Source organism: Bacillus sp. JJ1609, assembly GCF_036967045.1.
GTDB lineage: Bacteria > Bacillota > Bacilli > Bacillales > Cytobacillaceae > Mesobacillus.
In genome coordinates this window covers 233,619-281,671 of the sequence record NZ_JBALSS010000024.1, presented here as the reverse complement: position 1 = coordinate 281,671, position 48,053 = coordinate 233,619, and the positions used below count along the sequence as shown (strand labels likewise).

The 48,053-nt window shown below is 42.3% G+C and carries 46 protein-coding genes and 1 riboswitch (1 of these 47 only partly in view); of the genes, 27 read left to right on the top strand and 19 right to left on the bottom strand.

Annotated features, from left to right (window positions below):
• Nucleotides 1-926: 926 nt before the first annotated feature.
• Genes glgB through V7654_RS17715 form a run of 5 tightly spaced genes read left to right on the top strand, consistent with a single transcriptional unit; the run spans nucleotide 927 to nucleotide 8,846 of the window.
• Nucleotides 927-2,873 carry a 1,4-alpha-glucan branching protein GlgB gene (glgB, locus tag V7654_RS17735; RefSeq protein ID WP_335432014.1) on the top strand — a complete coding sequence of 649 codons (1,947 nt, stop codon included), beginning with the start codon at nucleotides 927-929 and terminating at the stop codon, nucleotides 2,871-2,873.
• Nucleotides 2,803-3,951 carry a glucose-1-phosphate adenylyltransferase gene (locus V7654_RS17730; RefSeq protein WP_335432013.1) on the top strand — a complete coding sequence of 383 codons (1,149 nt, stop codon included), beginning with the start codon at nucleotides 2,803-2,805 and terminating at the stop codon, nucleotides 3,949-3,951. The genes glgB and V7654_RS17730 overlap by 71 nt, the downstream gene beginning before the upstream one ends.
• A 23-nt stretch (nucleotides 3,952-3,974) precedes the next feature.
• Nucleotides 3,975-5,006, top strand: coding sequence for a sugar phosphate nucleotidyltransferase (locus V7654_RS17725; RefSeq protein ID WP_335432012.1), 1,032 nt, complete (start codon nucleotides 3,975-3,977; stop codon nucleotides 5,004-5,006).
• Nucleotides 5,003-6,454: a glycogen synthase GlgA gene (gene glgA / locus V7654_RS17720; RefSeq protein WP_335432010.1), complete on the top strand. Its 1,452-nt coding sequence runs from the start codon at nucleotides 5,003-5,005 to the stop codon at nucleotides 6,452-6,454. The genes V7654_RS17725 and glgA overlap by 4 nt, the downstream gene beginning before the upstream one ends.
• The gene (locus tag V7654_RS17715; RefSeq protein ID WP_335432009.1) at nucleotides 6,444-8,846 is read left to right on the top strand and encodes a glycogen/starch/alpha-glucan phosphorylase; all 2,403 of its coding nucleotides are present in this window, start codon (nucleotides 6,444-6,446) and stop codon (nucleotides 8,844-8,846) included. Before glgA ends, V7654_RS17715 begins: the two co-directional genes overlap by 11 nt.
• An 88-nt stretch (nucleotides 8,847-8,934) precedes the next feature.
• Here V7654_RS17715 and V7654_RS17710 read toward each other — a convergent pair whose 3' ends face one another.
• From V7654_RS17710 to V7654_RS17700, 3 genes are all read right to left on the bottom strand, one after another.
• Nucleotides 8,935-10,011 (bottom strand): Gfo/Idh/MocA family protein, encoded by a 1,077-nt coding sequence (locus V7654_RS17710; protein WP_335432008.1) that lies wholly within the window; start codon nucleotides 10,009-10,011, stop codon nucleotides 8,935-8,937.
• A 142-nt stretch (nucleotides 10,012-10,153) separates the two neighbouring features.
• On the bottom strand, nucleotides 10,154-10,930 hold the full coding sequence (locus tag V7654_RS17705) for a TraR/DksA C4-type zinc finger protein (RefSeq protein ID WP_335432007.1): 777 nt from the start codon (nucleotides 10,928-10,930) through the stop codon (nucleotides 10,154-10,156).
• Between the two features lie 115 nt (nucleotides 10,931-11,045).
• Complete coding sequence (locus tag V7654_RS17700; RefSeq protein WP_335432006.1) at nucleotides 11,046-11,975, bottom strand: 1,4-dihydroxy-2-naphthoate polyprenyltransferase; 930 nt, start codon at nucleotides 11,973-11,975, stop codon at nucleotides 11,046-11,048.
• A gap of 460 nt (nucleotides 11,976-12,435) precedes the next feature.
• Between V7654_RS17700 and V7654_RS17695 the strand changes: the two genes are divergently transcribed.
• From V7654_RS17695 to hmpA, 7 genes are all read left to right on the top strand, one after another.
• On the top strand, nucleotides 12,436-13,842 hold the full coding sequence (locus V7654_RS17695) for an isochorismate synthase (protein WP_335432005.1): 1,407 nt from the start codon (nucleotides 12,436-12,438) through the stop codon (nucleotides 13,840-13,842).
• Nucleotides 13,839-15,590, top strand: a complete 1,752-nt coding sequence (menD, locus tag V7654_RS17690; protein WP_335432004.1) for a 2-succinyl-5-enolpyruvyl-6-hydroxy-3-cyclohexene-1-carboxylic-acid synthase — start codon at nucleotides 13,839-13,841, stop codon at nucleotides 15,588-15,590. The genes V7654_RS17695 and menD overlap by 4 nt, the downstream gene beginning before the upstream one ends.
• The gene (menH, locus tag V7654_RS17685) at nucleotides 15,587-16,396 is read left to right on the top strand and encodes a 2-succinyl-6-hydroxy-2,4-cyclohexadiene-1-carboxylate synthase (RefSeq protein ID WP_335432003.1); all 810 of its coding nucleotides are present in this window, start codon (nucleotides 15,587-15,589) and stop codon (nucleotides 16,394-16,396) included. The genes menD and menH overlap by 4 nt, the downstream gene beginning before the upstream one ends.
• A 16-nt stretch (nucleotides 16,397-16,412) precedes the next feature.
• The gene (gene menB / locus V7654_RS17680; RefSeq protein WP_335432001.1) at nucleotides 16,413-17,231 is read left to right on the top strand and encodes a 1,4-dihydroxy-2-naphthoyl-CoA synthase; all 819 of its coding nucleotides are present in this window, start codon (nucleotides 16,413-16,415) and stop codon (nucleotides 17,229-17,231) included.
• A gap of 156 nt (nucleotides 17,232-17,387) precedes the next feature.
• On the top strand, nucleotides 17,388-18,869 hold the full coding sequence (locus V7654_RS17675; protein WP_335432000.1) for an o-succinylbenzoate--CoA ligase: 1,482 nt from the start codon (nucleotides 17,388-17,390) through the stop codon (nucleotides 18,867-18,869).
• On the top strand, nucleotides 18,866-19,972 hold the full coding sequence (menC, locus tag V7654_RS17670; protein ID WP_335431999.1) for an o-succinylbenzoate synthase: 1,107 nt from the start codon (nucleotides 18,866-18,868) through the stop codon (nucleotides 19,970-19,972). Before V7654_RS17675 ends, menC begins: the two co-directional genes overlap by 4 nt.
• Before the next feature lie 174 nt (nucleotides 19,973-20,146).
• Nucleotides 20,147-21,361 carry an NO-inducible flavohemoprotein gene (hmpA, locus tag V7654_RS17665; protein ID WP_335431998.1) on the top strand — a complete coding sequence of 405 codons (1,215 nt, stop codon included), beginning with the start codon at nucleotides 20,147-20,149 and terminating at the stop codon, nucleotides 21,359-21,361.
• Nucleotides 21,362-21,416: 55 nt separating this feature from the next.
• On the opposite strand, the gene V7654_RS17660 is transcribed toward hmpA, so the two are convergent.
• The 4 genes from V7654_RS17660 to V7654_RS17645 all read right to left on the bottom strand — a co-directional run bounded on the left by V7654_RS17660 (nucleotide 21,417) and on the right by V7654_RS17645 (nucleotide 25,176).
• Entirely contained in the window at nucleotides 21,417-21,572 is a 156-nt protein-coding gene (locus V7654_RS17660; RefSeq protein ID WP_335431997.1) for a DUF1540 domain-containing protein, read from the bottom strand.
• Nucleotides 21,573-21,656: 84 nt separating this feature from the next.
• Entirely contained in the window at nucleotides 21,657-22,706 is a 1,050-nt protein-coding gene (locus tag V7654_RS17655; RefSeq protein ID WP_335431996.1) for a cytochrome d ubiquinol oxidase subunit II, read from the bottom strand.
• Nucleotides 22,707-22,721: 15 nt separating this feature from the next.
• Complete coding sequence (locus V7654_RS17650; protein WP_335431995.1) at nucleotides 22,722-24,083, bottom strand: cytochrome ubiquinol oxidase subunit I; 1,362 nt, start codon at nucleotides 24,081-24,083, stop codon at nucleotides 22,722-22,724.
• A gap of 118 nt (nucleotides 24,084-24,201) precedes the next feature.
• Nucleotides 24,202-25,176: a metal ABC transporter solute-binding protein, Zn/Mn family gene (locus tag V7654_RS17645; RefSeq protein WP_335431994.1), complete on the bottom strand. Its 975-nt coding sequence runs from the start codon at nucleotides 25,174-25,176 to the stop codon at nucleotides 24,202-24,204.
• Nucleotides 25,177-25,402: 226 nt separating this feature from the next.
• On the opposite strand from V7654_RS17645, the gene V7654_RS17640 reads away from it, so the two are divergent.
• Nucleotides 25,403-25,966, top strand: coding sequence for a beta-class carbonic anhydrase (locus V7654_RS17640; RefSeq protein ID WP_335431993.1), 564 nt, complete (start codon nucleotides 25,403-25,405; stop codon nucleotides 25,964-25,966).
• Here V7654_RS17640 and yidD read toward each other — a convergent pair.
• Together yidD and ytzI are read right to left on the bottom strand one after the other, a co-directional pair.
• Nucleotides 25,947-26,201, bottom strand: a complete 255-nt coding sequence (gene yidD / locus V7654_RS17635) for a membrane protein insertion efficiency factor YidD (RefSeq protein WP_335431992.1) — start codon at nucleotides 26,199-26,201, stop codon at nucleotides 25,947-25,949. The two genes, V7654_RS17640 and yidD, sit on opposite strands and share 20 nt — an antisense overlap.
• Nucleotides 26,202-26,276: 75 nt before the next feature.
• On the bottom strand, nucleotides 26,277-26,462 hold the full coding sequence (gene ytzI / locus V7654_RS17630; RefSeq protein ID WP_335431991.1) for a YtzI protein: 186 nt from the start codon (nucleotides 26,460-26,462) through the stop codon (nucleotides 26,277-26,279).
• 127 nt (nucleotides 26,463-26,589) lie between these two features.
• Here ytzI and V7654_RS17625 point away from each other — a divergent pair, with 127 nt between their 5' ends.
• The gene (locus V7654_RS17625; protein ID WP_335431990.1) at nucleotides 26,590-27,030 is read left to right on the top strand and encodes a Dps family protein; all 441 of its coding nucleotides are present in this window, start codon (nucleotides 26,590-26,592) and stop codon (nucleotides 27,028-27,030) included.
• A gap of 199 nt (nucleotides 27,031-27,229) precedes the next feature.
• Here the strand turns inward: V7654_RS17625 and V7654_RS17620 are convergent, their stop codons facing one another.
• The gene (locus V7654_RS17620; RefSeq protein ID WP_207500925.1) at nucleotides 27,230-27,487 is read right to left on the bottom strand and encodes a DUF6154 family protein; all 258 of its coding nucleotides are present in this window, start codon (nucleotides 27,485-27,487) and stop codon (nucleotides 27,230-27,232) included.
• Nucleotides 27,488-27,742: 255 nt separating this feature from the next.
• Here V7654_RS17620 and V7654_RS17615 point away from each other — a divergent pair, with 255 nt between their 5' ends.
• Nucleotides 27,743-28,063: a hydrolase gene (locus V7654_RS17615; RefSeq protein WP_335431989.1), complete on the top strand. Its 321-nt coding sequence runs from the start codon at nucleotides 27,743-27,745 to the stop codon at nucleotides 28,061-28,063.
• Between the two features lie 107 nt (nucleotides 28,064-28,170).
• Nucleotides 28,171-28,647 carry an RNA deprotection pyrophosphohydrolase gene (gene ytkD, locus V7654_RS17610; protein WP_335431988.1) on the top strand — a complete coding sequence of 159 codons (477 nt, stop codon included), beginning with the start codon at nucleotides 28,171-28,173 and terminating at the stop codon, nucleotides 28,645-28,647.
• 160 nt (nucleotides 28,648-28,807) lie between these two features.
• Here ytkD and V7654_RS17605 read toward each other — a convergent pair whose 3' ends face one another.
• The 3 genes from V7654_RS17605 to V7654_RS17595 are packed head-to-tail and all read right to left on the bottom strand — an operon-like array spanning nucleotide 28,808 to nucleotide 31,386.
• Nucleotides 28,808-29,614: an ABC transporter permease gene (locus V7654_RS17605; RefSeq protein ID WP_335431987.1), complete on the bottom strand. Its 807-nt coding sequence runs from the start codon at nucleotides 29,612-29,614 to the stop codon at nucleotides 28,808-28,810.
• Complete coding sequence (locus V7654_RS17600) at nucleotides 29,595-30,371, bottom strand: ABC transporter ATP-binding protein (RefSeq protein ID WP_335431986.1); 777 nt, start codon at nucleotides 30,369-30,371, stop codon at nucleotides 29,595-29,597. Before V7654_RS17600 ends, V7654_RS17605 begins: the two co-directional genes overlap by 20 nt.
• Nucleotides 30,372-30,390: 19 nt before the next feature.
• On the bottom strand, nucleotides 30,391-31,386 hold the full coding sequence (locus V7654_RS17595; protein WP_335431985.1) for an ABC transporter substrate-binding protein: 996 nt from the start codon (nucleotides 31,384-31,386) through the stop codon (nucleotides 30,391-30,393).
• 119 nt (nucleotides 31,387-31,505) lie between these two features.
• On the opposite strand from V7654_RS17595, the gene V7654_RS17590 reads away from it, so the two are divergent.
• Nucleotides 31,506-32,294, top strand: coding sequence for an alpha/beta hydrolase family protein (locus tag V7654_RS17590; protein ID WP_438825320.1), 789 nt, complete (start codon nucleotides 31,506-31,508; stop codon nucleotides 32,292-32,294).
• 41 nt (nucleotides 32,295-32,335) lie between these two features.
• The gene (locus V7654_RS17585; RefSeq protein ID WP_335431982.1) at nucleotides 32,336-32,578 is read left to right on the top strand and encodes a DUF2584 domain-containing protein; all 243 of its coding nucleotides are present in this window, start codon (nucleotides 32,336-32,338) and stop codon (nucleotides 32,576-32,578) included.
• Between the two features lie 417 nt (nucleotides 32,579-32,995).
• Here V7654_RS17585 and V7654_RS17580 read toward each other — a convergent pair whose 3' ends face one another.
• Nucleotides 32,996-34,189, bottom strand: a complete 1,194-nt coding sequence (locus V7654_RS17580) for a NupC/NupG family nucleoside CNT transporter (RefSeq protein WP_335431981.1) — start codon at nucleotides 34,187-34,189, stop codon at nucleotides 32,996-32,998.
• A 213-nt stretch (nucleotides 34,190-34,402) separates the two neighbouring features.
• Nucleotides 34,403-36,001: a phosphoenolpyruvate carboxykinase (ATP) gene (gene pckA, locus V7654_RS17575; RefSeq protein WP_335431979.1), complete on the bottom strand. Its 1,599-nt coding sequence runs from the start codon at nucleotides 35,999-36,001 to the stop codon at nucleotides 34,403-34,405.
• A 315-nt stretch (nucleotides 36,002-36,316) separates the two neighbouring features.
• Nucleotides 36,317-36,457: riboswitch (SAM riboswitch) on the top strand.
• A 298-nt stretch (nucleotides 36,458-36,755) separates the two neighbouring features.
• Here pckA and metK point away from each other — a divergent pair.
• Together metK and asnB are read left to right on the top strand one after the other, a co-directional pair.
• Entirely contained in the window at nucleotides 36,756-37,955 is a 1,200-nt protein-coding gene (metK, locus tag V7654_RS17570) for a methionine adenosyltransferase (protein ID WP_335431978.1), read from the top strand.
• A 281-nt stretch (nucleotides 37,956-38,236) separates the two neighbouring features.
• Complete coding sequence (asnB, locus tag V7654_RS17565) at nucleotides 38,237-40,141, top strand: asparagine synthase (glutamine-hydrolyzing) (protein ID WP_335432029.1); 1,905 nt, start codon at nucleotides 38,237-38,239, stop codon at nucleotides 40,139-40,141.
• A 3-nt stretch (nucleotides 40,142-40,144) separates the two neighbouring features.
• Here the strand turns inward: asnB and V7654_RS17560 are convergent, their stop codons facing one another.
• Together V7654_RS17560 and V7654_RS17555 are read right to left on the bottom strand one after the other, a co-directional pair.
• Nucleotides 40,145-41,017: a C39 family peptidase gene (locus tag V7654_RS17560; protein ID WP_335431977.1), complete on the bottom strand. Its 873-nt coding sequence runs from the start codon at nucleotides 41,015-41,017 to the stop codon at nucleotides 40,145-40,147.
• Between the two features lie 96 nt (nucleotides 41,018-41,113).
• Complete coding sequence (locus tag V7654_RS17555; RefSeq protein WP_335431976.1) at nucleotides 41,114-41,638, bottom strand: gamma carbonic anhydrase; 525 nt, start codon at nucleotides 41,636-41,638, stop codon at nucleotides 41,114-41,116.
• 169 nt (nucleotides 41,639-41,807) lie between these two features.
• Here V7654_RS17555 and V7654_RS17550 point away from each other — a divergent pair, with 169 nt between their 5' ends.
• The 3 genes from V7654_RS17550 (at nucleotide 41,808) to V7654_RS17540 (ending at nucleotide 44,022) form a co-directional block, all read left to right on the top strand.
• Complete coding sequence (locus V7654_RS17550) at nucleotides 41,808-42,611, top strand: alpha/beta hydrolase (RefSeq protein ID WP_335431975.1); 804 nt, start codon at nucleotides 41,808-41,810, stop codon at nucleotides 42,609-42,611.
• Nucleotides 42,612-42,646: 35 nt separating this feature from the next.
• On the top strand, nucleotides 42,647-43,741 hold the full coding sequence (locus V7654_RS17545) for a tetraprenyl-beta-curcumene synthase family protein (protein ID WP_335431974.1): 1,095 nt from the start codon (nucleotides 42,647-42,649) through the stop codon (nucleotides 43,739-43,741).
• A 104-nt stretch (nucleotides 43,742-43,845) separates the two neighbouring features.
• Nucleotides 43,846-44,022, top strand: coding sequence for a hypothetical protein (locus V7654_RS17540; RefSeq protein ID WP_335431973.1), 177 nt, complete (start codon nucleotides 43,846-43,848; stop codon nucleotides 44,020-44,022).
• 109 nt (nucleotides 44,023-44,131) lie between these two features.
• Here V7654_RS17540 and V7654_RS17535 read toward each other — a convergent pair whose 3' ends face one another.
• The gene (locus tag V7654_RS17535; RefSeq protein ID WP_335431972.1) at nucleotides 44,132-44,704 is read right to left on the bottom strand and encodes a class I SAM-dependent methyltransferase; all 573 of its coding nucleotides are present in this window, start codon (nucleotides 44,702-44,704) and stop codon (nucleotides 44,132-44,134) included.
• Entirely contained in the window at nucleotides 44,701-45,669 is a 969-nt protein-coding gene (locus V7654_RS17530) for a TIGR01212 family radical SAM protein (RefSeq protein WP_335431971.1), read from the bottom strand. Before V7654_RS17530 ends, V7654_RS17535 begins: the two co-directional genes overlap by 4 nt.
• Nucleotides 45,670-45,916: 247 nt before the next feature.
• Here V7654_RS17530 and V7654_RS17525 point away from each other — a divergent pair, with 247 nt between their 5' ends.
• The 4 genes from V7654_RS17525 to V7654_RS17510 form a co-directional block, all read left to right on the top strand.
• Nucleotides 45,917-46,180 carry a YtzC family protein gene (locus V7654_RS17525; protein WP_207500899.1) on the top strand — a complete coding sequence of 88 codons (264 nt, stop codon included), beginning with the start codon at nucleotides 45,917-45,919 and terminating at the stop codon, nucleotides 46,178-46,180.
• Between the two features lie 16 nt (nucleotides 46,181-46,196).
• Complete coding sequence (locus tag V7654_RS17520) at nucleotides 46,197-46,376, top strand: glycogen biosynthesis protein GlgD (protein ID WP_251483752.1); 180 nt, start codon at nucleotides 46,197-46,199, stop codon at nucleotides 46,374-46,376.
• A 350-nt stretch (nucleotides 46,377-46,726) separates the two neighbouring features.
• Complete coding sequence (locus V7654_RS17515; RefSeq protein ID WP_335431970.1) at nucleotides 46,727-47,692, top strand: hypothetical protein; 966 nt, start codon at nucleotides 46,727-46,729, stop codon at nucleotides 47,690-47,692.
• Nucleotides 47,693-47,696: 4 nt separating this feature from the next.
• Nucleotides 47,697-48,053 carry the 5' portion of a cytochrome c maturation protein CcmE gene (locus V7654_RS17510; protein WP_335431969.1) on the top strand. 93 nt of this gene lie beyond the right edge of the window, so 357 of the gene's 450 nt are visible here — the first part of the coding sequence; it begins with the start codon at nucleotides 47,697-47,699; the stop codon falls past the right edge of the window.

The window sequence follows — 48,053 nt, the reverse complement described above, 5'->3', positions numbered from 1 at the left end:
TTCAAAGACCGAATTCTTCTTAGGCGTCAGGTGAGCCTCCTCGTCGCTTTGCTCCTGCGGGGTGAAATGGTCCTTCTTGAGGACCATTTCTACCTGGGTCTCCCCTTGGCCGCTGATCCGGCAGGACACTGAACAGCATCCTCGAATCTGCCCACGCACGATGGAAATGCGTTAGCATTTTCGGAGGAGTCGAGTGCTCTCCGCTCCAATCATCAAGTGTTAAAAATCAAAATTGACCTTTAACACAGCCACACAGCCTTTCATTTTAAAGAAACATAAGACAAATTAATCCAGCCAGGTCACCTGCTGGACAATCTATTTATAGTTTTTTTATAAAAGGTAAACATAACTCTATTTAGGTTTATTTACCCCAAAAAAGGGTATATAATATAGATTTTATGTTTAATAAGTCGAAATTGGCTAGAATAAATAATAACTCATTTTGCAATAAACTTAAGCATGGTTTTCAAAATTCCCCTTCCACTAGACACCTACTTCCATATTCTTACCTAGATTTTGGTGAATGGTTCTCTTAAAATGCCAATGCCACAGACCTCTTTACCTACTTGCATTGTTTGAGAGTCGCCTCAATGAGAAAAGTTAAATAATAAGTTAAAATGAAAACGTTATCAATACAATAATATTTTTACTGCTATTACTATCTTTCACCTGAGAAAATTCAGAACTTCCTCTAAAAAATCATTATTCTCTTATCAAAAATAGTGAACTTTCCTTCAACATAATTCGCGTAATTGGAAGATTTAGTACATTAAAGCGCTACCAATTGTCAGTGTTTGTCGATATTATAATTTTATTAAGGTTTATTGTCGAAACATTAAAAAAATGTTTACAAGGATTTCGCGTTGATAACTAGAATACTACTGAAAAAGGTTGTTTTTTTACATAACAAAGGCAGGTGGAGAGATTTGGTGATCAATCCAACAGAGTTTGAATTGCATCTATTCCATGAAGGAACTTTGTATCAGAGCTACAATTTATTTGGTGCGCATGTAATTAAAAGAGAAGATGATACATATACTCGATTTTGTGTGTGGGCTCCGAGGGCGGCTGCAGTAAAGCTGGCGGGCGACTTTAATCAATGGGATGGAAATGGGTTCGAATTTCATAAAGTTAATAATGAGGGTGTGTGGCAGCTTGTCCTGGAGGGCGATCTTAGTGGCAGAGTGTATAAATATGAGATCACAACAGCAGCAGGAGAGAGAATCTTAAAGGCTGACCCATATGCGTTTTTTTCTGAAGTAAGACCTAATACGGCATCTGTTGTCTATCCCCTGGATGGTTATAAATGGAATGATCATAAATGGCTGCAGAAGCGGGAGAGGAAGAGCAGCCTGGATGAACCTATTTATATCTATGAGTTGCATGCAGGCTCCTGGAAAAAGGCAGCAGATGGCTCATTCCTTACATACCGTGAACTGGCAGATGAGCTGATTCCTTATATTTTAACGCATGGATACACACATATTGAATTATTGCCGCTAACTGAGCATCCGCTCGATATCTCTTGGGGCTATCAATCTACCGGTTATTTTTCTGTTACCAGCAGATATGGTACCCCGCATGATTTTATGTATTTCGTTGATGTATGCCATCAAAACGGAATCGGAGTTATCCTTGACTGGATTCCAGGACATTTTTGCAAGGATGCGCATGGATTGTACCAGTTTGATGGCAGCTATGTTTTTGAATATCAATCTGAAAATGACCGTGAAAATCGTGTCTGGGGAACGGCCAATTTTGACTTGGGAAAAACAGAGGTCCAGAGCTTCCTGATTTCAAGTGCTTTATTCTGGCTTGAGAAATATCATATTGATGGCTTTAGGGTTGATGCTGTGGCCAATATCATATACTGGCCAAATTCAGTTCAAGCTGCTAATCCCAACGGAGTGGCGTTTTTAAAGAAGCTGAATAAGGCTGTAAAGGATTATGAGCCTGCCGCCTTGATGATTGCTGAGGATTCAACTGATTGGCCTCAGGTGACAGCTCCTGTGGAGTATGGAGGCCTTGGTTTTACCTATAAATGGAACATGGGATGGATGAATGACACACTAAAGTATATGGAGACAGAATCGCATGAAAGGAAGCATATACATGATAAAGTAACTTTTTCTCTCCTGTATGCCTTTTCTGAGAACTTTGTTCTTCCCTTTTCACATGATGAGGTTGTCCATGGTAAAAAGTCATTGCTTGATAAAATGCCAGGGGATTACTGGCAAAAATTCGCACAGCTCAGATTATTACTTGGCTTCATGGCTGCCCATCCTGGGAAAAAGCTGACCTTTATGGGGACAGAGTTTGGACAGTTCTCCGAATGGAAGGATCAAGAGCAGCTCGACTGGAACCTGCTCGATTATGAATTGCATCAAAAGGTGAATGTTTATGTGAAAGAACTAATGAAGCTGTACAAACGTTCAAAGCCATTATATGAAGTGGATCATAGCTATGAAGGGTTTGAATGGATCGATGCTGATAACAATGAACAGTCGATATTTTCCTTTATTCGAAAAGGAAAGAACCCGGAAGAAATCCTTGTGATTGTCTGCAATTTTACTGAAAAAGTATACAGCGATTACAAGATCGGCGTCCCAAGGCCAGGTGAGTACCGCGAAATATTGAACAGCGATGCCCAACCATTTGGGGGTTCTGGTTTTATCAATAAAAAGGTGATTGAAGCGAAAGAAATAGCCTTCCATGGAAGGCCATATTCTATAGAAATGAATATTTCTCCATTCGGAATTACGATTTTACGTCCTGTTATCAAAAGAAAGGGGAGAAACAATCATGCAAAAGAAGAAATGCGTAGCAATGCTGTTGGCAGGAGGAAAAGGAAGCCGTCTGCACTCATTGACTAAGAACCTAGCTAAACCAGCTGTCCCTTTTGGCGGCAAATATCGGATCATTGATTTTCCTCTAAGCAACTGCACCAATTCAGGCATCTATACTGTCGGTGTCTTGACACAGTATCAGCCGCTTTTGCTCAATTCTTATATAGGAATCGGAAGTGCCTGGGACCTTGACAGAAAGGATGGCGGTGTAACCGTGCTGCCGCCATATGCGGAAACATCAGAGGTTAAATGGTATTCAGGTACTGCAAGCGCCATCTATCAAAATTTGAACTATCTCTATCAATATGACCCTGAATATGTGCTGATTCTTTCTGGCGACCATATTTATAAAATGAATTATGAACTGATGCTTGATTACCATATCGAAAAGGGTGCAGATGCTACCATTTCTGTAATCGAGGTACCGTGGGAGGAAACAAATCGTTTTGGCATCATGAACACCGATTCTGAGTTAAAAATTACTGAATTTGAAGAAAAACCTGAACATGCGAAAAATAATCTTGCTTCAATGGGTATTTATATTTTTAAATGGAGCCTTTTAAGGGAATATCTGATAAGGGATGATCAAAATCCTGATTCAAGCCATGACTTTGGCAAGGACATCATTCCTTTAATGTTAAAAGAAGAAAAGAAACTTTTTGCCTATCCATTTAAAGGCTATTGGAAAGATGTAGGAACTGTTCAAAGTCTGTGGGAAGCGAATATGGATTTATTGGACCGGAACTGCGAATTGAACCTGTTTGATCAGTCATGGCGAATCTATTCTGTAAACCCTAACCAGCCTCCGCAATATATTTGTCCAGAAGGTGAAGTGACGGACTCTCTTGTCAATGAGGGCTGCAAGATTGAAGGGGAAGTATCCAAGTCGGTGGTCTTTCAGGGTGTGACAGTAAGGAAGGGTGCTCTAGTAAAGGAATCGGTGATTATGCCAGATGCTGTGATTGGAATTAATTGCAGGATTGAAAAAGCCATTGTATCCCCGGGAGTTCACGTGCCTGACGGAACAATTATTGGACCAGGACTTGATAGCAATGAAATCACTTTAGTATCGGAAGAGACAATCGGAGAATTGCAGTCTAATTGATCCGATTACGGGAGGAAAGAGAAATGAACAAACAATTATTGGGAGTAATAGACGCAACAACAGTTCACGACGATCTCCATGAACTAGCTCTCCACCGATCTGTTGCAGCCATACCATTTGGCGGTCGATATCGTCTGATCGATTTCATTCTGTCCAATATGGTGAATTCAGGTATCCATAGCGTGGCGATTTTTCCGAAATTTCAATACAGGTCGCTGATGGACCATTTGGAATCAGGCAAGAACTGGGATTTAAACCGCAAAAGGGATGGCTTGTTTTTCTTCCCTACACCTAATCTGGATCAGCCCTATCATCCAGGAATAGGGTCGCTTGACCATTTTGCGGACAATATCCACTTTTTCGAACGCAGCACCCAGGAATATGCTTTAATATCAAATTCCTATACTGTTTTTAATATGGATTTTCAGCCGTTGCTTGACTGGCATCTAAAATCAGGCTGTGATATTACTGAGGTGCAGAAGGACGGAGCATCGCTTGGTATATACCTCATTAAAAAGACCCTGCTGATGGATTTGATTACTACCCGCAATGAAACAGGCTATTCGACTATGAGAGATGTGGTAACAGATATCGAGAGCCAGTTTAAGCTTTGCTATTATCAATGTGATGGTTATGCACTAATGGTAGATACAATTGAGAAGTATTATACTGCCAGCATGGATTTGTTGAACCCTGAAGTATGGAAGCAGCTATTTCCTAAAGAGCGGCCAATATTAACAAAGGTCAAGGATGAGCCTCCTACCCGCTATGAAAAAGAGGCATCCGTCCGGAATTCAATGGTAGCAAACGGCGGGCTGATTGAAGGGACCGTGGAGAACAGCATCATCGCAAGGGGAGTCAAAATTGGGAAAAATACAGTTATCCGTAACTGTATCATCATGCAAAAAACGCAAATTAAGGAGAACTGTACTTTGGAATCTGTTATCGTCGATAAAGATGTACGCATTGAAGCAGGTACTGTCATTACAGCGCCAGAAGGTTCACCAGCTGTCATCCGCAAGGGTACGGTTCAGGGAGTGAGGACTGGGTCGTGAAAGTATTGTTTGCAGTATCGGAGTGTGTCCCATTCATCAAGTCTGGCGGTTTGGCAGATGTTGCCGGATCTCTGCCAAAGGAATTAAAAAAGCTGGGGGCAGATGTAAGGGTGATTTTGCCAAAGTACGGGATGATTCCGGAAAAATTCCGCGCTGAAATGAGGCAAGTGAAAGAGTATAGCGTGCAGGTAGGCTGGCGCTCCCAATATTGTGGAATTGAAACTCTAGTATATGAGGGAGTTACCTTTTACTTTGTTGACAATGAATACTACTTCAAGCGGGATTCGCTTTATGGCCATTATGATGATGGTGAACGTTTTTCCTTTTTTAATCGCGCTGTGCTCGATTTTATCGCTGAAGTTGAATTTTACCCTGATGTCATTCATTGCCATGACTGGCACACCGGGATGATCCCATTTTTACTAAGGACAGAATACTATAAGAAGCCTGGCTATGGATTAATCCGTTCTGTATTCACGATTCATAACCTTCAGTTCCAGGGCATTTTCCCACGTGAAATTCTCGGTGACTTGCTGCACATTGACAGCCGTTATTTCAATGAAGAGCAGCTCGAGTTTTTCGGCAATGCCAATTTTATGAAGGCGGCCTTGATTTCAGCTGACCATATTACAACTGTCAGCCCGACTTACAGGGATGAAATTCAGACAGCGTATTATGGAGAAAAGCTTGATGGAATTCTGAGAAAGAGACGTGAAGACCTGACAGGGATTTTGAATGGAATTGATCATGATTTGTATGATCCAAAAACATATGCTGGGCTTGCCAGCAAATTCAGTCCGGAATTATATGAAATGCGAGTCGAAAATAAGCTCGAGATCCAGCGGTTTTTTGGACTTCCGCAAAGCACGGAGATCCCAGTTGCAGCGATGATAACCCGATTAACCAAACAGAAGGGCCTTGACCTTGTCACGGGAGTCTTTCATGAAATCATGGCGACTGGTTTACAGCTAGTTGTCCTCGGTACAGGGGACCCGGAATTTGAACAATTCTTCAGGGATATGTCAGCGCAGTACCCTGAACAGTGCAGGGCATATATTGGTTTTGATGAAAATTTGGCTCATCAGATCTATGGTGGAGCTGATTTGTTCCTCATGCCTTCAAGATTTGAACCATGCGGGCTAAGCCAAATGATTGCGATGCGTTATGGAGCAGTTCCTCTAGTCCGGGAAACAGGCGGACTGAACGACACTGTCCAGCCATATAATGAGTTTAATGGTGGGGGTAATGGATTTACATTCAAAAATTTCAATGCCCATGACATGCTGTTTACAATTGAAAAAGCATTATCTCTCTACCGCCAGGAAGATAGATGGGAAAGCCTGGCCAGGAATGCCATGGAAACAGATTACAGCTGGGCTCAATCTGCCAAACAATACAATGAGTTGTATTCTGATCTCATCTCAAGGAGTGAATCGCATGTTTTCTAGTGTTCCCAAATTCAAATCTGCTTTCTTGAAAAAACTCGAGATGATGTTTGGTACCAGTTTCGAAGAAAGCACGAGCCGGGAGCAGTTCCAGACTCTCGGGCATATGATCAGGGAGCATGTGAGCGCAGACTGGATAAAGACGAATGAATTGTACCGCGCTGGAGCTAAGAAGCAAGTATACTACTTGTCGATTGAATTCTTGCTTGGCCGGCTGCTGCGGCATAATCTTATAAATTTAGGTGTCGAGAAAGTGGTATGCGAAGGACTCGAAGAACTGGGAATCAATCTCGACCAGTTGGAAGAAATAGAAGCGGATGCCGGGCTTGGCAATGGCGGACTTGGCCGTCTTGCTGCTTGCTTTCTCGATTCACTTGCGTCACTGGATTTGCCAGGCCACGGCTGTGGGATCCGTTATAAACACGGGTTGTTCGAGCAAAAAATTGTTGATGGGTATCAAGTGGAGCTTCCTGAACAATGGCTGCGTCACGGACATGTATGGGAAGTGCGCAAGGCAGACGATGCGGTTGAAATCCCCTTTTGGGGTGAAGTCGAGAGCCGGATGGAAAATGGTCGCCTAGTGTTCAGGCATCTGAACGCAGAGACGGTCATGGCCGTCCCATACGACCTGCCTGTCATCGGGTACCAGACTGAAACAGTCAACACATTGAGGCTATGGAATGCGGAACCATCTAGGTTTCCGGCTAATGCTGATATATTCAAATATAAGAAGGACACAGAATCCGTTTCAGAGTTTTTATATCCTGATGACACACATGATGAAGGCAAGATCCTTCGCCTTAAGCAGCAATATTTCCTTGTCGCTGCGAGCCTAAAGGCAATCGTGCAATCTTTTAAAAAGAAGAATAAGAGCTTGCTAGAGTTCCATGACTATGTCAGCATCCATATTAATGATACTCACCCGGCGATCGCTGTTCCTGAATTGATGAGGATATTGATGGATGAGGAAGGGCTCGGCTGGGATGATGCATGGCATATTACCGTCGAAACACTTTCATACACAAATCATACGACACTGGCAGAGGCGCTCGAAAAATGGCCAATCAGGATTTTCAGACCGCTGCTTCCTCGTATATTTATGATTGTCGAAGAGATAAACGAGCGTTTTTGCAAACAAGTATGGGAACGATACCCTGGTGATTGGGATAGGGTGGAAAGCATGGCGATCATCGCCCATGGTGAGGTCAGGATGGCCCCATTAGCGATTGTTGGCAGCCATAGCATCAATGGTGTGGCAATGCTCCATACAGAAATTTTGAAAAATCGTGAAATGAATTTATATTATCAGTTTTATCCTGAGCGCTTCAATAACAAGACGAATGGAATCACTCATCGCCGCTGGCTATTGAAAGCCAATCCGGAATTATCTGGGTTGATTTCGGATTCAATTGGACCTGAATGGATTTCAGCACCTCAACAGCTTGAGGAGTTAATGAGGTTTAGAGAAGATTCTGCATTTCTTGACAAAATGCATGCTATTAAACAGGCAAACAAACTGAGACTGGCAAACAGAATCTTTGATAAAACTGGTTTGAAAATTGATACTGAATCGATTTTTGATGTTCAGGTAAAAAGGCTGCATGCTTATAAGCGCCAGCTGTTGAATGTCCTCCACATCATGTACCTGTATAATGCTCTTAAGGAGGATCCAGAAGCTTTACTGTATCCGCGAACATTCATTTTTGGAGCAAAAGCTTCACCAGGCTACTATTTTGCTAAAAAGGTCATAAAATTGATTAATAGTGTTGCCAACAAGGTAAATGACGATCCGGCTGTAAATGAGAAGCTAAAGGTTGTCTTCCTCGAAAACTATCGGGTGTCTTTGGCAGAAGAAATCTTCCCTGCTGCGGATATCAGCGAGCAGATTTCAACAGCAAGCAAGGAAGCTTCCGGAACGGGTAACATGAAATTCATGATGAACGGCGCAATGACGCTTGGTACCCTTGATGGTGCCAATGTGGAAATCACAGACTTGGTTGGCAGGGATAATATCTTCCTGTTTGGCTTGACCGCTGAAGAAGTGCTAGATTACCAAAACAATGGCGGTTACCATTCACTTGAATATTACCATCATGACAAGCGAATCCGTGAAGTGGCGGATCAGCTGGTCAATGGATTTTTCCCGGATACAGAGAATCATTTTACCGAGATCTACGATTCATTGCTTGGTCACAATGATCAATATTTTGTACTGCGAGATTTTGATTCTTATGCATCTGCCCATCAGGAGGTCAGCCGAAAATATTTAGACCGCAATGCCTGGCTGCAGATGAGCCTCGTTAATATTGCAAAGTCTGGATTTTTCTCCAGCGACAGGACCATTTCCGAATATGCGGACCAGATTTGGAAAATAAAGTCTGCTTTAAAGGTGTAATCTGAATTAGTTTCTCAATGAAATAAAAGACTAAATACCATAAGAAGTGACGTGTGAATTAGCACACGTCACTTTCTTTATTTATAAGTTATTTCACTTCTACTTTTCTTCCTTCGCGCGCAGAATTCCTAACAGCATCTAATACCTTTTGAGTTGAATATCCGTCTTCAAAATCGGCAAGATAGGGGTGTTTCTTTCCGGAAACCAGGGTTGCATGGAGTGCATCTAAAGCCCTTTGGAAGCCATTATAGTACCTTGCTGCAACCTGAGGCATGCTTGAAGGTGCTTCTATATCAGGTACTAATTCAACTTCTTCAAAAAGGGTATCTCCAGCTGATAGCAGAACCTTTTTGTCGTCGAGCATAACAAGTGTGCCTTCCGTACCGAATAGTTCAAGTCGCCATGTGTTTTCAGTTTGGAGTGCCGCGGAAATTAGCTCAACCGTTACAGTAGTTCCATTTTCCAGAGTGCCAATGATCTGGAATGCATCATCAGCTGTCCTCAGTTCTTTATTTCCGTTATTATCGGTCTGTATAGGAATATGGATTGGCAACTGGCCAAACACTTCTTTAAATGTACTGTCCAACCACCATTGGAGAGAATCAATCATATGGGAGCCAAGTGCACCAAGCATTCCTCCACCATTTTCTTCCTGTCCCAGCCAGCCTCGAGGTTTTGAAATAAGTGCTGTATAATTAGCGAAGGAGCACAGGTAGCGGACATGCAATACCTTCCCAAGTCTGCCGCTTTCTAAGATTTCTTTTACCTTTGTTCGTGCCGGCAGGAAGCGGAATTCATGGTTGATAAGCCCACATTTTCCTGCATGATCTCTTTCTGCAATCATTTCTTTCGTTTCTTCCGTATCCAAAGCCATGGGCTTTTCACAAACTACGTGAACGCCCTTACCGTAAGCAGCAACTGCCATTTCCTTATGTAAATTTACTGCAGAAGCAACAACTACTAAATCTAGAGTTTCCTGTTCGAGCATCTGCTGCCAGTCAGTATATACTTTATCTATTCCACTGACATTCCGTGCCTCTCCGATATTGCCCCTTGATACACTTGAAATTGCCACAACATGGAATCCCTCATGGTGATTCATCATAGGAGCATGAACCTTGGCACCAAAACCTGTCCCAATTATACCTACTTTAAATTTTTCCAAAATTACCAGCCCCTTGTTGGTGAATAGTTTAATTTTAATTCCAGCAGGGGATAATTGTAAATTTTTTAGTCTGTTATTGTGTATTTAGGGGAAATCATATCGAAAAGGCTCAGATTATAAACCTGAGCCTTTTTGTGCCGTATTATTTTGATGGGTTTTCATCTTCTTTTTTATTATCTTCTATATAGCTATCTTCCTCTTTGTAAGGGATATCTCCAAGCTGCGACTCCATGCCGGCCTCATCGAGCATATCTTCATACTCTTCCTCCGTTTCACTTTTGAAGACCTGTCGATCGCTGCCATCCATATCTGTGGCGCTGAAAGTCTCATAATCTTCAGTGAAACCTCCTTCTTTCTCGTTATCAATGTACAGTTTATTATAGTCCTTATGATCGCCTGTAAAATCTGCCGGGGTTTCAGAAGTACCGAATTCCGCAACATCATTAAAGCTGTTTCTATTATCAGCCATTTCTTCGTTTTGTCTGCGATCGAAGTCTGTGTTGTGAGTCTGTTCGAGAATATCCTCTTCGGAAGGCCTGTCAGTGGACAAGTTTTGTTCCTGTGAATGCTCTACGCAGTATAATGTATAAGGGACTGCTTCAAGTCGTTCAAACGGAATTTCTTTTCCGCATTCTGCACACTTTCCATAAGTGCCCTCATCAATCGCTTTCAGGGCATTATCGATTTTTTCAATCTGAGCTTCATGGTGCTCATCCATTGCAAAGTTCTTCGTGCGTTCAAATAATTCTGTCCCACTGTCAGCCGGATGGTTATCGTAGGAAGATAATTCACCTGTTGCTTCGCGCTGGCTCCCATCCAGATAGCCGTCCTCGCTGTTTCCTTCAATTTGGGTATTCAACATTTCTTTTTCATCTATAAGTGTTTGTTTTAATCCGTTAAGTTGTTCATTTGTCAGCATATTTACACATCCTTAGGTTTCATTTGTATGAAATGATTCATACGTACTAAATACCCGCTTGGACTTTTAAGAAACATAGAAAAAGCTTCCGCCAAAGGCAGAAGCTTCTCATGTCTTATACTAACCCGATGAATATCCCGATAGACAACAGGAATCCAAAAATTGTGTTTGTCTGTGCAGTTGCTGCCATTGCCGGCATCATTTGCAATGGATTTGATTTACCAATGAAACCTTTTGTAGCCTTAATTGCTTTAGGAATGCTGAGGGCAACCAGTGCAAGCCATGGTGAAACAACTCCCGCAATAATCAGCCCGATAACCCAGCCATAAGAAACGATGAACATTCCCGCAAGCAGCCTGATTGCTCCTTTTCGACCAAGGAGGATTGCCAATGTCTTGCGGCCAAATTCCTTGTCACCATCAAGGTCACGGATATTATTTGCTAGAAGGATTGCTCCCACAAGCAGGAAGCTTGGCACTGAGACGAGTACACTTGTTTCTGTTATCGTACCCGTCTGAATGTAAAACGAAATCAGAATGATCAGCACACCCATGAAAAAGCCTGCGACAAGCTCACCAAATGGTGTATAAGCAATTGGCAGCGGGCCGCCAGTGTAGAGATATCCAGCAGCAAGAGAGATGACCCCGACAGCAGCAACCCACCAGCTGCTGTTCATGCAGATATATACACCAAGAAGGACTGAGATTCCGTAAAGGCTGAAAGCCAGATTTAAAACTGTTTTAGGCTTAATGCCGTGGCGGACAATCGCTCCACCAATCCCAATTGAATTCTCGTTATCAAGCCCACGTACATAATCGTAATATTCATTGAACATATTGGTAGCGGCCTGGATCAGCAAGCTCGCAATCAGCATTGCCAGAAACAATCCCCAATGGATACCGTTTGTTTCTATAGCTAAAGCAGTGCCCAGTAAAACGGGGGCAAATGCAGCTGTAAGTGTATGGGGGCGTGTAAGCTGCCACCAAACTCTCCAGTCAGAGCCAGTCACTGATGGTGAAGAACTAGGCTGTAGCTGTGGTTGCATATCTAATTCTCTCCCTTAATATCAATATATCAAACCTAATTATTTTATCTAAATGAGCCAAATTTGTCAAAAAGGTATTTAACATCTAGGCAAAATTGCCTTACAATAATAAGTGTAGATTTTCACATATGCACTGTCAATTAGTATTTTCGTGTTTTATATGGAAGATTTTGTTGGAGACACTGCTTTGTTGGTTTTAATATTGGAAGGCTTGGATAAATAGTCGGTATAATTGAAAAGTTAATGATGTTATGAAAGAAAAGATGTCACAACGATCGGGAGCAGGAAAACAACAATCTTTGTTGTGAAAACCTTTTGAAAAATGTGTTTAATATATAATAAGGAAAACACTAGTTTTGTGCAGTTTGACATTATTGACATACTTATTTATGAGGTGTATCTTAAAATAAGCTTTTAAACGTGTGATAACAGATGAGAGGCTGTTATTGGGGGGATTTTTTTGGTTGCCATTCAAGAAACGGAACTAAGACAGGGAATTCTTGATGCGATTGAGCGGGCCAAAGGACTATCTCGGTCTATACTGGTCAGTGAAGTCCATAAAATAGATAATATAGATCCTTTTTATTTTTTTGCTACAGGAAGGGATAAATTCTTAGGAGAACGCTTTTTCTGGAAGGATCCTGAAGGTGACTTCGTCATTGCTGGTTTGGGAATATGCGGGCAAATACAGTCGGATCAGGATGCTGACCGCTTTTTTCATGTTGAAAAAGAGTGGAAGCGCTTCACGGAAAATGCACTTGTCTATAATAATCATAAGGTAAACGGTACAGGCCCATTGTTGTTTGGCGGTTTTTCTTTCGATCCGCTGAAAGAGAAGACTGCTTTATGGTCCAAGTTTTCAGGTGCTCTTTTCCATTTGCCGAAATACATGCTGACCATCATCAAAGGTGATGCATACTTTACAACCAATTTAGTCTGCACTCAGCATGATGAATTATCATTATTTGATAAAATCATGAAAGAGCGTCAGGAAGTTCTTTCCCTATCAAACCAAAAGCCTGTTCTGGCAAAACTGGATATTAAAGATATTGTTGAGATTAATCCAGAAGCGTGGAAAGAAACGATTACGGATGTTGTTCATGATTTAGGTGAGAGCGAGCTGAAAAAAGTTGTTCTTGCAAGGGAGCTCCGTCTTCATTTTACTGATGTCATCCAGGCGGAAAGCGTCCTTGAGAATCTGCTTGATGAGCAAAGAGACAGCTTTACTTTCGCCTTTGAATCAAATGGCGACTGCTTTATCGGGGCTTCCCCAGAAAGACTGGTAAAGAAGGATGGGGCAAGCCTGTTTTCGGCGTGCCTTGCAGGGTCGATTGGCAGAGGCGCTACGCCAGAGGAAGATAAGAAACTGGGCGATGAGCTCCTAAATGACCAAAAGAATTTAATCGAACATCAATATGTTGTCGATATGATCAAGGCAGCTATGCAGGAAACATGTGATGAGGTCATTCTGCCGGATCAGCCTGAATTGATGAAAATGAAATATATCCAGCATTTATATACACCTGTAATCGGGAAAAACCGTGAAGGTACTTCTTTACTGCATTTGGTGAATAGGCTGCATCCTACGCCTGCTCTCGGCGGACTGCCTAAACAGGCTGCAGTGGAAAAGATCAGAGAAGTGGAACAGCTCGACCGCGGTCTGTACGCTGCTCCGCTAGGCTGGATGGATTATCGCGGCAATGGGGAGTTCGCCGTTGCGATTCGATCAGGACTCATTCAGGGAAATGAAGCATCATTGTTTGCGGGCTGTGGAATTGTAGCGGATTCCAATGCAGAAAGTGAATATAAAGAGACTAGCATCAAGTTCCGTCCGATGCTTGCAGCACTTGGAGGGGAAAAATCATGAGCCACCAGGAAGGTTTAACAGCATATATCGCAGCTTTCGTAGCTGAGTTGTCTAAAACAGGAGTGAAGGATGTTGTCATCAGCCCTGGATCGAGATCGACTCCAATGGCACTGGTGATGTCTGAGCATCCTGATTTACGTATCCATGTGCATGTGGATGAACGTTCAGCTTCATTCTTTGCACTGGGGATTGCTAAAGCGACAAGCAGGCCTGTAGCGCTTCTATGCACTTCAGGTACAGCGGCAGCCAATTATTATCCTGCTGTTATCGAAGCGAGCATTTCTCGCGTTCCATTGATCGTTTTGACTGCAGACCGCCCTCATGAACTTCGGGATGTTGGAGCACCGCAGGCGATAGATCAGATTCACCTATATGGAAAGAATGTAAAATGGTTCGTTGAAATGGCGCCGCCGGAAAAAACAGATGAAATGATCCGTTACGCACGGACAGTATGTGCAAGGGCTGCAGCAACAGCTTCAAGCTATCCAGCAGGACCTGTCCACTTGAACTTCCCGTTCAGAGAGCCGCTGATTCCAATAATAGATGAGGGATTATTTGAAGTGGCTGAACGTTCTGGAGGATATGTTGACATGCATACAGGGCATTTGAGCCTGTCGGATGAGGTCTTTGAAAAAATAAGTGAGGATTTCTCATCGTATCGCAAGGGAATCATTGTTTGCGGCCAAATCGATAGCAGCGAGTTTGCCGAGGAAGTGATTAGCCTGGCTGATCAGCTGAAGTTCCCGATTGTCGCTGATCCTCTTTCCCAGCTTCGGAGCGGGGAACATGATAGCAGCTATATAATCGATGCCTATGATGCATTTTTAAGGAATGAGGATGCCAAGGAATCATTGAAGCCTGATTTGATCATCCGCTTTGGAGCTATGCCGATTTCGAAAGCATTGACCATTTTTATAAAAGAAAACCGAAATGCCCGCCAAGTTGTAATTGATGGCGGCGCAGGCTGGCGGGAGCCATCGATGGTTGCTTCTGACATGTTATATTGTGACGAAACGGTTTTTTGCAGGAAGATGCGCAACTCTATCGGATCTGCTAACGATTCAGCATATCTTGAGACATGGCGTGCCGCAAATAACATTGCCAAGGAACAATTGTCCACCGTTTCAGAGGTGGAAGAATTAAGTGAAGGAAAGCTATTCCATCAGCTTGCTGAGATGCTTCCGGAAGGCTCAACGCTTTTTGTCGGCAACAGTATGCCAATCCGTGACCTTGATTCATTCTTCTTTTTCAATGAAAAGAAGATCAAAGTGATGGCAAACAGAGGAGCAAATGGCATTGATGGGATTGTTTCGACAGCACTTGGGGTGGCAAGCGTTTCGCAGCCATGCTATCTCGTGCTTGGAGATCTTACTTTTTACCATGACCTGAATGGATTAATGGCAGCTAAAATGTATAACCTAAACATCAATATTTTATTGATTAATAATAATGGCGGCGGAATTTTTTCATTTCTTCCGCAAGCAAATGAGCCGAAGCATTTTGAAAGGCTGTTTGGCACACCACTGGATCTTGATTTTAGCCATGTTGTCGAAATGTATAACGGGAAATTTGATGTAATAAAAGACTGGGATCATTTTGCAAAGGTTTTCGTTCAAAATCAAAATATAAGTGGTTTGAAAGTGGTGGAAATCCAGACAATGAGGGATCGAAACCTGACTGAACATCGAGATTTGTGGAAATCTGTTTCCCGGGAAATAACTTTAATGCTAAAAGGTGACAATCAATGAAAACCATGATAAACGGCGTCCGATATAATGTCGAGAAGTGCGGAGATGGTTTTCCACTGCTGTTGCTTCATGGTTTTACAGGCGCGGCTTCTACATGGAAGCCGTTTTGTCCTATATGGGGAAAACACTCCCTTCAGTTGATGGTGGATTTGATTGGTCATGGTCAAACAGACTCGCCTGAAATGGCAGACAGATACGATATCGTGAGGGCCGCAAATGATCTGAAGGTTCTCCTGGATGAGATGGGAATCGAGAAAACGGATTTGTTAGGGTACTCAATGGGTGGGCGAGTGGCCATTACCTTTGCCAGCCTCTTTCCTGAAATGGTGAGGAAACTGGTGCTGGAAAGTACGACCCCTGGACTAAAAAATGAATCGGAGAAGAATGCTAGAATTCAGCAGGACTACAATCTAGCCTCAAAGATAGAAGAGGGAGGATTGGAAAACTTCATTGATTATTGGGAATCGATTCCGCTCTTTCAATCACAATTGAATTTGCCTGCCAAAGTAAGGGAACAAATAAGGAGTCAAAGGCTCCAAAATAACCTCGTCGGCCTCGCTAACAGCCTGAGTGGGATGGGGACCGGGGCGCAGCCTTCATGGTGGGACAAGCTGCCGGGCTTTAATTTTGAAACATTACTGGTAACAGGGACAATGGATACAAAGTTCTGTAACATTGCAGAAGAAATGGCTTCAAAGCTTCCAAATGCCAAGCATTTGTCGATAAAAGATTGCGGCCATGCAATTCATGTGGAAGAACCTGAAAAATTTGGTACAATAGTAAGTGAGTTTTTGTCGAATACATAAATAGGAGGTTGTCTTGATGACAGTAGAATGGGTTTCAGAACGCAAGTATGAAGATATTCTTTATGAAACATATAATGGTATCGCTAAAATTACCATTAATCGCCCAGAAGTGCGCAATGCATTCCGTCCAAAAACGGTAATGGAACTGATTGATGCTTTTGCTTATGCACGTGATGATTCCAGCGTTGGAGTTATTGTTCTAACAGGTGCTGGAGATGATGCATTCTGTTCAGGAGGAGACCAAAAGGTACGCGGACATGGCGGGTATGTTGGTGAAGACCAGATCCCTCGTTTGAATGTTCTTGATCTTCAGCGTTTAATCCGTGTTATTCCCAAGCCGGTTATTGCTCAGGTAAAAGGCTATGCAATCGGCGGCGGACATGTCCTTCACGTTGTATGCGATTTAACGATTGCAGCTGACAATGCGATTTTTGGACAGACTGGACCTAAAGTAGGAAGCTTCGATGCTGGTTATGGTTCTGGCTATCTAGCAAGAATCGTTGGCCATAAAAAAGCACGCGAAATCTGGTTCCTTTGCCGCCAGTACAATGCTCAGGAAGCACTTGATATGGGCCTTGTAAATACGGTTGTGCCTCTTGACCAGGTTGAAGAAGAAACAATCAAGTGGTGTGAAGAAATCCTTGAAAAGAGCCCTACAGCACTCCGCTTCCTGAAAGCAGCAATGAATGCTGATACAGATGGACTTGCTGGCCTTCAGCAGTTGGCAGGCGACGCAACCTTGCTTTATTACACAACTGACGAAGCAAAGGAAGGACGCGATTCTTTCAAAGAAAAGCGCAAACCAGACTTTGGCCAGTTCCCAAGGTTCCCTTGATTCTTTGTCTATTTTAAACGTAATAAAAAACAGCTTGATGGATATCCCATCAGGCTGTTTTCGTATAAATGCACTTGTGATAAGCAAATCTATCGTCCTGTATGTAGTAAATATGCAAAGCTTGTGAGTAAGTGAAATCAAAGAGGTGGTAGCAAAATGGGAGAATCGATCCCAAACTGGCTGAAAAAACGGTCAGAGTTGACTCCTGATCGTGAAGCATTAATTTTTGAAGGACATACATATTCGTTTAAAGAAGTTTTTGAAAAGGCGAAGGAGATTACCGGAAAGCTTGCTGCCCTTGGTTTGGCTACTGGATCTACAGCAGCTGTACTCTTTTCTAATCAGGCAGATTCAGCAATTATTTTATATGCATTGCAAATGGCTGGAGTCCGTACGGTTATTCTGAACAATCGTCTTACAGCCGAGGAATTATCATGGCAGCTGAAAGACTCAGCAGCAGATTTGCTCCTTTATGAAGAGGGTTTTACGCCTAAAGCTGATTCCATTAACATTAATTTGCGATCAATCAGTACAGATGAGCTCAATCAGATAGAAAGCGCGGATCTGGTCATCCTCGAGGAATTCGACCTGCATGATGTCACAACGATTATGTATACGTCTGGAACAACGGGTAATCCGAAGGGCGTCATGCAGACATACGGAAATCATTGGTGGAGTGCGACAGCATCAGCTCTTAATCTCGGCTTACATGAACAGGATAAATGGCTTTGTACTGTGCCGATCTTCCATATCAGCGGATACTCTATTTTAATGAGAAGCCAGATTTATGGTATGGCAGTGATTCTCCACAACACTTTTGATGAACGAAAGGCTATAGAAGATATTCACAGAGAAAAAATTACGGTGATGTCGGTCGTCAGTACCATGCTTAGGAGAATCCTAAATGAGCTGGGCGGGGAAAAGCTGCCTGAAAGCTTCAGGTGCATGCTGCTTGGGGGCGGACCAGCACCTCTTCCAATGCTCGAGAACTGTCTTGAAAAGCAGATTCCTGTATTTCAAACTTACGGCATGACAGAAACATCCTCACAGTTCGCAACGCTGTCACCAGAATACAGCATTGAACGGTTAGGTTCAGCAGGTAAAGCATTATTTCCGAACCAGATTATGATTGTTGACCAGGATGGGAATGAAGTTCCTCCTCGAGCTGAAGGAGAAATCATCGTCAAAGGGCCGAATGTTACGATTGGCTATCTTAACAGAGATGATGAAACAGCAGAAAAGATTCGTAATCAATGGCTATATACAGGAGATATCGGCTATTTGGACAATGATGGATTTCTCTATGTCCTTGATCGTCGTTCGGATTTGATTATTTCAGGCGGTGAAAACATTTACCCTGCTGAGATTGAAGGTGTACTGCTTTCTCATCAAAGTGTTGCGGATGCAGGTGTGATCGGAGCAGAGGATGAGCAATGGGGACAGGTTCCGGTTGCGTTTATTGTTAAGAAGGATGGATTTGAAATTTTAGAGCAAGAATTACTCGAGCTTTGCCGGCACAAGCTTGCAAAGTATAAGCTTCCGAAAAAAATCATCATTGTCGACAGCCTGCCCAGGAATGCAGCAAAAAAATTGTTAAGGCGAAAGCTGCGGGAGTGGCTGGAATTGGAGCGGCCATGAATATTAAGTCAGTCAAGTTATCTTTGATAAAAATGCCATTGAAACAGCCATTTGCAACCCATTTAGGCACAGTAGACGAAAGGGAAGCAATGATCGTTGAAGTGGAAGGAAATGATGGTGTCAGCGGTTACGGTGAAGGAGTTGCCTTTTCCTCGCCTTGGTATACAGAAGAAACAGTTCAGACATCCTGGCATGTACTTAAGGATTTTATCATCCCCCTAATCAAGAAAAAAGGGATTGCCCATGCTGAGGAAGCCTTTGCTTTGTTCAGTTCAATCAGAAGAAACCATATGGCAAAGGCGGCGATTGAAACAGCCTTATGGGATCTGCAGGCAAAGCGGGAAAGTAAGCCATTATCAAAGTTGATTGGCGGGACGGTCGACACCATTCCTTCTGGAGTTGTCGTTGGAAATCCTAATTTGTCTGCTGCGATCACTCAGATAGAAAGCTATTTAGAAAAGGGCTATAATCGTGTAAAAGTGAAAATCAGCCCGGAAAATGACATTCAGTATATCGCAGGGCTTCGAAAGAAGTTTCCGGATTTGCCATTAATGGCTGATGCGAACTCCGCCTATACATTAGAAGATGTAGAGCGCCTTAAGGCTCTCGATGAATATGGGCTGCTGATGATTGAGCAGCCACTTGAATATGATGATATTGTTGACCATGCAAAGCTCCAGTCACAAATTTCAACGCCAATTTGTCTTGATGAAAGCATCGTAACCTTTGATGATGCAAGAAAAGCAGTCGAGTTAGGAAGCTGCAAAGTAATTAATATAAAAATTGGACGGGTTGGCGGTTTACGAGAAGCAAAGAGGATCCATGATTTTTGTGCAGTGAAGGAGATTCCTGTCTGGGTCGGCGGTATGATCGAATTCGGAATTTCGCGAGCCCATAATCTTGCCCTGGCAACCTTGCCTGGTTTCACAATTCCAGGAGATATTTCAGGTTCTGACCGATATTGGGAAGAAGATATTATTGATCCTGAAATTAAAGTCAATGGCGGTTTCATTAATTTGCCGGATCGTCCGGGAATTGGTTTTGAACTTAACAGGAAGCGCCTGAAGGAAGTAACGATTTTCGAAGAAAAAATTATATTTTAGGATAACAGCACTGTTTTTTACGGTGCTGTGTTTTATTTAAAATTAGCCCTAATTAACTATTTTGCGATAGTGTGATTTGCATCACTTACTCTCTACTTTTAATTTTATATAATCACTATGGGAATGAGGTTAACACCTCTGCAAAATTGATTTAGACATAAGGGAGTGTATGGAATGCTAAACGCAAAAACGATTGAAATCATCAAATCTACCGTACCTGTACTAGAAGTTCATGGTGAACAAATCACGACTGTTTTTTACAAAACTATGTTCGAAAACCACCCAGAACTTCTTAATATTTTTAACCATGCTAATCAAAAGCAGGGCAGACAGCAAAGGGCATTGGCTGGGACTGTTTATGCCGCTGCAAAATATATAGACAACCTAGAAGCAATCCTTCCGGTTGTAAATCAAATCGCACATAAGCACCGCAGCTTAGGAATCAAGCCGGAGCATTATCCAATCGTAGGGAAGCATTTGCTGCTTGCAATCAAAGAAGTGCTTGGCGAAGCAGCAACGGATGAAATTATCAATGCCTGGGCAGAAGCATATGGTGTGATTGCAGACGCCTTTATTTCTGTGGAAGCGGAAATGTATGATGCTGCTGCGAATCAAATAGGCGGCTGGGATGGTTTCCGTCCATTCATTGTGGCTAACAAGATTGAGGAAAGTGAAGTCATCACTTCATTCTACCTAAAGCCAGTTGATGGAACAGCAATCGCTGATTTTAAACCTGGACAGTATATCAGCGTTAAGCTTGAGGTCGAAGGAGAAGAGTTTACGCATATCCGCCAGTACAGCCTGTCTGATGCACCAGGAAAAGGCTACTACCGTATCAGTGTGAAAAAAGAAACTGGTCTGCAAACTCCAGACGGCAAGGTATCCAATTATCTGCACAGCAATGTGGAGGAAGGAGAAATCCTGAATATTAGTGCTCCAGCGGGCGATTTCTTCCTGGATAGTGAGAAAAAGTCACCAGTTGTGCTGCTTAGCGGCGGTGTGGGCTTGACTCCAATGGTCAGCATGCTGAACACTGTGGCAAATCTTCAGCCGGAAAGAGAAGTGACTTTCGTCCATGCGGCTGCAAATGGAAAGGTCCATGCGTTAAAGGATGAAGTTGCAGCAACAGCTGAAAAAGCAAAAGTAAATTCATTCGTATTCTATGATGCACCGACAGAAGAAGATCGCCTGAACAACAGCTTCGACGCAGTAGGATATGTAACGAAGGAATGGCTGCAGGAAAATGTGAATCTTGATCAAGCAGATTTTTACTTCTGTGGACCAGTTCCATTCATGAAATCGGTTAACGCTTCCTTAAAAGAGCTTGGAGTTACTGATGATCGAATTCACTTCGAATTCTTTGGGCCAATGGCAAGCCTTGAAGCATAAAAAAGAAGGAAACACCCCTGCAATAGGGGTGTTTTTTGTCTTTTTTTAGATTGAGCTACTCTAATGGCTCAAACGTATGGCAGTCGGTTTCCCTGGTGCTGTCCGCTGTTTCGCCGGTATGGCTGACAACGTATATTTGATCTGCACTGCAACGATTGCCGTTCTTCCAATATTGACAGTTATTTACCTCACATAATACATCCTTCGCCATGTTGTACCACTCCTTTTTTGGTTGATACAACATTAGCATGCAGATTTCACTGCATGCCTATTCGAGCTAAAAATAGGCAGTAAATCAGGATTGTTCTTTTACTTTTTTCTGTCTTAAATATCGCTTATCCTGCATGAAAAGACTCCAGAAGTAGATGAACCCAGGGAAAAGAATCAGGAAACCGACGATATATGTCGTAAACACGGCCCTAAAGGAATTAGGATCAGTGAACGCTGACTGGATGGTAACCTCTGGATACACGATATAGGGCAGATGTGCTTTTCCGTAAACATAACTTGCCGCAAGATATTGAAGGGTAATCATGATAACCGCCAGTCTAGGCATGCCTCGCAGCTTTTTCTTGCCGATGGATGGTAAAACAAGGGCAAATCCGCCGATTATGAACATTACCACAGAAGCAACCAAGATGTTAAGATCTTCCATCATTTTCGTGTAAATCCATTGTGCTTCATTTCTTAATGTAAGCATGATTGAAAAAGCCATCATGAGCGATATTGGCCCAAGAATTAACGCATCCCTCCGATATACATAATAAGCAGAGATTTCATCGGATGCTTTAGAATAATCCGCAAGCAGGAGGGAGGAAAGGAACAAGGTGCTGCTGACGGCGAATCCAATAAAGGCATATTCATTTGGGCTGCTGAACAGTCTGACCAGATTTAAGTTCTGGGAACCATCAGCAAAATCGACGAACCCGCCATGAGTGATCGGCAAAACGCTAATTAACAAGCCGGGTATGAGGATGCCGCATATTCCAGAAATATAAGTGAGCACCTTGCGATAATCTTCCGCTATGTTTGAAAAAACAAGGAAAGCACTTCTGACAGACAGCAGCAGCAAAATCATGCTTCCAGGAATCAGCAGCACAGTTCCTAGCGTGTAAGCTGCCTTTGGAAACATACTATACACAGCGACAACGAGAGCAACAATGAAAGTATTGGTTACTTCCCATGTTGGCGACAAATAGCGGTTGGCGATATTCGTTGCCTTTGTCTTCGTTTTATTGATGTAAATCATCGACCAGAAGCCTGCTCCGAAATCCATCGTTGCCATCACGGCATAAATAAAAACGAATCCCCATAAGACGGTTATGGCAGTAAGAGCATCAGTCACATCTTTTCAACCCTTTCACGTGTTTGACCCATACAGAGGAATCTCCTTTTGATGTGCTCTGTTTAGATCATCCGCGACTGTATTTTTACGAAAATAGTAGCGAAGGACGATAATCTCCATAACACCAAGCAATACATACACTGCGGCAAATAGCACAAACAGGATGCCCAGATTTGTCGCTGTTGTTGCTGAATCCTCAGTCGTTAAGACATGGTAAATATTCCACGGCTGTCTTCCGGTACAGGCAAAAATCCAGCCGAATTCAATTCCGAGTATCGCAAGCGGACCTGATAATACAAATAACAACATTAAAAAGCGAGGGAACTTCTCTTTTTTCAATAGCTTATTCCAGGCAAACGCAATCATGGAGAGAGTAATCAGCAGCATCCCAACACCGACCATTGCGTTAAATAAAGTATGGATGAAGAGCGGAGGCCAATGTTCTTCCGGGAAGTCATTAAGCCCTTTCACTTCTGTCTCAAATGAATTTCCTGCAAGGAAGCTTAGGGCCCAGGGAATCTCAATTCCCCATTTTACGGATTCCGTCTCCCTGTCTGTGATTCCGCCGATTGCCAGAGGAGCGTATTTTTGCGTTTCAAAAAGTCCTTCTGCTCCCGCGAGCTTTTCAGGCTGGTATTCGTGCAGGTATTGAGCAGCCGCGTGGCCATTAACGGCTGTCAGGATGGAAAAGACACCGCCAATCATCAAGCTTGCCATCAATGCTTTATGATGAAACTTGTACAGCTTTGAACCGAAATCTGTTTTCAGCATCTTATAGGCCGCAACGGTGGCAATGATAAAGGCTCCTGTCATATAAGCGGTAAAAACGACATGAACAGCGGTTACTCCAAAGCTTGGATTGAAGAATGCAGCCCATGGGTCAATGTCAACAAGCTCACCGTTTTCGATCCTGAATCCAGCAGGAGTCCCCTGGAACGCGTGGACGTTAGTAATAAGCACTGCAGAAGCAAGGGCCCCAAGTGCTACAAGTGAAAGGCTGACAATCCGCATCCACGGAGCAATTCGATCTGCAGCATAAACGTATATGGACATAAATAAGGCTTCAACGAAAAAAGCATAAATTTCAATTTGGAAGGGCAATGCCATTACCCTCCCAATGACCTCCATAAAACCAGGCCATAAGAGCGAAAGCTGCACCCCGGCGATTGTACCAGTAGGAATGCCGACTCCAAGAGTGACAGCGAATGCCTTCGTCCATCTTTTAGCCATGACCGCATAATCAACGTCTTTCGTTCTTTGGTATAACAGCTCAGCAGCAAGAATCATCAACGGCAGTCCCACACCTATAGTTGCGTTAATGATATGGAAACCCATCGTGGTTCCAAACAGTGAGCGTGCGATTAATATATCATCCATCGTTCATCTTCCTTTCGCATTTATGCATTTCACTATTTTCTTCATTACTCGGAAAAATATGTAATCAATTCCATTTAAGACAATAAAAAAACCTCCCAAAAAGGGAGGCTTTCACAAATTATTCATTTAATGCTTTCTTTAATGTCGCAATATTGTCTTCCATCAATGTAAAGTACGTATCTTTGTTTTTTATGTTTTCATCCGTTAGTACTGCAAGGTTATGAAGAGTCATCGATTTTGCGTCTAGTTCCTCCTGGACCATCTTCGCCAGTTTGGATTCAAAGTTTTGTTCCTTTAAAACATATATTATCTTTTCGTCTTTAGCGTGAGCTATTAATTTTTGAAGTTCCTTTTGTGACGGCTCATTCGTCGTTGAAAGTCCAGAGATGCTAATTTGATCAATGCCGTATCGTTTCTCCCAATAGCTGTATGCTGAGTGGGCTACGATGATTTCTTTCCGTTTTGCCGAATCAACAACATCGGCAAATTGCTGGTCAAGAGCTTTAAGTCTGCCTGATAGCTCTGAGTAATTTTTTTCAAAAGTTTCTTTTTGCTCTGGCATTTGTTCTGCCAATTGATTTTTAATAACTAAAGCTAGTTCATTTGCGTAAATTGGATCAAGCCAGACATGCGGATCGACATCGCCATGTCCGTGACCATCTTGGCTGCCATTTTCGTGGCTGTCATGGTCTTCAGTTGCAGCTTCATCTTCATGGCCGGCTTCCTCTAAATGTAATTCTTCGCCAACAGGCACCATTTTGACATCTTCATTCTCCAAAGTTTTGCTGGCTTTATCAACAAACCCCTCAAGCCCAAGTCCAACGTATAAAAATAAGTCTGCATCAGCGAGCGCCATCATATCCTTTTGCGAAGGTTCAAATGTGTGCTCATCAGATCCAGGCGGATAAATGGTTTCAACATTGACATACTCACCGCCAATTTGTTCAGCAAAATATTGAAGCGGGTAAACAGTTGTATAAACCTGCAGCAGGTTTCCATTTTCCTTTTTTGAATCTGTCGACTCTTTTCCGCAGCCGCTTAAAAAAGTGCCGAGGATGATGAATATGGAAAAAATTAAAGCAGTTCTTTTCATTATTAAAGCCCCCTGATTATTAAAACGGACTCATTACGATTTAGAAACGGAGTTTTTAGCAATATTAGTTTACTAATTCAAGTGTGAATTTATTAATTCGTAATGGTTACGATTTACCCTTTGTATCTTACAAAATGTTTGAAGTAAATGCAAGTAAAAAATTTGGGGTAGAGGACGGTTTGCGGTATCCTATAAATGAGAGAATTTTTTTAAAGGAGTAGTTATGATGAAAATGCTTGAAGAAATCCTAACGTATAATGAAAAATTCGTAGCAGAAAAGAAATATGAAGAGTTTACCACCACGAAATTCCCGAATAAAAAAATGGTGATTTTAACATGCATGGACACAAGATTAGTTGAACTTTTGCCAAGAGCTTTGAATCTCAAGAATGGAGACGTGAAAATCGTGAAGAATGCCGGTGCACTGATCATGCATCCATTTGGCAGTATCATGAGGAGCTTGCTGGTGGCTGTATATCAGCTTAAGGCTGAAGAGGTTGCCATCATTGGTCACTACGATTGTGGAATGAGCGGGATGAAGCCCGATGTAGTCATTGATGAAATGAAAAAACGAGGTGTTTCAGAAGAAACATTTGGTACGTTAAATTATTCAGGAATAGATGTAACAGAATGGCTGCATGGCTTCGACAATGTAAAGGACAGTGTTTCTCATAGTGTTGATATCGTCAAAAACCATCCATTAATGCCCAAAGACATACCAGTCCATGGACTGGTAATCGATCCGGCAACTGGCAGGCTGGATCAGGTCATCAATGGTTATGAGGCTTAATCTTCTTCCTTGACGGCCATTCATCCGGGACTGGATCCATTCCGCCTGGATGGAATGGCTGGCATTTCAGGATGCGGACAATCGTAAGCCATCCGCCTTTTACAGGGCCGAATCTCTTGATTGACTCGAGGCCGTAATGGGAACAGGTAGGATAGAAGCGGCAGGTTGGCGGTTTTAATGGTGAAATGACAACCTGATAAAATCGGATTATACCGATCAAGGCTTTTTTTAGCATCGTTATGCTCCTTTCTTATGGAGAAACATATCATATTTTCTGCGAACAGTCTAAAAGGAGCTGATACCAGCTCCTTTAATTATTTTTACCTTCAGTTTCATCTGCTGGCGCTTTGGAAGCTTCTGGATTGATGCTGTTTTGATCTACTGATTCGGCAGGGTCGACGGTATGTTTAAATTTATAGGCTTTAGATGTAGTCACAACGCTTAACACCAAAACGATGATGACGATGATGACTGAGATCATTAAAACTGTATACATAAAAATGCCTCCTTTGCTTCAAAATTATTGTAGCATGTTCTTTTCTGCCATAGGAAAAAAGTTGCTGGTTCTATGTTTTTAATTGTGGCGGCAGGGGAATATACAAGCATGAGGAGGATGAACTATTATGGCAAAAAAAGATGTTATTTCAGCAGTTAATCAGCAGGTAGCAAACTGGACTGTCCTGTACACTAAACTTCACAACTATCATTGGTATGTGAAAGGACGTCACTTCTTTACTCTGCATGTGAAATTTGAAGAGTTATATAATGAAGCAGGCATGATCATAGATGAGTTTGCTGAAAGAATCCTTGCTCTTGAAGGAAAGCCAGTGGCAACCCTAAAAGAATGTCTGGAAATGTCTTCAATCAAAGAAGCAAAAGGGAATGAAAAGGAAGAAGACATGGTAAGCCAATTGCATGACGATTTCTCGAATCTAGTGGAAGAACTTCAGCAAGGCATCGAAGTTGCTGAACAGGAAGAGGACTCAGCTACAGCCGACATGCTGACTGAAGTTAAAAAGAGCCTTCGTAAGCATATGTGGATGTTCAAGGCTTATCTTGGATAAAAATAAAACTGGCCATTTGGCCAGTTTTTTGTGTTTATTTTTCTGAAATGCCTGTGTAAAAGCCCATTGTTATTCTTAAGTACTCTGATTGAAGCAGAAGGTGAATAATTGGAGCCGAAATTAGCAGGTAAGTTAGAAGAGCCTAAAAAAAAACCGGCTGGGAGCCGGCTGCGTATGTATGGTCTATTACAAGATAAGGTCAATGAATATTGCGTGAGGGATATGAGTTGACTGAACGAGCCCCGAAATCATCCTGAGCAAACTTTCCTTTTAAGCTCTCGATTAAATAAAGGCCCATCAAATCATAAAGCTCCTGCTTATCGAGGTCTTGTATAATTTTTAACAAGTCTTCGCGGCTCATTTCCTCAAGAAAGGCAAAAGCCAGCATATCAATATCCTCTTCATCACCGGTCAATTTGTTGCGATATAGCTCGTATAGCTCATCAATAAGTTTCAATTCATTTCACCTCTCATTCTTTCGTCCCTAACATTTGTGTCTTATATTATTAAATACCCTCGAAAGGAAAAAATATGCCTTAAAATTGAAGTATTTTCCTGAGGATCAATCCTTCATCTATCTCTGTATTTGGTTTTCATTTTAACATAATACCAGCTTGAAAAGTAATCAGCGGACTGAAAAAATAAATAATTTTTAAGTTATTCAGTATAAACAAATATGCAGGCAGGGAACGATATCCATGAGGTGAGCCACATGCCAGAAGGCAAAAAAACGTACTATATAAATATTAGTGAAGGTGAAATTTCGAGCGTATCGACTGCCTCTCCATGGAATTTTAAAATTGAAGCTAGTGACGAAGAAATAACAGGGTTAAGAGAGATTTTTGAACAAAGCTATTCGACTGGATGGCAGGATTTCATGAGATCGCATGTGCCATATGTTCAATATCATTATGACAGAGAAAATGACGCTTTGGACAGACTCCTGGTTCAAGCATATGGAATGATCTACAAGCTCGGGGACGAAGAAGCAAAGAAGCATATAGAAAGCATGGGAATCCTTCCCGAAGAATAGAAGCTCATGTGGCCGCAGGCAATAGCCTGCGGTTTATTCATTTTGTTTCACCCCTCGGGCATTATTCCTTATAATATAGACATGTTATAGTCGGGAGAGATTATATAATGGAGAACTTTACAGATGTGAATGGAGTGGAAGTCACCCTTGCTTTCGAGGAAAACGTCTTTGATAAAAGACCAAGACATATCCTTGTAATTTGCAGATATAACGATGAATGGCTGCTGACCAGGCACAGCAATAGAGGGCTTGAGTTTCCTGGCGGAAAAGTAGAGGAAGGGGAAACCCTTGAAGATGCTGCCCGCCGTGAGGTTATCGAGGAAACAGGTGCCATATTAGGGAACCTTGTCAGCATTGGAGAATACAAGGTAGCCGATTTAGCAGAATCTTTTGTAAAGCGGATTTTCTATGGCGAAGTAGTAGAACTTGTCCTTCAGGATGATTACCTTGAAACAGCAGGACCCGTCCTGGTAAACGGAGATCTGCTTACTGAAAGGATGAAGGATGAATACAGTTTTATTATGAAAGATCATGTGGTAAAAAGGAGCCTGGAGTTTTTAGAGGAGAAGTTTGATTTGAAATAAGTGAAGGGGTATTACTTGAGCATTGGCGTTTTTTAAAAAAGGTGAATGTTAATTTTTAGCACCTGACGCCCCACTGAAAGCGAGTGCCTCGAGTGGAAATCAACAGTCTAATTTAATATTGCCAAATAACAAAACCGGACAGAGCTGCCCGGTTGTTTAGTTACTGGTTATTTTTAATAAGCCTTTTTTCCAGCAGCTCGACAAGCTGATACATAAGTGTTGCGAATACGGCTATGACGAACAGAGACAGGAATACTAACGTGAAGTTGAAAACTTGAAAACCGTAGATAATCATATATCCAAGCCCTCGCGCGGAGACCAGAAATTCTCCGACAATGACCCCTACCCATGAAAGTCCGACGTTGACCTTCAGAGTTGAAATGATGGTCGGGAACGAGGCAGGCAGGATCGCTTCACGGAAGCAGTGTGTTCTCGTTGCTCCGAATGTCTGCAATACCTTCAAGTAATTGGGATCGACTTCTTTAAATGCAGTATAAACAACAATTGTGGTAATAATGATTGAGATAATCGCACCCATTGCCACGATGGAGGATAAGTTAGTGCCGAGGGCTACGATTAATATCGGGCCAAGTGCTACTTTGGGCATTGAGTTGAGCACGACCAGATATGGATCCAAAATTTTTGAAAGAATGGGTGACCACCACAAAAGCGCTGCAAGAACAGTACCCATTAGCGTTCCGAGGATAAAGCCCAAAACAGTTTCTGCCAGTGTTACCCCAATGTTCACTGCAAGTGATCCATCCAGTGTTTTCTCGATAAGCAAGTTCCAGATCTTTGAGGGAGAGCTGAAAAGGAGTGGATCAATCCACTTATATTGACTAGCTGCTTCCCAGCAAGCGAAGAAAGCAACAAATATTAGAAGCTGATAAATACGTACGATATTTTTTTCACGCCGTATATCTTTTAAATATTGCTTGTGAAGGAGTTCAGTATTCTTCTGGTTCAAGGGATTCCAACTCCTTCCATATCAGCTGGAATAATTCATTGTATAAAGGGTGGTTCCTTGCTTCAAACGGCCGAAGAGTTCGTAACTCTTCTGGAATGGTGAAGGTTTTGTGCAATCTGCCTGGCCGAGGTGAGAATAGAAAGATTCTGTCGCTCATCGCTATCGCTTCCCCAATATCATGAGTTACAAGGATTGCAGTTTTCTCAAATGCTTTGAAAGTACTTGCGACCAGATCCTCTAGCTTTAGTTTTGTTTGGTAATCCAATGCGGAAAAAGGTTCATCAAGCATGAGCAGCTTTGGCTCCGTCGCTAGTGTCCTGACTAGGGCCACACGCTGGCGCATTCCGCCTGAAAGCTGTTTAGGATAGAGGGATTCGACGTTACCTAATCCCATTTGCCCCAGCAGGTTCAAGACGTCTTTTTTTCTGGATTCATTTAATGTGCCGCTTATTTTCAAGCCGAGAAAGATGTTTTCTTCGATCGTCTTCCATGGAAACAAATAATCCTGCTGCAACATATAGCCTGTTTTTTCAGCAGCATCCTTAACTGATTTTCCTTCAAGTGCGATCTGACCATCTGTCGGTTCAATCAGCCCTGCAATGATTGAGAGCAGCGTTGTTTTGCCGCAGCCGCTCGGACCCAGGAAGGAGACAAATTCCCCTTCCTGGACATCGAGTGAAATATCATTCAATGCAGTGACAGCAGAAGTTTTTGTAAAATATGTGTGATGGATTCCCCTTAATGTCAAAAAGTCCATTTGGCTGCAACCTCCTGTGTTATTTCATGACTTTTCCTGCAATCTCTGTATTCACTAGAGTTTTGTGGCCGACTTCCTTAGGAAGTTCTCCTGCTTTATCCATGATGTCCTGCAGGTTATTCCATTCTTCTTCATCAAGTATTGGATCTGTTGCGAATGATCCCTGGCTCTTATACCTTTCTACTACTGTTTCGATTAACGCAAGTTCTGTATCTTTGAAATAAGGCTGGATTGCTTCAGCGGTTTCTTTGGCACTGTGAGTCTCTACCCATTGCTGAGCCTTGTAAATGGCACGAGTGAACTTCTCGATTGTTTCAGGGTTTTTCTTCATATAGCTTTGCTTTGCCATAAATGTGGTATAAGGAACATGACCGGACTCCGTTCCGAATGAAGCAACAATATGACCTTTGCCTTCTTTTTCAAACAAACTTGCAGTTGGCTCGAAAAGCTGGACAAAGTCTCCTGTTCCAGATGCGAAGGCGTTAGGAATATTCGCATAATCAATATTTTGGATCATTTCCAAATCTGATTTAGGATCGATTCCGTGCTTCTTGAGTACGAATTCGCCCACCATTTGCGGCATCCCGCCTGTACGCTGTCCAAGATACGTAGATCCTTTGAGCTGATCCCAAGAGAAATTATCAATCTTGTTTCTTGATACGAGGAACGTGCCATCTGTCTGTGTCAATTGGGCAAAGTTGATGACTGGGTCATTGGAACCCTGTGCATACACATAGATGGATGTTTCAGATCCAACGAGGGCCACATCTGCAGCGTTGGAAAGGACTGCTGTCATGGTTTTGTCGCCGCCCCATGTGGTAGTCAGTTCAACTTTTAAACCTTCATCCTCAAAAAATCCTTTTTCAAGGGCAATATATTGAGGAGCGTAAAAAATCGAACGTGTTACTTCTGCAACCTTGACGGTCTGTACCTTGTCTTTACCGCAAGCTGCAAGAGGTATAATAAGTACAGCAATCAACAATAAAGCAAAACCGGCTTTTAACCAATTTTTCATATAAATGCCTCCTAATAAATGGGCTGATTTTTAACTTACGATATCGTATGAAACGGGAAAAAATGTGTGAATGCCCAGTGGCAAAAATGAAAAAATTTCATATTAGAGGAGTGAGAATGTTGGATAAGGATGGACAAATCATATCAGCATATAAATTTCCATCCCCAAACCCTGCTGTCGAGCTGGAGATGATCACTTATAATGCTGGGGGATTAAGGGTAAAGGGGCTTTTGGCAAAACCTGTGGACGGGAGCGGGACAGATGGCTTTCTTTATTTGCGAGGCGGTATTAAAAACGTCGGTAAAGTTCGGCCGGCAAGGATTGCTCAATTTGCTTCCGAAGGATTTACGGTTTTTGCTCCATTTTATCGTGGCAATCAGGGAGGAGAAGGTGACGAGGATTTTGGCGGCGAGGACCGGGTTGATGCCTTCGCAGGTTTCAAGCTGCTTCAGTCCTTGCCATGGGTAGAGAAAATCCATATCTTCGGCTTTTCTCGCGGAGGCTTGATGGCCTTGCTGACCGGCATCAAATTTCCTGAGGCTGCTTCCGTTGTGACGTGGGGCGGTGTAACCGATATGTTTTTAACGTATGTAGAAAGAAAAGACATGCGAAGGATGATGAAGCGGGTAATTGGGGGAACACCGACGAAGTATCCGCGGAGGTATAAATTCAGGACACCTTTGTATGAAATTGAAAATCTCAAGGCTCCAGTTCTGCTGATTCATGGCAGGAAAGACCATAATGTTTCGATAGAACATTCTTATCGCATTGAGAAAAGGCTGAAGGAATTGGACAAGCCCGTGCAAAGCTGGTATTTTGATGAATATACACACTACTTTCCTCCAGTGATGAACAGGAAAGTAGTTGCTGACTTAACGAATTGGATGAAAACACAATCTCAACAATGATAAAATGAAATTATAAGTGATTATGAAGAGGAGCGAGAACGATGGGGATGCCATTAGAGTTGAATACAATGATCGTGACAAAGGGCCGGGAGCAGCGGCTCGAAAACAATTTCTTCTCTTTGAAAAAGGAAGGCTACAGGCTTTATCCAATTGACATTCCACTGGAAGTGAAAAAGACGATCGAGGGTGACTTGACAGGAACCGGCGTCATTCAAAAAGTCGAGTGGACAGAAAATACGACAACACTTACGTATCAATTAGTCGCGTTAAATTCAACTAACTAAGCAGGGCATAAGTGCCCTGCTTAGTTAGTTGACAACAGGTCACCGATTAGTTATTGAAAACCTGTTGATGGAGTGGAAGGCGCGAAGACTCCTGCGGGATCACCGGACGCCCCGCGGAAAGCAAGCGCCTGGAATGGAATCAACAGACTAATTTTATAGATCAACTAAATAAAAAAAGCTGTAGACAAACTTGATTTTCTGAGTTTGTCTACTCTTAGCAGGGCATAAGTGTCCTGTTATTTTTTTTCCTTAACAAACTGTTGTAGAGAGGGCAAATAAATCTGTCTTAAATAATGGCTCTGTTAATGCTCATAGTTGACTTTTTAAATCCTGTAGATTGTAGCGGAAATCAACAGTAAGTTATCAGAGCTAGACAAAAGAAAAGAGCTGCATACGCAGCCCCTTAATAGATGATTATTACCATATGAACAACCCAACAACCATAGCACTTAACAGGGAGACCGCCATTCCGCTTACTAGTAACTTCCAAACATTTTTTCCTATTATGTGTGATTTTTCTTCATCCACTACGGAATTGAATGTTCCATAAATCATTCCAACTGTACTGAAATTGGCAAATGACGTAAGGAAGGTCACCGCTACAGCCACTGTATGCGGAGCCAAGTTGCTAATTTTATCCTTTAAGTCGAGCATTGCCACAAATTCATTTGTAGCAAGTTTTATGCCCATTAATTGAGCAACATACATGGCATCTTTACCGGACAATCCGAGCAAGTATGCGAATGGGCTAAAAATAACCGAGAAAATTTTCTGAATGGTCAATCCTTCAACAAAGAATCCTAATATCCCATTTAAACTAGCTGTCAATGCTACATAACCAATAACCATTGCTGCAATGACAAGAACCATCCGGCCACCTACAAGCATACTGTTGGAGATGGTGGAAAAGAAATCCTTTCGTTCCCCTTTTTCAGGAACATAAACGATATCTTCATCCTTGCTGACTTCAACCGGGTTTAACATGTTTGCAATCAATAGGGCATTCAAACAATTTAACGGTATCGCGGCAAAAACATATGTCGCCGGGACCATTGATAAATAAGCTCCTATGATGGACCCGCTAATACTGCTCATGCTCATGATTCCAAAAGTCAACAGACGAAGTTGACTTAATCCCGCGAGCTGATGACGGATTACTGCAAGTGCTTCTGTGTTGCCCAGGAACATCATTTGGATGGAGAAGAAGCTCTCAAGTTTAGGTAAACCGGACACTTTCGCGATTAGCCAGCCTACTTTGTCAATAATCCAGGTTAAAATACCGAAATAAGACAGGATATCAAAGAAAGTAATGATGAAGATGATCGGCATCAAGGCGCTAAAAAAGAAATCTACGTATTCATTAGCCATAGCTGAAGGGAAAACGAAAGATATCCCTTCATTCGCGCATGAAATAAGCCATGTGAAGAAAGATGCGATCTGATTAATTACCCATGTTCCTATCTTTGTAGATAACATAAACCACGTGATCAGAAATTCTACAACTAATAACAACAAAATGAATTTCCACTTAATTCTTCGTTTATTGGGTGAAAGTAAATAAACAATTCCCAGTACAACTAAAACTCCAATTGAATTCAAAAGAAAATACAATGTCATAACCTCCTCGGAATATTATTCCTATAAATAATTAATAAATACAAAAAAGCCCTTATTTTTCGCACTTTCATCCTTTGGACAGAAAGCATGGAAAAATAAGAGCTTGTATAAGACAACTCTAGTTTAGTGAGCTCGATTTGGCGTTTATTTTACTTATAAACAAAGGAAAAGGCCATCTCCCGAAGGAATGGCCTTTTATCAGATAGATTATGCAGTTGGTCCGCCAGTTGGTCCGCCTTTTTCTTCAATTTGGGACGGCACATTTGAGAACTTCTTGAAGTTTGCACGGAACTTCTGCGCAAGCTCGTTTGCTTTTGCATAATAAGCTTCCTCGTCACTCCATGTTTTTACTGGCTGAAGAACATCGTCAGGAACACCTGGTACGTGAAGTGGAATGTCCAGACCGAAAATTTCATCCTTCACTGTTTCAACATTGTTCAATTCGCCTTCAAGAGCGGCCTGAACCATTGCACGTGTGAAGGCAAGCTTCATCCGGCTTCCTGTTCCGTACTCTCCACCAGTCCATCCTGTGTTAACGAGGAATACCTTCGCGTTATGCTCATCGATTTTTTCGCCAAGCATCTCTGCATAGCGTGTCGCAGCAAGCGGCAAGAAAGGGGAACCGAAGCAGGTAGAGAATGTTGCCTGTGGTGATGTGATGCCGCGTTCTGTTCCTGCAAGTTTGGATGTATAGCCACTCAAGAAGTGGTACATTGCTTGCTCCTTGGTAAGCCTCGCAATTGGAGGCAGCACTCCAAAGGCGTCAGCAGTCAAGAATACAATCGTATTCGGATGTCCTGCAATACTTGGTTCAACGATATTATCGATTGCCTGAATTGGATAAGCTGCGCGAGTATTTTCCGTCAGTGAGCTGTCATCATAGTCAGCAACGCGCGTTTCACTGTTAACAACAACATTTTCAAGGACAGAACCGAAGCGGATCGCGTCATAAATCTGTGGCTCTTTTTCCTTAGAAAGGTTGATGCACTTTGCATAGCAGCCACCTTCAACGTTGAAAACACCGTTTGCCGACCAGCCGTGCTCATCATCGCCGATCAATCGGCGGTTCGTATCAGCAGACAATGTGGTTTTTCCTGTTCCGGATAATCCGAAGAACAAGGCAACATCACCTTCACGCCCTACGTTAGCAGAGCAATGCATGGATAGGATGCCGTTTTCAGGAAGAAGATAATTCATGACAGAGAAAATAGATTTCTTCATTTCTCCTGCATATTCTGTACCGCCAATTAGTACGACGCGCTTCTCAAATGAGACGATGATAAATGTTTCTGAGTTTGTCCCATCTTCCTTTGGATCAGCTTTGAAGGTAGGCGCAGAAATGACAGAAAATCCCGCTTCATGGCTAAGCAGTTCCTCTGCATCCGGGCGAATGAATAATTGGTGGGCAAATAAGTTGTGCCACGCATACTCGTTAATGACCTGTATAGGAAGGCGGTATTTCTTGTCTGCACCAGCAAAGCCTTTAAATACAAAGACTTCTTCTTTTTCTTTCAGGAAATTCAAAACTTTATTATAAAGTTTCGTAAAGGATTCCTCAGAAATTGGCTGGTTGACAGAGCCCCAGTCAATCTTATCCTTTACCGATTCCTCTTCTACAATAAATTTATCCTTAGGTGAGCGGCCAGTGTACTTTCCAGTAGTAGCTCTTACTGCACCTGTGGAGGTCAACAGACCTTCATTGCGATTCAATACTTTTTCAACCAGCTGCGGGACAGATAGCTGTACCTGTATATTGCTTCCTTTTAATAAAGCTGAAAGTTCATTGGAAATTCCTACAACATTCATCCGAGAATACCTTCCTTTTTAAAAGATTGATATATTGAAAGTGTTTACATCTCGCTATTAGTTTAGCACATTACATTAATTAATCTATACTAATGCTCGAAAAAATTCCCTCTTTTACAAAAATGTATATATAAATAGAAGAAGGCCGGAGCAAGAACCAAATAACTCCACCCCAGGATTTTAACACACTAACGCATTGGGGGTCAGACCCCCAGCGCTTTAAAGTGGGAAAGTTCTGCATGAATCGACATTTTGTGAAGAAAAGGATTGACATGTATTTGTAGGTTCGTTATGATTTTGATTTGAACGGATACTCTCTTATCCCGAGCTGGTGGAGGGACAGGCCCAATGAAACCCAGCAACCTGCAAACGAGAAATAACAGCCTGGTAAAGGTATGTTTTTTTCGGGCAAAGGTGCTAACCTGACGCAAGGGAAATGCCCTTGAACGATAAGAGCGAAAGGCGCGGATTAAAGCAAAAACCTTTCCTCAAGCTATGGAGAGGTTTTTTATATTGTTTTTTTCTGTATTCTGTCTGCTGGTCTATTACCAATAGCAGTCGATCTGCCTTCTTTGGTGTCATTGCTCCCATGGGTAGGATTAGGAAAAGTTAACTCAGCATGAAGTTTAAACAAATTTTTCTAATAAAAACTCAGCGTTTATTTCATACTACATAGGGAATGAGTACCGTATCACACCGAGGTTTGTATTGGGACAGCCTCGATCAATTTTTTATAAATGAGGGAGGAAATCAGATGTCAACAAAACGTCGTTTGTTCACTTCTGAGTCAGTAACAGAAGGCCATCCGGATAAAATTTGCGATCAGATCTCTGACGCAATTTTGGATGCGATCCTTGCTAAGGACGCTAATGCCCGTGTTGCTGCAGAAACATCAGTTACTACAGGCCTTGTACTAGTTGCAGGGGAAATCACAACATCTACATACGTAGATATTCCAAAAATCGTTCGTGAAACAGTTAAGGAAATCGGTTATACGCGCGCTAAATACGGTTTTGACTCTGAAACTTGCGCAGTATTGACTTCGATTGACGAGCAGTCTGCCGATATCGCAATGGGTGTTGACCAGGCTCTTGAAGCTCGTGAAGGACAAATGTCTGATCAAGAGATCGAAGCAATCGGTGCAGGAGACCAGGGCTTAATGTTCGGTTTTGCATGCAACGAAACAAAAGAGCTTATGCCTCTTCCAATTTCATTGGCACACAAGCTATCACGCCGCCTGACTTTAGTTCGTAAAGAAGAAATCCTTCCATACCTTCGTCCGGATGGAAAAACTCAAGTAACAGTTGAATACGATGAGAACGACAAGCCTGTCCGCATCGATACAATCGTTATTTCAACACAGCACCACCCAGAAGTTTCCCTGGAGCAAATCCAGCGCAATCTTAAAGAACATGTCATCAATCCTGTTGTACCAGCAGAATTGATCGATGAAAATACAAAATACTTCATCAACCCAACTGGCCGTTTCGTAATCGGCGGACCACAAGGTGATGCAGGATTGACTGGCCGTAAAATCATCGTTGATACTTACGGCGGATATGCTCGCCACGGCGGCGGTGCATTCTCTGGTAAGGATCCTACAAAAGTTGACCGTTCAGCTGCATACGCTGCACGTTACGTTGCGAAAAACATCGTAGCTGCTGGCCTTGCTGAAAAAGTTGAGGTTCAGCTTGCTTACGCTATCGGTGTTGCCCGTCCTGTATCCATCTCTATCGATACTTTCGGAACAGGAAAAGTAAGTGAAGATGTATTGATCGATGTTGTAAATAACAACTTCGACCTTCGTCCTGCTGGCATCATTAACATGCTTGACCTTCGTAAGCCGATCTACAAGCAGACAGCAGCATACGGACACTTCGGCCGCACGGATGTTGATCTTCCTTGGGAGCGTACTGACAAAGCAGAAGCATTACGTACACAAGCACAAGCTTAATAAAATCGAAAAGGGAGTTGCATAGAAATATGTAACTCCCTTTTTAATTTTCCGTCTTATTAAGAGAACTGCAAAGGCAAACAGGACCTAAATACCCGCAAGAATGGAGTTTCTGGTTTGCATCTAGACCAAAAGGTGTAAAATAAAGTATTACCTTAATTTTCCCTGAGATTTTACTGCAAATTTTTTGTGTTTAATGGTAGTATTAGATGGTATGTTTTTAGATGAGCTTAACGAAAGAACAATAAATTTTTTCTGAAATGGAGAAGGTGAAGTACATAATGTGTGGCTTTATCGGTTGTGTACATGAAAAAGCACAAGAATTCAGCAGCGAACAAAAGCAGCTGTTTAAAAATATGAACGATATCATTACCCACCGTGGACCGGACGATGATGGGTATTTTTATGATGAGCATATCCAATTTGGCTTCCGCCGTCTGAGCATTATTGACATTGAAGCGGGACATCAGCCTCTGACGTATGAAAATGAAAGGTACTGGATCATTTTCAATGGCGAGATTTACAACTATCTTGAGCTTCGCGATGAATTAATTGAAGAGGGACTTAAATTCGAGACTCACTCTGATACAGAAGTCATCATTGCTCTTTACAGCCATTACAAAGAGCACGCAGTTGACAAGCTGCGCGGAATGTTCGGCTTTGTCATTTGGGACAAACAGGAACAAATCCTTTTTGGAGCACGCGATCACTTTGGCATTAAGCCATTCTTCTTTTTTGAAGACGGAGACCGCACTTATTTTGGTTCTGAAAAGAAGAGCATCCTGCTTGCATTAGAGAATGATGTACTTGATTACAAGGCATTGCAGCATTATTTAACGTATCAGTTCGTTCCAGAACCAAACACATTGTCTGAAGGCATTTACAAGCTTGAGCCAGGGCATTATTTTACAAAGAAAATCGGTTCACCAATGGAGATCAAGCGCTATTGGAAGGCAAGCTTCTCGCCAATCCATAAAACTGAGGAAGAATTCACGAAGGAAATTAGAGATGTGTTATTCGAATCAGTAAAAATGCATATGCGCAGTGATGTACCGGTTGGTTCATTCCTTTCTGGCGGTATCGATTCATCTATCATCGCTTCGATAGCTAAGCAGTACCACCCTGCAATTAAGACATTCTCAGTTGGATTCGAACAAAACGGATTCAGCGAAATTGATGTTGCAAAAGAAACTGCTGACAAACTTGGTGTTGAAAACATCAGTTATGTAATCAGCCCGCAGGAATATATGGATGAACTTCCAAAAATCATGTGGCATATGGATGACCCGCTCGCCGATCCGGCAGCTATACCTTTATACTTTGTTGCCCGTGAAGCAAGGAAGCATGTTACGGTTGTTCTTTCTGGTGAAGGTGCCGACGAGCTTTTCGGCGGCTATAATATTTATCGTGAACCGCAGGATCTTGAAGTCTTTAATAAAATCCCTCAAGTTGGAAAATCTATGCTAAAAGGCATTGCCAAAATGATGCCTGAGGGAATGAAGGGCAAGAGCTTCATTGAACGCGGCGTGACGCCGATGGAAGAACGCTATATCGGCAACGCGAAAATGTTCACGGAAAAAGAGAAGAGCGAGCTTCTCCATGTATACAATGGCCAGTATGATTACAGAGATATCACGAAGCCACTTTACAGGGAGAGCAGAGGGTACGATCCTGTTGATACGATGCAATACATCGATATCCATACATGGATGCGCGGCGATATTTTATTAAAGGCAGATAAAATGACGATGGCCCATTCACTGGAGCTTCGTGTTCCATTCCTTGACAAGGTTGTATTTGAAACAGCTTCTAAGATTCCAACAAGCTTAAAAACTGCTAATAATACAACTAAGTATATTTTGCGTAAAGCAGCTGAAGGGGTTGTACCTGACCATGTACTGACCCGCAAAAAGCTTGGATTCCCTGTTCCTATTCGCCACTGGCTAAAGGATGAAATGAACGAATGGGCTAAGAATATCATCAAGGAAAGCAGCACGGATCATCTGATCAATAAAGAATATTTGTTGAAGCTTCTAGATGACCACTGCCAGAACAAGGCAGACAACAGCCGCAAAATCTGGACTGTATTGATGTTTATGGTTTGGCATGACGTTTATGTCGAAAAAAAATACTCCTTCCAGAAGGAGTATGAGACTCAAAAAGTATTGCAATCATTAAAAGGCTAATAATCAGGGAAGGTAGGTAATTGCCTGCCTTCCCATCTGCACCCATGCTTCCAGGAAATCCTGCATGGGTGCCTTTTTATTTTTCATGCCCGTCAGCGGGTCATTAAAATATACATAATCTTTGTCATATCCCGTAACTAGCACCGAATGTTCCTTTGTTGTTACCGAGACTGTGCCATTCGGGGTGTACCATGTTTGGAAAAAGCTATCGTCGATCTTTTCGTACTCCGTATTAGTGATTACCCATACAGGACGGCTGCCGGAAAGGTGAACTTTCAACTCAAGGAAATCCGCACCGGTAAGATCTTTTATTTTGCCAGGAAGGTACTTTTCTGCAAGTTCGGCTATTGGTTTGTGATAGACACCAAGCCCTGGTTCTGAGTAGGTATACATATTGCCGACAAAGCCTTCGTTTGGGTCGCCAAAATAAATATTCCCATTAGCCAGCTTGTATTCAGCTGGATTTTTCTTAATTTCCTTTGCAAGGGTAAGCTTGTCCACCGATATTCCTTTGTACTGCAGGAGCATAGCTAGACTTGTGACTTCACAGCCTCTTGGCAGCTCAGGCATTTGCCAAATTGTCGGTGCGTCTATTAAAACGGATTCCTTGATTGGGATGATCTCAACCTGGTAATCATCCTGGACTGTTGGAGCAGATCTTGCTTCCGGAGTGTCCAGCCAGTTCTTTACTGATTGGACAGCTTTGGCAACATTAGCAGGCTGCAGGTTTTCCAGCAGGAACGCCCCAGCCACCGACACGAAAACGAGCACGAACATCAGGATGGATTTTATCATGCTATTTTGTTTGCTGATTATGAGCAAAAACAAAGCTAGCAGCGGTATAATGGCCGCGATTGATAAATATAATGGGTTCATCATCCATCACCTGCTCTCTCCGAATAATTAAAATTATATAGGGGTATAGTATATAAATTAATATCGGTTTAATCAGGGAATTTTTAAGTGCAGATGCTATTGTTCATTTTTGTTTTGGAGCTGTTTGTAGTACTGCCCTTTTTCGGCGTACTCTCTTGAAATCCGTTCCATATCGCGGATATCTTCCTCTGTGAGCTCACGGATTACTTTTGCTGGTCTTCCAAACGCCAGTGTATTCGGAGGGATCTTTTTTCCCTGAGGGACGAGGCTGCCAGCTCCGATAAATGCGCCTTCCCCAATTTCTGCCTGGTCAAGGATGATGGATCCCATTCCAATCAGCGCTTTTTTCCTGATGATGCAGCTATGAAGGATGACCTGATGCCCAACTGTCACCTCGTCTTCAAGGATGAGCGGATTGTTTGGGCTTTGGTGTAATACGGAGTTATCCTGAATGTTCACCTTGTTTCCGATTATGGTTGGAGCTACATCTCCGCGTATGGACGTGTTGAACCAGACACTTGATTCATCGCCAATTTGAACATCGCCCGTAATTGTTACATAATCTGCAATAAATGCGGATTCAGATATTTTAGGTGTAATTCCTTTGTAAGGGTAGATCATTGTACACTCTCCTGTAAAAAATATATTTTAGAATGCTTTAATTTTTATTTTTACCTAATTATATATTATAGTTCTTTTAAAGAACCTTGATAAGCTATGCGAAACACACTCATTCGTAAAATGATGAAATAAATACAACAAAGATAAAGTAATAACTGGGGGAATGGTCATGTGGAAATGGGAAGCAGACGGAGAAGCTAAGGCTGTTATCGTTATGGTCCATGGTGCGCTTGAGCATCATCGCCGATATGGCTGGCTTATTGAAATGTGGCGATCATCCGGCTTTCATGTCATCATGGGGGATTTGCCGGGGCAGGGCATGACAACAAGAGCGAACCGTGGCCATATTGATTCATTTGATGAATACATTATTGAAGTAAAAGAGTGGATTCAGGCAGCTTATGATTTTAACCTGCCAGTTTTTTTACTCGGGCACAGTATGGGGGGACTTATTGCCATCAGGATGCTGCAGGAGGAGCATATGGAGCTTGCTGGCGTGATCCTTTCTTCACCTTGCCTGGGATTAGTCAAGTATCCTTCAAAATTTTTAAATATGCTTTCACATGGCATCAATATTGTTATGCCTACGTTGCGCATGTCTCCTGGCTTAACGGTCGAAATGGCGACGCGGAATGAAGATGTCCTGGCAATTGATCAGAATGACTCGCTTTATATCACCAAGGTGTCGATCAGATGGTACCGTGAACTTGCCGCCTCAATGGAGCTTGCCTTTGAAAATATGGAAAAAATACAGGATGTCCCTACGCTGCTGATACAGGGTGGAGACGATAAAATAGTAGATAAACGTTCAGTGAAGGAATGGTTCAACCATGCTCCGCTTTCCGAAAAGCGTTATAAAGAATGGCCGAAATGCTATCATGAAGTCTTCAATGAGCCAGAACGTGAGGAAGTATTTAATTACTCATTGGATTTTGTCATGAGTCAGCTTAAGTCCATTGGATATGTGTATTAAGTAGATTTTGTTTTAGAAAGGGTGAAGGTATATACATGATAATTCCATCAATGCCGCTTAGTTTAATGTACCGTGTATACCGTCAAGTCCTGCCGCAAGTACACCGGGAGCTCTCTTACTGGAAAAGCAGGGCTGAGGAAATCCCGAATCCTGAATTAAGAAAACAGGCTCTTGCAAGCATCGAGCACAAGACATTCCATTGTGAAGGCGGGGCGATTTTAAGCCTTACCGCCAAAGGGAATTATAAGCAGGCGATCAGGTTTATTGTGGCTTACCAGACGATTAGCGATTATCTTGATAATCTTTGCGATCGGAGCACCTCCCTTGATCCCGCAGATTTTGCCGCTTTGCATGAATCAATGGCTGACTCCCTAAGCCTGGACAGCCAATTGAAAAATTACTATCGAGAGCGGGAAGACCAGGACGATGGAGGCTATTTGTTAGAGCTGGTAACAGTCTGCCGTGAAGTTTTAGCTGAGCTTTCAAGTTATCGCCACATTCAGGAGCATCTGGGTGAGCTTTGCAATTATTATTGTGATTTGCAAATCCACAAGCATGTCGAAGTAAAAGATCGTGTACCTAGGCTGCAAACATGGTTTGATGGACACAGAGATGATATCCCAGAGATGGAATGGTATGAATTCTCAGCATGTACGGGATCTACACTCGGAATCTTTTGCCTTGTGTCATATGCCCTTCGCGATGATTTCAAACCAGAGTACGCAGATAGTATCCGAAATGGATATTTTCCTTACATACAAGGCCTTCACATCCTGCTTGATTATTTTATCGATCAAGAAGAAGACAAGGCAGGCGGCGATTTGAACTTCTGCTTCTACTATGAAAACGAAGAAGCACTTTTTAAGCGTTTGAGGCATTTTGTAAAAAATGCAGATTACCATACCTCCAAGCTGCCTCATCAAAAATTCCATAAGCTGATCAACCGCGGTTTGCTTGGCGTATATCTATCCGATGAAAAAGTAAGACACCAGGAAAGAATCAAGAAACTCGCCCGCGAAATGATCAAGACAGCCGGACCAGTCAGCTACTTCTTTTATATAAATGGACGAGCCTATCGCTCCTTGCAAAAGTGGGTGCCATCCGGCGTTGTTAGGGCTTTTATAAAATAAAGAAACAGCCAGGGGATTTTTTCTCTGGCTGTTTTTATTGTTGGTGGATTGATTTTTGGATGTTAACCCATGGCTGTGTTAAAGTTCATTGTTGTCTAATACAATTGGTTAAAAAATCTTCCAACGGGGAGAAAAACCAAACCAACTGGGAGAAAAAACAAACCAACGGGGAGAAAAAAGAAACCATCGGGGAAAAAAACAAACCAACGGAGAAAATCCAATCCAATGAGGAGGAGAGCCAATCCAAATTTCATAACCCGCTCCAACTGGGGAAAAACTAATCAAACCAGGATATAATCACATCATTTAAGATAATAATCCTCCATAAAATTTTAATAGTACATTTATGAATAAAAAAAGGGTTTCTCATCTGGAAAAAACCCTTTTCAATTACCTTTTTTCAATCGCAATAATAAATGGCGGATTGTTTTTCTGGTTCAAAAATCTGTATTCCAGTACATGTGCTATATTTTGATCCAGGGATTTTACATAACGGAGCAGATAATCACGTTCGACTGCTCCTTCTGGGTGCCCGTGATAAATAACGATTACGATAATGCCCTCGGGCGCCATGATTTCCAGCAGCTGAACGATTGCCTCGATTGTTGTTTGCGGTACGGTGACAATGCTTTTATCCCCGCCAGGCAAATAACCAAGATTAAAGATAGCTCCGGTTATTTTCCCAAAATGAAGCGGTGGGATGCACTCCATCACGTGTTCATGGCCTGTATGAAAAAGAGTGACACGATCCTGCATATCATATTCCCTTAGCTTTGTTTTACAAGACATTAGTGCATCATCCTGGATATCAAAGCCATAAATCCTGCCTGCAGGGCCGACCAAGTTAGCTAAAAAAATCGTGTCATGTCCGTTCCCCACGGTAGCGTCCACCGCAATATCTCCTGGTTTTACAGCGAGCTCCAGCAAATTCCTCGCGAATGGAAGGATGCGTTCAAGCTTCATTCTGATATCACCACTTTATTTCCGGCAAAATATTTTCCCTGCCAGCTGTCGCGCCGTTTCATTTCCGCATCAATCGAATTCAGCACTTCCCATTTATTCACGCTCCACATCGGACCAACCATTAATTCGATCGGGCCGTCCCCTGTAATCCTGTGGATAATCATTTCAGGAGGCAGGATCTCCAACTGGTCACAGACTAGCTTTACATAATCTTCTAAAGTAAGGAACTCAAGTAATCCTTTTTCATACTGCTTTACCATTGGTGTTCCCTTTAATAAATGGAGCAGGTGGATTTTGATCCCCTGAACGTCGAGTTTTGCGACTTCACGGGCAGTTTCCATCATCATCTCAGTTGTTTCCAGAGGAAGACCATTTATGATGTGCGAGCAAATCCTGATGCCATGCTTGCGGAGCTTGTCCACTCCTTCTTTATATGTCTCATAATCATGAGCACGGTTGATTAAATTGGCCGTTTTTTCATGGACGGTCTGAAGGCCAAGTTCAACCCATAAATAGGTTCGTTCGTTAAGTTCGGCAAGATATTCAACGACATCATCGGGCAGACAATCTGGCCGTGTCGCAATCGAAAGGCCGACAACGCCTTCCTCCTGCAGAACTGTTTCGTATTTCTCACGCAGGACTTCTACCGGTGCATGGGTATTTGTGAACGCCTGAAAATATGCCATGTACTTGCCGTCTTTCCATTTAGTGTGCATTTTTTCTTTTATTTGGCTGAATTGCGTGCCGAGATCTTCAACTCTGTCACCTGCAAAGTCGCCAGAACCAGACGCACTGCAAAAAGTACATCCGCCATGGGCAACCGTGCCGTCACGGTTTGGGCAATCAAACCCGCCATCAAGGGCAACTTTAAAAACTTTATGCCCAAAATGATTGCGCAGGTGGTAATTCCATGTATGGTATCGTTTATCATCTGTTGCATATGGAAAAGGGTTGGCCTGTGCCATGCCAGATACCTCCTTATTGACGTCTGTTCAATAATTTAATAAAAGAATTGTACCACTTAGGATGGGTGATTCCAATTGCAAAAAGATTACAAAGACATCTAGCTATAGAGGATTGTCATCTGTTTTTCCCGCCTCCTTATAATTGGAATCATTAAACATAGCCAAAATCGTGATAGGAAAAAACATTGTGAACAAAATAAAGAAGAAGCAGACTTTGCTTCAGCATCAAGTAAAGGAGGGGCTCATATTGGCTACACGTCAATCGGTTGACCAGCTACTTCAGCAATGTGAAGATGCAATCAATTTAGCCCAGGAGCAGTACAAAAATGCCAGCATGCAGCAGCATTATAATGATGGTGACTATACGAATGCCCTGCAAGCTCTTGAAGACGCTTATAATGATCTTGCTAAGCTTGCTTTCAGTGCAAACGCCCAGCAACGAGACCAGCTGCACAGAATGAGGCTGCAACTGCAGAATGTACAAAACAATATGATTTTGCTTGACCATTAAACAGGAGGGGAAAACTTTGAAGAAACGCTCAAAGCAAAATAATCCTGAACAAAAGACGCGGAATGGCATCAACAACCAAGATCTTGAACTTGGAATGGAGCATGATCCGGTAAAAGAATCGAAAAAGAAATATGAACAAAGCGGCGGACAGCCAGTGAAGTCAAAGTTCCATCCAGAACCAGGGCAATCTTCATAAATTTGTAACACCCTCACTTCAAAAATAGAAGTGAGGTTTTTTTGTGCAGATTCCTGCAAAATTCATAGCAGGATAAGGAAATCAATGCTTCTGCAGAATACCCCTCGTTCACAAATCGGATAAAACTGTCTGAAATTCCGTGATTTTCATCACAGATACACTCCATTTAGAAATGGTTTAAATAAGGTAGAAACACAAGACGGATGGAGGAAATCGCTCCTGAAGCTGCAATATATGCTAACCAATGTAAGTTAGAAAACATAAGGAAAGCCAAAGTGATTTATTCATAACGAGTAAACTTGTGAAAAGATTCACGAATTTGTCACAGTGAGACAGAAAGGATGGAGGATATGAAAAAATTCAAGCTTATGCTGGCAATGTTTTTATTCATACTATTACCCTTACCAGGTCAAGCAGATGCTGAAAATACAAAGAATGTCTTAAAGATGGAGGAGCTGACAATCCAGGTCATGCCTGAATATTCCCGCCATCCAAAAGACAAAAAGAAGAAAAATCCACCATTGCTGGTAGGGTATCATGGAGCGTTAATGAATGATGCTCTCGAACCGCAAAAAGGGCAGGTGGTCATTCCTCTTCCAGTGGATGAGAAAAACTTCAGGATTGGTTTTGTTGCCGATTACTCCCGTGACCTTTCTGAAATGAATGAAATCGAGTATGAGCTGGATCAGGAAAAAGGAACAATCGCCTGGGAAACAAGTGAAGAGATCCAGCCTCAGGAAATTTACAAATTTGTAATTGAGTACTATACCGATGGCATCAAGGAAAAAGTCGGCAGTAATATCCTAACCTATAATTTTAAAAGCTTTGCCGAAATAGGCATGATGAATCTGATTTTCGTTGAGCCCTTAAAAACCGAAAGCTTCAAGCTTAATCCTGAAGCGGAGCAGCATCAGAAAAATTCCTACAACATGAATATGTTCTTGTATCAAAGCCAAAGCATGAAGCCAAACGAAGAAAAAAATATCACACTTCAATACAAGCGAGCTGAGACAAAAACAACTGCTGAAATCATGGAAGACATGGCAGGCGACTCGAAAAAAACTGGTACAGTAAAACAAAATGACGAAAAGATTCCTCTTTGGTTCGTTTTCTCAGTGATCGGCGGTATAACCGTAATCGCCGCAGGCATCCTGATTTTTACAATGAAGAAAAAGATATCTGCGTCTCAACAACAGAGGGTTCCTGCTAAAGGAACAGCTATTGATACAAAGAAAGCAAAGATTCGGTCGATGTTGCTGGAAGGTTCGATAACGGAAACCGAATATGACGCATTGCTTAAAAAGCTAGGGAGGTAAAAGGATGTCCAAAAATAAAAAAATCATAACTGGCTTAGCCTTGGCCGCAGCAGCGTTCATCATCATGATGTTTTCGACGATGCCGAGTGCCGGAAGTAAGGAAATAACGATCTCAGATCTGGCCGAAAATGGTTCGAAATATGAAGGCGATTATATTATGACCCAGGGTTTGCTTAATAAAGAATCAGTTAAATGGGATGCCGACAAGCTGGAGCTCCGTTTTGAAATTTATGAGGAAGGCCAGGGCACATTGAAGATTTTCCATAAAGGCATAAAACCAGACAATTTTTCTGAGGATGTTATTGTCCTCGTTGAAGGTTTTATAAACAAAAAGGGTGTGTTTGAAGCCGAAAAGGTCCAG

Bases quoted from the DNA above. Each gene is read 5' to 3' on its own strand.
- V7654_RS17730 (WP_335432013.1), top strand. From the start codon at position 2,803: ATGCAAAAGAAGAAATGCGTAGCAATGCTGTTGGCAGGAGGAAAAGGA.
- V7654_RS17725 (WP_335432012.1), top strand. From the start codon at position 3,975: ATGAACAAACAATTATTGGGAGTAATAGACGCAACAACAGTTCACGAC.
- V7654_RS17715 (WP_335432009.1), top strand. From the start codon at position 6,444: ATGTTTTCTAGTGTTCCCAAATTCAAATCTGCTTTCTTGAAAAAACTC.
- V7654_RS17705 (WP_335432007.1), bottom strand. From the start codon at position 10,930: ATGCTGACAAATGAACAACTTAACGGATTAAAACAAACACTTATAGAT.
- V7654_RS17700 (WP_335432006.1), bottom strand. From the start codon at position 11,975: ATGCAACCACAGCTACAGCCTAGTTCTTCACCATCAGTGACTGGCTCT.
- menD (WP_335432004.1), top strand. From the start codon at position 13,839: ATGAGCCACCAGGAAGGTTTAACAGCATATATCGCAGCTTTCGTAGCT.
- menH (WP_335432003.1), top strand. From the start codon at position 15,587: ATGAAAACCATGATAAACGGCGTCCGATATAATGTCGAGAAGTGCGGA.
- menB (WP_335432001.1), top strand. From the start codon at position 16,413: ATGACAGTAGAATGGGTTTCAGAACGCAAGTATGAAGATATTCTTTAT.
- V7654_RS17675 (WP_335432000.1), top strand. From the start codon at position 17,388: ATGGGAGAATCGATCCCAAACTGGCTGAAAAAACGGTCAGAGTTGACT.
- menC (WP_335431999.1), top strand. From the start codon at position 18,866: ATGAATATTAAGTCAGTCAAGTTATCTTTGATAAAAATGCCATTGAAA.
- hmpA (WP_335431998.1), top strand. From the start codon at position 20,147: ATGCTAAACGCAAAAACGATTGAAATCATCAAATCTACCGTACCTGTA.
- V7654_RS17660 (WP_335431997.1), bottom strand. From the start codon at position 21,572: ATGGCGAAGGATGTATTATGTGAGGTAAATAACTGTCAATATTGGAAG.
- V7654_RS17650 (WP_335431995.1), bottom strand. From the start codon at position 24,083: ATGGATGATATATTAATCGCACGCTCACTGTTTGGAACCACGATGGGT.
- V7654_RS17645 (WP_335431994.1), bottom strand. From the start codon at position 25,176: ATGAAAAGAACTGCTTTAATTTTTTCCATATTCATCATCCTCGGCACT.
- V7654_RS17640 (WP_335431993.1), top strand. From the start codon at position 25,403: ATGAAAATGCTTGAAGAAATCCTAACGTATAATGAAAAATTCGTAGCA.
- yidD (WP_335431992.1), bottom strand. From the start codon at position 26,201: ATGCTAAAAAAAGCCTTGATCGGTATAATCCGATTTTATCAGGTTGTC.
- ytzI (WP_335431991.1), bottom strand. From the start codon at position 26,462: ATGTATACAGTTTTAATGATCTCAGTCATCATCGTCATCATCGTTTTG.
- V7654_RS17625 (WP_335431990.1), top strand. From the start codon at position 26,590: ATGGCAAAAAAAGATGTTATTTCAGCAGTTAATCAGCAGGTAGCAAAC.
- V7654_RS17615 (WP_335431989.1), top strand. From the start codon at position 27,743: ATGCCAGAAGGCAAAAAAACGTACTATATAAATATTAGTGAAGGTGAA.
- ytkD (WP_335431988.1), top strand. From the start codon at position 28,171: ATGGAGAACTTTACAGATGTGAATGGAGTGGAAGTCACCCTTGCTTTC.
- V7654_RS17600 (WP_335431986.1), bottom strand. From the start codon at position 30,371: ATGGACTTTTTGACATTAAGGGGAATCCATCACACATATTTTACAAAA.
- V7654_RS17595 (WP_335431985.1), bottom strand. From the start codon at position 31,386: ATGAAAAATTGGTTAAAAGCCGGTTTTGCTTTATTGTTGATTGCTGTA.
- V7654_RS17585 (WP_335431982.1), top strand. From the start codon at position 32,336: ATGGGGATGCCATTAGAGTTGAATACAATGATCGTGACAAAGGGCCGG.
- pckA (WP_335431979.1), bottom strand. From the start codon at position 36,001: ATGAATGTTGTAGGAATTTCCAATGAACTTTCAGCTTTATTAAAAGGA.
- metK (WP_335431978.1), top strand. From the start codon at position 36,756: ATGTCAACAAAACGTCGTTTGTTCACTTCTGAGTCAGTAACAGAAGGC.
- asnB (WP_335432029.1), top strand. From the start codon at position 38,237: ATGTGTGGCTTTATCGGTTGTGTACATGAAAAAGCACAAGAATTCAGC.
- V7654_RS17560 (WP_335431977.1), bottom strand. From the start codon at position 41,017: ATGAACCCATTATATTTATCAATCGCGGCCATTATACCGCTGCTAGCT.
- V7654_RS17555 (WP_335431976.1), bottom strand. From the start codon at position 41,638: ATGATCTACCCTTACAAAGGAATTACACCTAAAATATCTGAATCCGCA.
- V7654_RS17550 (WP_335431975.1), top strand. From the start codon at position 41,808: ATGTGGAAATGGGAAGCAGACGGAGAAGCTAAGGCTGTTATCGTTATG.
- V7654_RS17545 (WP_335431974.1), top strand. From the start codon at position 42,647: ATGATAATTCCATCAATGCCGCTTAGTTTAATGTACCGTGTATACCGT.
- V7654_RS17535 (WP_335431972.1), bottom strand. From the start codon at position 44,704: ATGAAGCTTGAACGCATCCTTCCATTCGCGAGGAATTTGCTGGAGCTC.
- V7654_RS17530 (WP_335431971.1), bottom strand. From the start codon at position 45,669: ATGGCACAGGCCAACCCTTTTCCATATGCAACAGATGATAAACGATAC.
- V7654_RS17515 (WP_335431970.1), top strand. From the start codon at position 46,727: ATGAAAAAATTCAAGCTTATGCTGGCAATGTTTTTATTCATACTATTA.